This window comes from Lentibacter sp. XHP0401 (assembly GCF_025751535.1).
Lineage (GTDB): Bacteria > Pseudomonadota > Alphaproteobacteria > Rhodobacterales > Rhodobacteraceae > Lentibacter.
Genome location: NZ_JAOWLC010000008.1, coordinates 1 through 57,671, shown reverse-complemented (window position 1 = coordinate 57,671; position 57,671 = coordinate 1). Strand labels below are relative to the sequence as shown.

Annotated in this window: 52 protein-coding genes and 2 tRNA genes (1 of these 54 running past the window's edge); 26 read left to right on the top strand and 28 right to left on the bottom strand. The window is 54.7% G+C overall.

The features are described 5' to 3' along the window. A protein-coding gene (locus OE750_RS11395; RefSeq protein ID WP_263764336.1) for an adenosylcobalamin-dependent ribonucleoside-diphosphate reductase crosses the window boundary here: on the bottom strand, window positions 1-306 show its start. It extends 1,983 nt beyond the left edge of the window; only the first 306 of its 2,289 coding nucleotides appear in the window; it begins with the start codon at window positions 304-306; its stop codon lies off the left edge, out of view. 147 nt (window positions 307-453) lie between these two features. Between OE750_RS11395 and OE750_RS11390 the strand changes: the two genes are divergently transcribed. Together OE750_RS11390 and OE750_RS11385 are read left to right on the top strand one after the other, a co-directional pair. Beyond that, a complete protein-coding gene (locus OE750_RS11390) occupies window positions 454-885 on the top strand; it encodes a DUF1489 family protein (protein ID WP_263764335.1) in 432 nt (143 codons plus the stop codon). Window positions 886-1,163: 278 nt separating this feature from the next. Continuing rightward, complete coding sequence (locus OE750_RS11385) at window positions 1,164-1,748, top strand: outer membrane protein (protein ID WP_263764333.1); 585 nt, start codon at window positions 1,164-1,166, stop codon at window positions 1,746-1,748. A 105-nt stretch (window positions 1,749-1,853) separates the two neighbouring features. Here the strand turns inward: OE750_RS11385 and OE750_RS11380 are convergent, their stop codons facing one another. Next, window positions 1,854-2,018 (bottom strand): hypothetical protein, encoded by a 165-nt coding sequence (locus OE750_RS11380; protein ID WP_263764332.1) that lies wholly within the window; start codon window positions 2,016-2,018, stop codon window positions 1,854-1,856. A 120-nt stretch (window positions 2,019-2,138) separates the two neighbouring features. Here OE750_RS11380 and OE750_RS11375 point away from each other — a divergent pair, with 120 nt between their 5' ends. Next, window positions 2,139-2,558 (top strand): hypothetical protein, encoded by a 420-nt coding sequence (locus tag OE750_RS11375; RefSeq protein ID WP_263764331.1) that lies wholly within the window; start codon window positions 2,139-2,141, stop codon window positions 2,556-2,558. Between the two features lie 109 nt (window positions 2,559-2,667). On the opposite strand, the gene OE750_RS11370 is transcribed toward OE750_RS11375, so the two are convergent. From OE750_RS11370 to OE750_RS11350, 5 genes are all read right to left on the bottom strand, one after another. Then, window positions 2,668-3,579: a hypothetical protein gene (locus tag OE750_RS11370; RefSeq protein ID WP_263764329.1), complete on the bottom strand. Its 912-nt coding sequence runs from the start codon at window positions 3,577-3,579 to the stop codon at window positions 2,668-2,670. Between the two features lie 280 nt (window positions 3,580-3,859). Then, entirely contained in the window at window positions 3,860-4,555 is a 696-nt protein-coding gene (gene hisG / locus OE750_RS11365; RefSeq protein WP_263764327.1) for an ATP phosphoribosyltransferase, read from the bottom strand. Next, window positions 4,552-5,640, bottom strand: coding sequence for an ATP phosphoribosyltransferase regulatory subunit (locus OE750_RS11360; protein WP_263764325.1), 1,089 nt, complete (start codon window positions 5,638-5,640; stop codon window positions 4,552-4,554). The genes hisG and OE750_RS11360 overlap by 4 nt, the downstream gene beginning before the upstream one ends. Continuing rightward, complete coding sequence (gene hisS, locus OE750_RS11355; RefSeq protein WP_263764323.1) at window positions 5,640-7,124, bottom strand: histidine--tRNA ligase; 1,485 nt, start codon at window positions 7,122-7,124, stop codon at window positions 5,640-5,642. Before hisS ends, OE750_RS11360 begins: the two co-directional genes overlap by 1 nt. Window positions 7,125-7,210: 86 nt before the next feature. After that, window positions 7,211-7,528: a hypothetical protein gene (locus OE750_RS11350; protein WP_263764321.1), complete on the bottom strand. Its 318-nt coding sequence runs from the start codon at window positions 7,526-7,528 to the stop codon at window positions 7,211-7,213. 93 nt (window positions 7,529-7,621) lie between these two features. On the opposite strand from OE750_RS11350, the gene OE750_RS11345 reads away from it, so the two are divergent. Next, window positions 7,622-7,816 carry a SlyX family protein gene (locus tag OE750_RS11345; protein WP_263764320.1) on the top strand — a complete coding sequence of 65 codons (195 nt, stop codon included), beginning with the start codon at window positions 7,622-7,624 and terminating at the stop codon, window positions 7,814-7,816. A 51-nt stretch (window positions 7,817-7,867) separates the two neighbouring features. Here the strand turns inward: OE750_RS11345 and OE750_RS11340 are convergent, their stop codons facing one another. After that, window positions 7,868-8,833 (bottom strand): hypothetical protein, encoded by a 966-nt coding sequence (locus tag OE750_RS11340; RefSeq protein WP_263764319.1) that lies wholly within the window; start codon window positions 8,831-8,833, stop codon window positions 7,868-7,870. 96 nt (window positions 8,834-8,929) lie between these two features. Continuing rightward, the gene (gene dnaE, locus OE750_RS11335; protein ID WP_263764318.1) at window positions 8,930-12,433 is read right to left on the bottom strand and encodes a DNA polymerase III subunit alpha; all 3,504 of its coding nucleotides are present in this window, start codon (window positions 12,431-12,433) and stop codon (window positions 8,930-8,932) included. Window positions 12,434-12,770: 337 nt separating this feature from the next. Here dnaE and OE750_RS11330 point away from each other — a divergent pair, with 337 nt between their 5' ends. The 8 genes from OE750_RS11330 to OE750_RS11295 all read left to right on the top strand — a co-directional run bounded on the left by OE750_RS11330 (window position 12,771) and on the right by OE750_RS11295 (window position 20,477). After that, complete coding sequence (locus OE750_RS11330) at window positions 12,771-14,294, top strand: ABC transporter ATP-binding protein (RefSeq protein WP_263764317.1); 1,524 nt, start codon at window positions 12,771-12,773, stop codon at window positions 14,292-14,294. After that, window positions 14,281-15,363, top strand: coding sequence for an ABC transporter permease (locus tag OE750_RS11325; protein ID WP_263764316.1), 1,083 nt, complete (start codon window positions 14,281-14,283; stop codon window positions 15,361-15,363). The genes OE750_RS11330 and OE750_RS11325 overlap by 14 nt, the downstream gene beginning before the upstream one ends. Further along, on the top strand, window positions 15,363-16,283 hold the full coding sequence (locus OE750_RS11320; RefSeq protein ID WP_263764315.1) for an ABC transporter permease: 921 nt from the start codon (window positions 15,363-15,365) through the stop codon (window positions 16,281-16,283). The genes OE750_RS11325 and OE750_RS11320 overlap by 1 nt, the downstream gene beginning before the upstream one ends. Window positions 16,284-16,328: 45 nt before the next feature. Continuing rightward, entirely contained in the window at window positions 16,329-17,402 is a 1,074-nt protein-coding gene (locus OE750_RS11315; protein WP_263764314.1) for a BMP family ABC transporter substrate-binding protein, read from the top strand. A gap of 97 nt (window positions 17,403-17,499) precedes the next feature. Continuing rightward, complete coding sequence (locus OE750_RS11310) at window positions 17,500-18,579, top strand: NAD(P)/FAD-dependent oxidoreductase (RefSeq protein WP_263764313.1); 1,080 nt, start codon at window positions 17,500-17,502, stop codon at window positions 18,577-18,579. Next, window positions 18,576-19,235, top strand: a complete 660-nt coding sequence (locus OE750_RS11305; protein ID WP_263764311.1) for a class I SAM-dependent methyltransferase — start codon at window positions 18,576-18,578, stop codon at window positions 19,233-19,235. Before OE750_RS11310 ends, OE750_RS11305 begins: the two co-directional genes overlap by 4 nt. A gap of 66 nt (window positions 19,236-19,301) precedes the next feature. Further along, window positions 19,302-19,637 (top strand): carboxymuconolactone decarboxylase family protein, encoded by a 336-nt coding sequence (locus OE750_RS11300; RefSeq protein WP_263764310.1) that lies wholly within the window; start codon window positions 19,302-19,304, stop codon window positions 19,635-19,637. Between the two features lie 96 nt (window positions 19,638-19,733). Further along, complete coding sequence (locus OE750_RS11295) at window positions 19,734-20,477, top strand: glycoside hydrolase family 25 protein (protein ID WP_263764309.1); 744 nt, start codon at window positions 19,734-19,736, stop codon at window positions 20,475-20,477. A gap of 91 nt (window positions 20,478-20,568) precedes the next feature. Here OE750_RS11295 and OE750_RS11290 read toward each other — a convergent pair whose 3' ends face one another. The 3 genes from OE750_RS11290 to OE750_RS11280 form a co-directional block, all read right to left on the bottom strand. Next, entirely contained in the window at window positions 20,569-23,076 is a 2,508-nt protein-coding gene (locus tag OE750_RS11290) for a GcvT family protein (RefSeq protein ID WP_263764307.1), read from the bottom strand. A 184-nt stretch (window positions 23,077-23,260) separates the two neighbouring features. Further along, window positions 23,261-25,051, bottom strand: coding sequence for a gamma-glutamyltransferase (ggt, locus tag OE750_RS11285; RefSeq protein ID WP_412176225.1), 1,791 nt, complete (start codon window positions 25,049-25,051; stop codon window positions 23,261-23,263). Window positions 25,052-25,134: 83 nt separating this feature from the next. Further along, complete coding sequence (locus OE750_RS11280; RefSeq protein WP_263764304.1) at window positions 25,135-26,121, bottom strand: 2-hydroxyacid dehydrogenase; 987 nt, start codon at window positions 26,119-26,121, stop codon at window positions 25,135-25,137. A gap of 105 nt (window positions 26,122-26,226) precedes the next feature. Between OE750_RS11280 and OE750_RS11275 the strand changes: the two genes are divergently transcribed. From OE750_RS11275 to OE750_RS11255, 5 genes are all read left to right on the top strand, one after another. Continuing rightward, the gene (locus OE750_RS11275) at window positions 26,227-26,724 is read left to right on the top strand and encodes an SH3 domain-containing protein (protein WP_263764302.1); all 498 of its coding nucleotides are present in this window, start codon (window positions 26,227-26,229) and stop codon (window positions 26,722-26,724) included. A gap of 83 nt (window positions 26,725-26,807) precedes the next feature. Next, window positions 26,808-26,882 (top strand) — tRNA-Gln (locus OE750_RS11270). 436 nt (window positions 26,883-27,318) lie between these two features. Beyond that, window positions 27,319-29,136: a histidine kinase N-terminal 7TM domain-containing protein gene (locus OE750_RS11265; RefSeq protein WP_263764300.1), complete on the top strand. Its 1,818-nt coding sequence runs from the start codon at window positions 27,319-27,321 to the stop codon at window positions 29,134-29,136. 809 nt (window positions 29,137-29,945) lie between these two features. Beyond that, window positions 29,946-30,644, top strand: a complete 699-nt coding sequence (locus tag OE750_RS11260) for a sugar transferase (RefSeq protein WP_263764299.1) — start codon at window positions 29,946-29,948, stop codon at window positions 30,642-30,644. 66 nt (window positions 30,645-30,710) lie between these two features. Next, a complete protein-coding gene (locus OE750_RS11255; RefSeq protein WP_263764298.1) occupies window positions 30,711-31,973 on the top strand; it encodes a hypothetical protein in 1,263 nt (420 codons plus the stop codon). A 13-nt stretch (window positions 31,974-31,986) separates the two neighbouring features. On the opposite strand, the gene OE750_RS11250 is transcribed toward OE750_RS11255, so the two are convergent. The 11 genes from OE750_RS11250 to OE750_RS11200 all read right to left on the bottom strand — a co-directional run bounded on the left by OE750_RS11250 (window position 31,987) and on the right by OE750_RS11200 (window position 45,339). After that, window positions 31,987-32,787 (bottom strand): CpsD/CapB family tyrosine-protein kinase, encoded by an 801-nt coding sequence (locus OE750_RS11250; RefSeq protein ID WP_263764296.1) that lies wholly within the window; start codon window positions 32,785-32,787, stop codon window positions 31,987-31,989. 244 nt (window positions 32,788-33,031) lie between these two features. After that, window positions 33,032-33,532: a DUF2478 domain-containing protein gene (locus OE750_RS11245; protein ID WP_263764486.1), complete on the bottom strand. Its 501-nt coding sequence runs from the start codon at window positions 33,530-33,532 to the stop codon at window positions 33,032-33,034. A gap of 145 nt (window positions 33,533-33,677) precedes the next feature. Beyond that, the gene (locus tag OE750_RS11240; protein WP_263764294.1) at window positions 33,678-34,295 is read right to left on the bottom strand and encodes a carbonic anhydrase; all 618 of its coding nucleotides are present in this window, start codon (window positions 34,293-34,295) and stop codon (window positions 33,678-33,680) included. Continuing rightward, entirely contained in the window at window positions 34,289-34,849 is a 561-nt protein-coding gene (locus OE750_RS11235) for a hemerythrin domain-containing protein (protein ID WP_263764293.1), read from the bottom strand. Before OE750_RS11235 ends, OE750_RS11240 begins: the two co-directional genes overlap by 7 nt. A gap of 25 nt (window positions 34,850-34,874) precedes the next feature. Beyond that, a complete protein-coding gene (locus OE750_RS11230) occupies window positions 34,875-35,672 on the bottom strand; it encodes a peptidylprolyl isomerase (protein ID WP_263764292.1) in 798 nt (265 codons plus the stop codon). Window positions 35,673-35,677: 5 nt separating this feature from the next. Continuing rightward, a complete protein-coding gene (narI, locus tag OE750_RS11225) occupies window positions 35,678-36,415 on the bottom strand; it encodes a respiratory nitrate reductase subunit gamma (RefSeq protein ID WP_263764291.1) in 738 nt (245 codons plus the stop codon). Window positions 36,416-36,427: 12 nt separating this feature from the next. Beyond that, window positions 36,428-37,147 carry a nitrate reductase molybdenum cofactor assembly chaperone gene (gene narJ / locus OE750_RS11220; RefSeq protein ID WP_263764290.1) on the bottom strand — a complete coding sequence of 240 codons (720 nt, stop codon included), beginning with the start codon at window positions 37,145-37,147 and terminating at the stop codon, window positions 36,428-36,430. Between the two features lies 1 nt (window position 37,148). Then, a complete protein-coding gene (gene narH / locus OE750_RS11215) occupies window positions 37,149-38,672 on the bottom strand; it encodes a nitrate reductase subunit beta (RefSeq protein ID WP_263764289.1) in 1,524 nt (507 codons plus the stop codon). Beyond that, window positions 38,669-42,409, bottom strand: coding sequence for a nitrate reductase subunit alpha (locus OE750_RS11210; protein ID WP_263764288.1), 3,741 nt, complete (start codon window positions 42,407-42,409; stop codon window positions 38,669-38,671). Before OE750_RS11210 ends, narH begins: the two co-directional genes overlap by 4 nt. A 64-nt stretch (window positions 42,410-42,473) precedes the next feature. Then, window positions 42,474-43,862, bottom strand: a complete 1,389-nt coding sequence (locus tag OE750_RS11205; protein WP_263764287.1) for a NarK family nitrate/nitrite MFS transporter — start codon at window positions 43,860-43,862, stop codon at window positions 42,474-42,476. Between the two features lie 73 nt (window positions 43,863-43,935). Beyond that, window positions 43,936-45,339, bottom strand: a complete 1,404-nt coding sequence (locus tag OE750_RS11200) for an MFS transporter (protein ID WP_263764286.1) — start codon at window positions 45,337-45,339, stop codon at window positions 43,936-43,938. A 255-nt stretch (window positions 45,340-45,594) separates the two neighbouring features. Here OE750_RS11200 and OE750_RS11195 point away from each other — a divergent pair, with 255 nt between their 5' ends. The 4 genes from OE750_RS11195 (at window position 45,595) to OE750_RS11180 (ending at window position 49,688) form a co-directional block, all read left to right on the top strand. After that, window positions 45,595-46,290: a helix-turn-helix domain-containing protein gene (locus OE750_RS11195; RefSeq protein ID WP_263764284.1), complete on the top strand. Its 696-nt coding sequence runs from the start codon at window positions 45,595-45,597 to the stop codon at window positions 46,288-46,290. Between the two features lie 289 nt (window positions 46,291-46,579). After that, window positions 46,580-47,494: an AEC family transporter gene (locus OE750_RS11190; protein WP_263764282.1), complete on the top strand. Its 915-nt coding sequence runs from the start codon at window positions 46,580-46,582 to the stop codon at window positions 47,492-47,494. 122 nt (window positions 47,495-47,616) lie between these two features. Further along, entirely contained in the window at window positions 47,617-48,909 is a 1,293-nt protein-coding gene (locus OE750_RS11185) for a hypothetical protein (protein WP_263764281.1), read from the top strand. Continuing rightward, entirely contained in the window at window positions 48,909-49,688 is a 780-nt protein-coding gene (locus tag OE750_RS11180; RefSeq protein ID WP_263764280.1) for a hypothetical protein, read from the top strand. Before OE750_RS11185 ends, OE750_RS11180 begins: the two co-directional genes overlap by 1 nt. An 8-nt stretch (window positions 49,689-49,696) precedes the next feature. Here the strand turns inward: OE750_RS11180 and OE750_RS11175 are convergent, their stop codons facing one another. Next, the gene (locus tag OE750_RS11175; RefSeq protein ID WP_263764279.1) at window positions 49,697-50,149 is read right to left on the bottom strand and encodes an Lrp/AsnC family transcriptional regulator; all 453 of its coding nucleotides are present in this window, start codon (window positions 50,147-50,149) and stop codon (window positions 49,697-49,699) included. Between the two features lie 72 nt (window positions 50,150-50,221). Between OE750_RS11175 and OE750_RS11170 the strand changes: the two genes are divergently transcribed. The 3 genes from OE750_RS11170 (at window position 50,222) to OE750_RS11160 (ending at window position 52,403) form a co-directional block, all read left to right on the top strand. Further along, the gene (locus OE750_RS11170; protein ID WP_263764278.1) at window positions 50,222-50,824 is read left to right on the top strand and encodes a LysE family translocator; all 603 of its coding nucleotides are present in this window, start codon (window positions 50,222-50,224) and stop codon (window positions 50,822-50,824) included. Between the two features lie 92 nt (window positions 50,825-50,916). Further along, window positions 50,917-51,333: a Spy/CpxP family protein refolding chaperone gene (locus OE750_RS11165; protein ID WP_263764276.1), complete on the top strand. Its 417-nt coding sequence runs from the start codon at window positions 50,917-50,919 to the stop codon at window positions 51,331-51,333. A 107-nt stretch (window positions 51,334-51,440) separates the two neighbouring features. After that, window positions 51,441-52,403, top strand: a complete 963-nt coding sequence (locus tag OE750_RS11160) for an acetyl-CoA carboxylase carboxyltransferase subunit alpha (protein ID WP_263764275.1) — start codon at window positions 51,441-51,443, stop codon at window positions 52,401-52,403. Between the two features lie 145 nt (window positions 52,404-52,548). Here the strand turns inward: OE750_RS11160 and OE750_RS11155 are convergent, their stop codons facing one another. From OE750_RS11155 to OE750_RS11145, 3 genes are read right to left on the bottom strand one after another with little or no spacing between them, the layout of a single operon-like run. Beyond that, a complete protein-coding gene (locus OE750_RS11155; protein ID WP_263764274.1) occupies window positions 52,549-53,121 on the bottom strand; it encodes a hypothetical protein in 573 nt (190 codons plus the stop codon). Between the two features lie 7 nt (window positions 53,122-53,128). Beyond that, window positions 53,129-53,797 carry a GntR family transcriptional regulator gene (locus OE750_RS11150; protein WP_263764485.1) on the bottom strand — a complete coding sequence of 223 codons (669 nt, stop codon included), beginning with the start codon at window positions 53,795-53,797 and terminating at the stop codon, window positions 53,129-53,131. A 59-nt stretch (window positions 53,798-53,856) separates the two neighbouring features. Further along, on the bottom strand, window positions 53,857-54,561 hold the full coding sequence (locus OE750_RS11145; protein ID WP_263764272.1) for a M48 family metallopeptidase: 705 nt from the start codon (window positions 54,559-54,561) through the stop codon (window positions 53,857-53,859). A 125-nt stretch (window positions 54,562-54,686) separates the two neighbouring features. Here OE750_RS11145 and OE750_RS11140 point away from each other — a divergent pair, with 125 nt between their 5' ends. Both OE750_RS11140 and OE750_RS11135 read left to right on the top strand, forming a co-directional pair. Then, window positions 54,687-55,016 (top strand): TIGR02300 family protein, encoded by a 330-nt coding sequence (locus OE750_RS11140; RefSeq protein ID WP_263764271.1) that lies wholly within the window; start codon window positions 54,687-54,689, stop codon window positions 55,014-55,016. An 87-nt stretch (window positions 55,017-55,103) separates the two neighbouring features. Beyond that, window positions 55,104-55,179: transfer RNA gene (locus tag OE750_RS11135), tRNA-Ala, on the top strand. A gap of 310 nt (window positions 55,180-55,489) precedes the next feature. On the opposite strand, the gene OE750_RS11130 is transcribed toward OE750_RS11135, so the two are convergent. Next, window positions 55,490-57,622 (bottom strand): ATP-binding protein, encoded by a 2,133-nt coding sequence (locus OE750_RS11130; RefSeq protein WP_263764270.1) that lies wholly within the window; start codon window positions 57,620-57,622, stop codon window positions 55,490-55,492. Window positions 57,623-57,671 lie beyond the last annotated feature (49 nt).

Here is a 57,671-nt window from a genome sequence, read left to right as displayed (position 1 = left end):
CATGTCAAAAATCCCGCCCATGCTGTCGGGCACAGTGCCCATCACAAAACAGTTGAACAGCGTCACAGAGCGTTCTGTGCCCGCCCCTGCAGTGATGCGGCCCGCAGGCAGGAATTTGAAGTCTTCCAAGGCGCCGTAGAACACATTTTCCCAATGCGCGGGGTCTTTTTCCACCGCCGCGACCGAACGCGCAATGCGCCGCCATGTGTCTTCCACAGAGCGGTCAATCGCGGTTCCGTCCGCCTCCTTGAAGCGATACTTCATATCCCAGATTTGCTCTGCAATCGGCGCGGAAAAACGGCTCATTCGGTGGTCCCCAGATCATATCTTGCAAGAGGTCTAACTAAGCGAAAGCACAGGTAAGGGTCAAACCCTCAATCGCCCCTTACGCAAGATAACGTGAGTGGCAGAATCAAATTCGCTAAAGTATAATACCACATCTTGAGGGAATGCATGAAGAACATAATACATATGGTAAAACTCAGCGTCGGCACCGAAAGTGTCGAATCGCTTGATGCGTGGCAAAAAACCCGCGCCGCCCTTCATCCCAAGGGACTGCCTTTTCATGTCACCCGCATGTGGCCCAAACGCGAGGAAGAGATTCTTGCAGGGGGCAGCATTTATTGGGTGATCAAAGGCAGCATTCAGGCCCGCCAGAAGATTCTCGGCTTTGAAGAACGGATCGGCGACGATGGCATCCGCCGCTGCGCCTTTGTGCTTGATCCCGAGCTGGTGCGCACAGCCCCCGCGCTCAAGCGCCCCTTTCAGGGCTGGCGTTATCTCAAGCCCGAAGACGCCCCGATAGATCTGGCCGAAGGCCGCGAAAATGATGACGCCCTCCCGCCCGAACTGGCTGGTGCCTTGGCCGATATCGGTGTGCTCTGAACGGCGGCTCGCCTCGCTACGTTACATCACAAACAGCGGATCAGTTTTTTCACTACACCCCCTTTTTGCGCTACAAACCGCCGAAAACCCCTTGTTTTCACCGTAAATCCAAGCATTTTTCCGCCAATCGCGAGGTCGTGATCGCGCACCCTGGCTGCACCCCTTGTTTCCGCCATTTGAAGTATATCTCAAGAAGCGAGGGGCAGGTTTCACCCGCCCTGCAAGATTGTAAGACCAAAACGCCGCACAGGTGTGAACCCTACAGAAAGGACGGAACGATGCGTTACAAAATTCCAGCACTCGCAGCTGCAACAGCAATGGCTGCAACTCCCCTCTTGGCAGGCAACCTCGAGCCCGTCACTCCCGAACCCATGATTCAACCGGTCGCAGTGCCGGTACAGGCCAGTGCCGACTGGACAGGTTGGTATGCGGGTGGCCAAGTCGGCTATGCCGATGTTGATGCCACAGGTGGCCTCAATGGCGACGGCGCAATCGGTGGCTTTGTAGCTGGTTACGATTATGATTTCGGCACTTGGGTGCTCGGCGGTGGTATTGACTATGATATCTCCGATATCGACGTCGGCGGCGCAACATCGCTCGAAAATGTAGCACGCCTAAAAATGCGCGGCGGCTACAAGCTCGGTGATGGTCTGGCCTATGCCACTCTTGGCGCGGCGCATGCCGATACCGACACACTCGGAAGTGACACCGGCTACTTCGTCGGTGCAGGCTATGAGCACATGATCTCTGAAAACTTCTCACTCGGTGGCGAAGTTCTTTACCACCAGTTTGACGATTTCGACGGCTCAGGCATCGACGTCGACGCCACAACACTACAACTGCGTGCCACTTACCGTTTCTAAAACAAGCCAGTCCTGAACAGGACCAAAATGCAGTCTAAATCCGGGCCATCACGCATCCGCGTGGTGGCCCTTTTCCATTCCGGTGCATACCTGCCTGAAAGTCGCTCAGTTTATCGCGGCAATGATAATCCAAACTATAATCAGGCTTACCACGAGATAGAAAAACGTGTTGATGCTCCAGCGGATCAATCCCGCATCCGCCTCGGGGTCAACCCCCATCCGTTCGCAGACCTTGGTTCCGGGCCAGAGAATTGCTTCAGCCAGTGTCATTTCGCGCGCTCCCAAATCAGAGGTTCTGATGCCACAATCTTACGCCCATAAAATCCGCTTGCACAACAAAGTTTATGCGAATGACTCGCAATAAGCAGCGTGCAACCCTATATATCAGGCATGGATAGACGTGACTTTCTTCGCACCGCCTCCGCCGCAGGGCTCTTGCCCCTGCTTCCCGTCATGCCCGCCGCTGCCGCGCCAGCCGCCGCACCGGTCGCAAACGAGTTTATGTATGGCATGGCTGTCTTCAACGCGCGCCTGCGCGGAGCGAGTTCTGCAAAACACATCGCCCGCGATCTGGCTATAGGCAAAGACGCCGCCGCCGCCCTGCAAAGTCGCATGGTCCAAGACGGGTTTGTCACCCTCCCCAATGCCGCAGGCATCGCTCGCGCACCAGACCCTCTCATGCAGCGCAGCCAAAGTCGCAAAACCGCCGAGACATTGAAAAACATGCTCAAGGAAAAGGCCGAAGAATTCATCGAGGCCGATGCGCCCGAAGACATCAACCCAGACACGCCGGACCCCTTAGAGGCCTAAACGCACCTCACAGGGCAATCCCCGCTTGCAGCCGTGAAAGCCCTAACAAAACGAAAAAGCCGGCCACAATAGCGGCCGGCTTTCATCCAGTGCTTAACAGGGAATGTTCTTAGAACACGCCCATAATACCTGAAGTCACAACACTACGCCCGCCTTTGGCAATGTTGTTCACCAAGCTGTTTACAGGAACACCTTTAGAGGTGTTGCCGAGCGGAATGCTTACACCCAAGCGAACTGTGTTAAGGTCAGCTGATGGTCCGCCTATATCCAGGCTTGTGCGCGCCAATTCCAACGAGAAAATCATCGGAACGGTGTTCATGCGCGCAGGCTGATAAGCAACGCCAAGTCCGTAGGTCGTCGCATCCGCACTGGCAATATCCAGTGAAATGCGCTGAACGCCACCAAAGACGCTGAACTCGTCGTTGAAAGCATAACCACCGCCCAGCGAGATCATGTCAAGATCAACACCGCCACCAACGCCGGAAATATCCGTGCGTGCCAACGAGCCGACAACAAAGGCTTTTGGTGAAATCTGGTAACCGACGCGAACACCATAGTCTTTCACGTCAACTCCAGCAGGAAGTGACGGGCTGGTGTTGCTCTTGCCAAGAAACACCTCTGCGTCAAGCCGGTCTGTCTCATACCCGAATGTCAGGCCATAAGATGTTACGGCAGCATCGGCCCCCAACAGGTCTACGTCGATTGAACCGCGCTCAACATAGCCACCAGCTGTCATGTTGTTCTGGAACTTGTATTTCCCGTCCAGAGCAAGATAGCCCAAGTCCAGGGCAATGCCAGCGGCATTTGTGGCGGACACGCCCGCATCAAACCCCACGGTGAAACCGTTTTGGAAATCGTAGTAACCGTTAAAATCGAGCGTTGTCGACTTTACGTCAACACCCGCGCCCGAGAGGCTGGATTTCGAGAAGCCGACAGTTGCCATGCCACCCCATTCACCAGCTTGCGCAACTGCAGGCAGCGTGAGAACCAAGCCCGCGGCCAAAAGTGCATTCATTTTCATTTTTTATTTTCCTTCCCAGATGCGCATGTGTTTGTGTTTGTAATTCACTGCGCAGGTTAAATTTCAGCAGAAAGTGCCAAATTTCATGCAAATTCGCTCAAATCGAGGCAAGGCATCAAGCACGTATCGCGTTGTAAATTAACACTTTTTTAACCTTTTAGCTGCGTGGCATTTTTAGCTCACCTAACGAGTCCAGAAAAAGACACATTCAAAAGGATGCGGTCACGCCCTCACTGAGGGCGCAATCGCATCCCTTTTCGGCCCATAAGACTGTCAGGAGTCAGCCGACTTCAAGCTTTGCCACAAGTGCTGCCAGCGCCTCGCGCTCGCCATTGCTTACTGCCGCATTGCGGGCGCGGTAAAGCGTAGCCGAGCTACGCAGAATCAGCCCGTCACTCAAGATTTTCAGATGGTTTGCGCGCAGCGTGTCGCCTGTCGAGGTGATATCGGCAATCGCCTCGGCGGTCTCGTTCTTCACCGTGCCTTCGGTTGCGCCCTGGCTGTCGACAAGCTGGTAATCCGCCACACCACAGTCACGCAGATAATCCCGTACAAGCCGGTGATACTTGGTGGCAATCCGCATACGAAACCCGTGCTCCGCCCGAAAGGCCGCCGCGACGGCGTCAAGGTCGTCCATCGTGTCCACATCAACCCAGGCCTGAGGCACAGCAATAATCAGGTCCGCATGGCCAAAGCCGAGCTCGGCCAACTCCTCGACACGCTGCTCCCACTGGCCAAGTTTCTCGCGGATAAGGTCTGTCCCTGTCACACCAAGGTGAATCCGCCCCGCCGCCAGCTCCCGCGGGATCTCTCCCGCTGAAAGCAGCACAAGCTCCACACCTTCAACGCCCTCGACACGGCCCGCGTATTCACGCTCGCCACCCGCACGCGACAGGCTCACACCGCGCTCGGCAAACCACTCGAATGTCTTTTCCATCAAGCGCCCCTTAGAGGGCACACCCAGCTTCAGGCTCATAAGGTGCCCTCCTTCAGGCCAAGCATGAGGCCGGGGCGGACAACGCCACCCACAGCAGGAATTTCACCCCCCTGCCCAAGCTGACGCGTCAGCGCATCATAGCGCCCGCCGCTCGCCACAGGCGGCAGATCGGCCCGCGCCTCGGCATAAAAGCCAAAGACAAACCCGTCATAATATTCCATCGACGCACGGCCATAGCTCGCCTCAAACGAAAGCTGCGCCACATCGACACCGCGCGCTGCAAGCGCTCCCGTGCGGCGGCGCAGACCGTCCACCGCATCGGCAATCGCCGGCATGTCCACGGCAATATCGCTCAGATGTTCCACAGCGTGCGGCAACATCTCCTGCACCGACAGGATGGCGTCCATCAGTTCAACTTCACCCTGCGCCAGCGGGCCTGCCTCGGAATCCTCGCGCAAAGCGGCAATCCGCGCTTCTACCTCGCGTTTGCTGCGCAGGCCAATCTCGACACCGGCCTCCGCAAACGCATCTTCCGCCGCCAAAAGCGCCACACGGCTGGCAGGCACATCAGCCCGCCCCGAAAAACGGTCAATCAACGCGCGAAAACGCCGGGGCCGCCAGATATGCCGCCGCAAGGCCGCCTTGCGCCGGTCGGTCGTCTTCAACCCGTCCACAGCAGCCAGCAAAATCCCGATATCGCCCGTCGCTGCGCGCACAGGCAAGCCTCTGAGCACCGAAGAGATCAAAGCAAAGACCTCAGCATCCGCTTCATGCGGCGCATCGCGTTCAAACACCTCGTAACCGACTTGCAAATATTCATTGGCGCGCTTCGCATCGTCTTCCTGACGGCGAAATACCTCACCCGAATAAGTATAGCGCGCAGGTTCCGCGCCGTGCTGCATGTGCATCTGCACCACTGGCACGGTAAAGTCAGGCCGTAACATCTGCTCGCCGCGCAAAGCATCCGAGGTCACATAAGCCCGCGCGCGAATGTCCTCACCGTAGAGCTCAAGCAGAGCCTCCGCGGGCTGCAAAACCGATGTTTCCACAGGCTGCGCTCCCGCCGCTTCAAACATCGCCCGCACGCGTGCCGCTTCTGCCCGCTTCGCCAAACCAACAGTCATTAGCCTTGCCCGCTCAGAATTTCGCGCACCTTGCTCACAAGTTCACCGCGCGGCACTTCAAACTGGCTGGGGCGCTCTTTCCACTCTTCATGCGTGGCATTTTCAGCAATCTTCGCGCCCAAAATCAGGTCTTTGATCTGCACGACACCGCGTTCAGCCTCGTCCGATCCGGCAATAATAGCGATAGGGCTCTCGCGCTTGTCCGCATACTTCAGTTGGTTGCCAAAGCTCTTGGGGTTACCCAGATATACCTCGGCTCTGATACCCGCGCCCCTAAGCTCCGCAACCATGCCCTGATACTCCGCCATCCGCGCCTTATCCATAACGGTGACAACAACAGGCCCGGCCGCCTTGCCGCCAATCCGCCCCTTCTCGCGCAGTGCTGCAAGCAAACGGTCAACTCCGATCGAAACACCCGTCGCAGGCACAGCCTGCCCCGTGAAACGCTTCACAAGGTCGTCATACCGCCCGCCGCCCGCAACCGAGCCGAACTGCCGCTTGCGGCCCTTTTCATCAAGGATATCAAAGGTCAGCTCGGCCTCGTAAACAGGGCCGGTGTAGTATCCAAGCCCGCGCACAACACTGGGGTCAATCACGATACGATCCGCGCCATAGCCCTGCGCTTCCAAAAGCGTGGCAATCTCTTCCAGTTCGTTAATGCCCTCTGTGCCAATCGCGCTTTCACCGACAGCGCCGCGCAGGTTTTCCAGCGTCTCGGCGTTGCTCGCCCCCTTGGCAATCAGAAATTGCACCACAGGCTCGGCCTGCTCGTCACTCAGCCCAACACCGTCAATATACGCGCCCGAAGCGTCCAGACGCCCCTTGCCCAAAAGCTGGCGCACACCTGCCTCGCCCACTTTGTCAAACTTGTCGATGGTGCGCAGCACGTCAGCCTGCTGGCCAGCATCACTCACGCCCATCGCCTCCAAAACACCGTTCAAAACCTTACGGTTGTTCACCCGCACAATGTAATCCCCGCGCGGAATGCCCACCTTCTCCAGCACGTCGCTAAGCATCGCGCAAATCTCCGCATCAGCCGCAACACTCGCCGTGCCAACCGTATCGGCATCACACTGATAAAACTGGCGATAGCGCCCAGGCCCCGGCTTTTCGTTGCGCCAGACAGGACCCATAGCATAGCGGCGGTATGGGGTCGGAAGATCGTTGCGGTGCTGCGCATATACCCGCGCCAATGGCGCTGTCAGGTCATAGCGAAGCGCAAGCCAGTCACCTTTATCTTCTTCGTCAAACTCTTGCCATGCAAAGACGCCTTCGTTGGGGCGGTCCACATCAGGAAGGAACTTGCCCAGCGCTTGCACTGTTTCAACAGCAGCGCTCTCCAAGGCGTCAAACCCGTAATGGTGGTAAACCCCCGTGATCACACGCAGCATCTCTGCGCGCTCGCTCACTTCCTCGCCAAAATAGTCGCGGAAGCCCTTGGGCGTCTCCGCCTTGGGGCGCGGGGCTTTCTTTTCCTTGGCCATCGGGGTTTTCCTTGCCTAAATCCTTGTGAGCAGCCTCTAAAGGATCACGCCCCAAGGAGCAAGAAGCCTCCTCTTGCGCTCGCCCCCTACTCGCCCAAATGCACCTTGCAAATGTATTTGCCATAAACCCAACCTTTCACACCTGAATAAGACCAGTCCTGCGAGTTCTGCTGCACAATCACTTCGCGCCAACCCTTCGTCTCGTAAGGCTCCAGAGTGATGACAAACGTGTCTGGTCCCAGTGTGCGGAGCATCTGGCATTTGGTCGAGCCACAGCTGCGTAATGCGAGAAAGTTGTCGCCCTGCGGGTTCAGGTTGCAAACGACATATTGCTCCCCGTCATAGCCATAAGCCGCACCGCTCAGCGCCAGCGCTCCGATAAGTCCAAATAGAATCCGTTTCATGCGCTCACCTATACTTTAATTGGGCCAGCCTAGTGTCGCTCTTCGCGCAATGCGGGGCTATGATACAGATCATAAACCCGCTAAAGAAACGCCATGGAATCTCTTCAAGAAAAAATCGCCCACCTTGAGCGCATAACAGACGAGCTGTCATCCGTCATCGCGCGGCAAGACACCGAGATCGCTTTGCTCACCCGCAAGGTGCAAATTCTGCTGGATGCCGAAGCAGGCCGCAACCGCTCTGAAGGCGCACATATCTTCGGCGGCGATGAACGGCCCCCGCACTATTGATTTGCAACCTTGAACCCTAGCGTGCGCATTCATTGCGCACCTTTAGATACCTCAGTTCATAGCCATAACTGCGCCGTCATGGAGCAGTATATTATGCCAGTTTTGCGCACCGACAAACTGGTCGTAGACCGTGACAAACACCGTGGTTTTCTCAAGCTTGCCTATCTGCGCGCCACAAGGCTTTCCCCTGTTCGCCCTGCAGACGTCCCGCTTGGCTTTCTCATAAGCCTTGTCTGTTTCCGAATAGGGCTTGCCTTTGAGTGGCGCACCGTAACGCATAAACTCGTGGTTGGAAGCCGAGCCAAACATAGCGAGCGCACCAGTGACCTGACGGGTGCAGCCATCATCGAAGCCTGTAATATAATAAGGCCGCTGCGCGGCAGTTCCCTTCGCACTATCATAAAGGCGGTATTTGCCCGAGCGGTCCACCTCCGTGCCCAGAGCCGACTTGGGAAGCGCACAAACACGCGCAATCTGCCCAAAAGACAGCGGCGTTCCGGGAGCAATCTCCTGCGCATCCGGCCCCGTCAAAACAGCGGATTTCTTGCGGCTGAATAACCCGCCCCGCGCACGCGTTTCGCGCGCCTTTGGCTCGGGTGAATATGCTGCGGCCACAACTCCGGCCTCAGGAGCGACTTTTCCCTCCTCGGCCAAGCCTTCCAAGCCCGCTTGCGCAGGCTCTTTCTCGCTGGCCTGCGGTTTCAAAAAGCCCAGCAAACCCCGCGGTTTTGGGTCTTCTGGCTCGGCGAGCGCGACAGTTTCAGCGGCCATTTCGGGCGCATTTTCAACGCCCTCGACCGCCTCGACAAGAGGTTCTTCATCAGGGGTTTCACGCTTGCTCAACAGCCGCTCAAACAGCGGGCGGTCATCTTGTGCAGCCTCGGGCAATTCCATGGCTGATGCCGTCTCGCTGGTATCTTGCAGCTCAACTTCCGCAAGCCGCTCAACATCACGCAACGGGTCGCCACAGCCTGCCACAAGCGAGGCGAAACAAACGCATAATACCCAACGCTTCATAAACCAAACCCTTCCTTTATCGCGTCTTACCCGCTGCGCTCTGTTCGGTCCAGTACCGATCCTGTGGGGCAAAACTTATGCGAAAACCTGCCTGTTTCAGATGTCCTGCACTTCCAGAACACCGGCCAAACTTTTAATCGCCCCTTTGATCTGCGGCGAAATCGGAAAGCTCTGTCCCGCATCGACTTCAACTTCCCCGGGCAAGCTCGCATCCATCAGGCAGAAATAGAGCGGGCCCTTGCTTGCCCCCTGCGCAACATTGGCCGCATTGGCCAGAACTTCGGCAACAGCTCCGATAGCGCCCTGATCTTCCACATAGACTTTCAAACCGGTCTCGCCCGCATCCGCAACAACAGCATCAATCGGCGCAAAAGAGCGCGCCAGAAGCTTGAGCTGGTCACCCTCCATCGTCGCTTCACATGTCACCACAACTTTCGAGCCTGTCTCCAGATAGTCGCGCGCCTTTTCAAGCGTGTCGCTAAACACAGTCACCTCGTAAGCGCCGCTCACATCCGAGAGCTGCACAAAAGCAAAGCGGTTGCCCCTCGCCGATTTGCGCTCCTGACGCCCCGCAACAACTCCCGCCATTTTGGCAAGGAAAGGCCCACCCTGCGCACGCGCTTCAACCTCTTCCAGCGTGATCACCTGCTTGCGTTTCAGCGGCGCCATATAGTCATCAAGCGGGTGACCAGAGAGGTAAAACCCGACAGCCTTAAACTCTTCACCGAGCCGCTCGGCAGGCAGCCAGTCCTGCACAGGGCTCATGCGCGGCTCGGGCAAGTCATCCCCCGCTTCACCAAACAAGCTCACCTGGTTCGAGTTTTTCTGCTCGTTCACAGCGGTTGAATAGGCCATCAGCCCCTCAAGGCTGTCAAACACGCGGCGGCGGTTGCGGTCGAGCACATCAAAGGCCCCCGCCCGCGCCAGCATCTCCAAAGGCCGCTTGCCCACACGCTTCAAATCAACGCGGCGCGCAAAGTCATAAAGCGTCACAAACGGCTCATCGCCGCGCGCCTCGACGATCAGTCTCATCGCCTCGACACCGACGTTCTTCAGCCCGCCCAGCGCATAATGCAGCACTTGGTCCTTCACCGTAAACGTCGCGCCCGAGCGGTTTACACAGGGCGGCTCCCACTTCAGATCAAGCCCCTTGCGCACCTCTTCAAAATATACCGCGAGCTTATCGGTGAGGTGGATATCGCAGTTCATCACACCGGCCATAAACTCGACAGCGTGGTTCGCCTTCAGCCAGGCGGTCTGATAGCTGACAACAGCATAAGCCGCCGCGTGGGATTTGTTGAAACCGTAGTTGGCAAACTTCTCGAGCAAGTCAAAAACCTCTGAGGCCTTCTTCTTGTCCACCCCGTTTTCCATCGCGCCCTTTTCAAACTTGGGGCGCTCCTTGGCCATCTCCTCGGCAATTTTCTTACCCATCGCACGGCGCAGCAAATCCGCGCCGCCAAGAGAGTAACCCGCCATCACCTGAGCAATCTGCATAACCTGCTCTTGGTAAACAATAATCCCCTGTGTCTCTTCCAGAATATGGTCAATCGAAGGGTGCACAGACTCTCGCTCTTTCAGCCCGTTCTTCACCTCACAATAGGTCGGAATGTTCTCCATCGGGCCGGGGCGGTAGAGCGCAACAAGCGCAACAATATCTTCAATACAGGTCGGCTTCATGCGCTTGAGCGCATCCATCATCCCCGAGCTTTCCACCTGAAACACAGCCACTGTCTTGGCCCGCGCATAAAGCTCGTAAGACTTGGCGTCATCCAGCGGGATCGCGCCAATATCATTCTCCGCCCCCGCAGGCGGCTCATAAAGCAGCGTGCCATCGGCCGCATGGTGCAAATCACGCCCCTCGGCATGGATCAGGTCCACAGCATTCTGAATAACCGTGAGGGTTTTGAGGCCCAAAAAGTCAAATTTCACAAGCCCCGCCTGCTCAACCCACTTCATGTTAAACTGCGTCGCTGGCATGTCGGAGCGCGGGTCTTGATAGAGCGGCACAAGCGCATCCAGCGGCCTGTCACCAATCACAACACCCGCCGCATGGGTCGAGGCATTACGCAAGAGGCCTTCTACCTGCTGCCCATAGTCGAGCAGCCTCGCAACAACTTCCTCGTTCTTCGCCTCTTCTCTCAGGCGCGGCTCGTCCGCCAAAGCCTTCTCGATGCTGACAGGTTTCACACCCTCAACAGGGATCATCTTTGAAAGCCTGTCCACCTGCCCGTAAGGCATTTGCAGCACACGGCCAATATCACGCACAGCGGCTTTGGAAAGCAGCGCACCAAAGGTGATAATCTGGCCAACCTTGTCGCGGCCATATTTCTCCTGCACATATCGGATCACCTCTTCACGGCGGTCCATGCAGAAGTCGATATCAAAGTCAGGCATACTGACCCGCTCGGGGTTCAAAAACCGCTCAAACAGTAGCGAGTAACGCAAGGGGTCAAGGTCTGTCACCGTCAGCGCATAGGCCACAAGGCTGCCCGCGCCCGAGCCACGGCCCGGCCCCACAGGGATGTTATTGTCCTTGGCCCATTTGATAAAATCCGCAACAATCAGAAAGTAACCGGGGAAGCCCATACCCTCGATGATATCAAGCTCGAAATCGAGCCGCTTCTGATAGTCTTCCACACTCACAGCATGGGGAATAACCTCCAGCCGCGCTTTCAGCCCCGCATTGGCCTGCCGGCGCAATTCCACAACTTCGTCGTCAGCAAACTTCGGCAAGATCGGATCGCGCTTGTAGGCCTTAAAGGCACAGCGCTTGGCAATCTCGATGGTATTGTCGAGCGCCTCGGGCAAGTCGGCAAAAAGCACAGCCATCTCGCGGGGCGACTTCATATAATGCTGTGCCGTAAGGCGGCGGCGGTCATCCTGCTGGTCCACATAAGCGCCATCGGCAATACAAATCAGCGCATCATGCGCCTCATACATCGACGACTTGGGGAAATAGACATCATTGGTTGCCACAAGCGGCAGGTTCATCCCGTAAGCCATTTCAACAAAGCCGCGCTCGGTGAGGCGCTCTGCCTCGGGCTGGCTGCCGTCCTCGGACGGATGGCGCTGAAGCTCCACATAAAGCCTGTCGCCAAATATTTCCGCCAGCTCTTTCATAAGCGCCTTGGCTGCAGGGTCTTGCCCCGCGCGCAAAAGCCGCCCCACAGGGCCGTCAGGCCCGCCAGTCAGACAGATCACATCACCTGCGTTGGCACGCAAATCGTCCAGCGTCACTTGCGGCAGCTCGCCGCCCTTGTCGATGTAGAGACAAGAGTTGAGCTTCATGAGGTGTTCATACCCCGCTTCGCTCTGGGCGAGCAAAACGATAGGCGCAGGCGGGCGCGGGCGCTCGCCCGGCTCAAGCTTGTGATAGGCCAGATCAACCTGACACCCGATAATGGGCTGAAGCCCCGCGCCCTTGGCCGCCTCGGAAAATTCGAGCGCGCAAAACATGTTGTTGGTGTCGGTCACCGCAACGGCGGGCATTCCCATATCGGCACAAAGCTGCGGCAACTTCTTCAGCCGAACAGCCCCTTCCAAAAGGGAGTATTCGGTGTGGACGCGAAGGTGAATGAATCGGGGAGAATTGCTCATACCGCGAACCCTACCCAAGTGACACGGCACAGGGAAGCAGCAACCGAGCGTTTTTCAAATGCCCATGAAATTGGCAGAGCGCACGCTCCGTTAAGCAAATTGGCGACAAAAAGTTAACAAACAGGCGGTGCACGCATGGTGCACGGGTTGTGCACGCATATCACCCCCGTTTATTTTGAAGGAATTAACGAATTAACCTTTAGATTTTCTCCATATCGTTGAAAGTGTTTACTGAACCCGCTTTCATTCGAATCTTGCAAGCTTGGGGCTTTCAGCATTTGATGAGTGGCAATAAAACAAAGCGCATCCGATGGGGTTACCCGGAAAGGAAATTTGCGTGACAGGGACATTGCTAAAGATCGACGGCTTGACCAAAGCCTACCCCGGCGTCGTGGCCAATTCCGACGTTTCATTTGAAATAAAAACCGGCGAAGTGCATGCTTTGCTTGGAGAAAATGGCGCTGGCAAGTCGACGCTTGTGAAGATGATTTACGGCCTCGTGAAGCCTGACAGCGGCACAATGATGATGAACGGCGCCCCCTTTGCGCCACCCGAACCGCGCGCCGCGCGGGCCTCGGGTGTAGCGATGGTGTTTCAGCACTTCTCGCTTTTTGATGCACTCAACGTGGCCGAAAATATCGCCCTCGGGATGGAACACCCCCCCGCCCTGCGCGATCTCGCCGAGAAAATCCGCACAGTTTCAGAAGATTACGGCCTCCCCCTCGACCCCTACCGCACAGTTGGAGACCTCTCCGCAGGCGAGCGCCAACGCGTTGAAATCATTCGCTGTTTGCTACAGGATCCCAAGCTTCTGATCATGGATGAGCCAACCTCGGTTCTCACACCTCAAGAAGTCGAAATCCTTTTTGAGACTCTGCGCAAGCTCACCGCCGAGGGCGTGGCGATCCTCTACATTTCCCACAAGCTCGAAGAAATCCGCGCCCTCTGTGACGCAGCCACAATCCTGCGGCTTGGCAAAAATGTCGGAACCTGTGTGCCAGCAGAAACCAGCGCCCGCGACATGGCCGAACTGATGGTCGGCACCGAGCTGCAAACGCCCAATAGCGCGGGAGCCGAGCTTGGCGACGTAGTCCTTGATATCTCAGGGCTTTCCATGCCCTCACCCAGCGCTTTCGGCACGGCACTTCGTAACATCCACCTGCGTTTGCGAGCAGGCGAAGTGCTCGGCATCGGCGGCGTCGCAGGCAACGGACAAGACGAGCTTTTGCTCGCCCTTTCCGGCGAGATACGCACAGAACAAAATGCCGTGAAGCTCAAGGGCGAAGCAATCGGCCAGCTTGCCCCCAATGCGCGGCGTTCACGCGGATTGCTCACAGCGCCGGAAGAACGCCTCGGCCACGCCGCCGCACCCAACATGAGCTTGACAGAAAACGCACTGCTCACGGGCAACGTGCGCAAAGGGCTGTCGAACCGAGGCTTCCTAAAATGGGCCAAAACCCGCAGTTTTGCTGAGGAAATCATCGAAAAATTTGATGTCCGCACACCTGGCCCCGACAACGCCGCGCGCTCGCTTTCGGGCGGCAATCTGCAGAAATTCGTGATCGGCCGTGAAGTCCTGCAAGACCCTGACGTGCTGGTCGTGAACCAACCAACTTGGGGCGTTGATGCCTCCGCTGCCGCCTCGATCCGCCAAGCGATCCTTGATCTGGCAGCCAATGGCACAGCCGTTATTGTCATCAGCCAAGATCTCGACGAGCTCATGGAAGTAGCCGATAATTTTGCCGCCCTCAACGAAGGCCGCCTCACAGAAACCCGCCCGACCCAAGGCCTCACGATTGACGAGATCGGCCTAATGATGGGCGGCGCACATGGAATGGAGGTGGCTCATGCTAAAGCTTGAGAAGCGCCCGCAGCCGTCACAGACTTTTGCCTACCTCACCCCCATCTTTGCGATCATCATTACGATGATAGCAGGCGGTCTGCTGTTTATGTTGCTCGGTAAAAACCCGTTTGAGGCCATTCGCACCATTTTTTGGGACCCGCTCTTTGGCGAGTTTGCTTTCTATTACCGCCCACAACTTCTGGTCAAAGGAGGTCCGCTGATTCTGATTGCGATTGGCCTCTCTCTCGGCTTTCGCGCAGGCATCTGGAACATTGGCGCAGAAGGGCAATACATCATCGGGGCGATCTGTGGTGCAGGCGTTGGGCTTGCATTCTACCCGATGGAAGCCTGGTTCATCTTCCCGCTGATGATTATCGCTGGCGCCCTTGGTGGCTGGGCTTGGGCCATGATCCCTGCGCTTTTAAAGGTGAAGTTCCAGACCAACGAAATCCTTGTTTCGCTCATGCTGGTCTATGTTGCCGAGCAATTGCTTGCCTCAATGTCGCTTGGGTTGTTAAAGAATCCTGAGGGCCACGGTTTCCCCGGGTCACGGAACCTTAAGGATTATTCCAGCGCCTTTAACGACGAAATCATCACAGGCTCGGGCATGCACTGGGGGGTTATCACGGCCTTCATAGCAGTGATCTTTGCCTATATCCTGCTCAACCGTCACATGCTTGGCTTTTCCATCCGCCTCACAGGCGAAGCGCCACGCGCAGCCAAGTTCTCCTCGGTCAATCCAACGCGCCTCATACTCTTTTGCCTTGGTATGTCGGGCGCACTAGCAGGGCTTGCAGGGCTCTTTGAAGTGTCGGGGCCCGCAGGGCAAATCAGCATCGACTTCAACACAGGCTACGGATTCACAGCGATTATTGTTGCCTTTCTAGGGCGTCTGCACCCCATTGGCATTCTCTTTGCAGGACTGCTCATGGCACTCACTTACATTGGCGGCGAAATAGCTCAGGCCAATCTTGGCCTACCCGCAGCCGCTATCCAGCTGTTTCAGGGGATGCTTTTGTTCTTCCTCTTGGCTGTCGATCTTCTGACAAATTACCGTATCAAGCGCGTGCGCAAGGAGACTGTGTAATGGACCTTTCGGCAATCAACCCCGCTCTCTTACTTGCTTCGCTTCTTGTTGCAGCAACACCTATTTTGCTCGCCGGCATCGGTGAATTGGTCGTCGAGCGCGCAGGCGTGCTGAACCTTGGTGTTGAAGGCATGATGATCACCGGTGCGATCTGTGGCTTCATGGCAACGATTGTCACTGGCTCACCTGTCTTTGGCTTTGTCTTTGCGGCTATCGGCGGCGCAACACTTGCGTTTCTCTTTGCGCTGCTCACACAGTACGCCCTCGCCAATCAGGTGGCGTCGGGGCTCGCGCTCACGCTCTTTGGCCTCGGTCTCTCATCGCTTTTGGGGCAAGATTATGTAGGCCTCAAACCGCCCTCGACACCTAAGCTCGACATTCCATTCCTGTCGGACTTGCCTTTCATAGGGACCGTGCTTTTCAATCACGATATCATCGTCTATCTCGGCATCGCCCTTGTTGCTCTTGTCTGGGCGGCTCTCAAATATTCTCGCATTGGCCTTATCCTGCGCGCTGTCGGCGAGAACCATGACGCCGCCCACGCGCTTGGCTATAAAGTTGTGCGTATCCGAGTGCTTGCCATCATGTTCGGTGGGGCCTGTGCCGGGCTTGGCGGCGCTTACATCAGCCTTATTCGTGTGCCACAATGGACAGAAGGCATGACAGCAGGGGCTGGTTGGATCGCCTTGGCGCTTGTCGTTTTTGCTAGCTGGAAGCCTTGGCGCGTTTTGCTCGGTGCATGGCTTTTCGGCGGCGTGACGGTTTTGCAGCTTAATTTGCAGGCAGCCGGTGTCGCGATCCCGGTCGAGTTCTTGTCAATGTCGCCTTACATCATCACTATCGTCGTGCTGGTCATCATGTCAGCAGATAAATCACGCGCCCCTGCCTCACTGGGTCGCATCTTCCACGCCTCAAGTTAATGCTCTAAGTTAAGCAAAGAATCTGCATCAGGGAGACTTCAGATTATGAAATTCACCAAACTTCTCGCCACAGCTGCCGTGGCACTCGGGCTGGCCACCTCGGCCTTTGCTCAAGACAAAACCAAAGTCGGCTTTGTTTACGTTGGTCCCGTCGGTGACGGCGGCTGGACATATGAGCACAACAAAGCCCGACTCGCGGTTGAAGCAGAATTCGGCGACAAGGTAGAAACAACTTTCGTTGAAAGCGTGCCGGAAGGTGCTGACGCCGAGCGCGTGATGACACAGATGGCCCTCCAGGGTGCTGATCTGATTTTCACAACATCTTTCGGCTACATGGACCCGACCATCAACGTTGCAAAGAAATTCCCTGACGTGAAATTCGAACACGCAACAGGCTACAAAACGGCAGAGAACGTTTCGGTTTACTCTGCGCGTTTTTATGAAGGTCGCGCCATCCAGGGGCACATTGCAGGCAAGATGACCGAAAGCAATGTCATCGGTTACATCGGTTCCTTCCCTATCCCCGAAGTTATCCGCGGCATGAACTCTGCCTTCATCCACGCCCGTAAGGCAAACCCAGATGTGCAGTTCAAAATCGTTTGGGCTTACACATGGTTTGATCCGGCCAAAGAAGCCGATGCGGCCAAGGTTCTGATTGAACAAGGCGCGGATGTGATCTTGCAGCACACAGACTCAACAGCACCGCTTGCTGCCGCGGCTGCCGCTGGCAACATCATCGGCTTTGGCCAAGCGTCTGATATGGCCGAGTTTGCTGATGGCCCACGGGTTTCCTCCATCATTGATGACTGGGCGCCTTACTATATCGCTCGTGTGAAAGCCGTTATGGACGGCACATGGGAAACCAAGAGCACATGGGACGGCATTGGTGCCGGCATGGTTGGTATCGGTGAAATCACCGACCGCGTTCCCGCTGACGTAAAAGCAGAAGCGCTTGCCTTGAAAGACGCGTTGGCCTCAGGTGAATATCACGCCTTCACTGGCCCGATCAACAAGCAAGACGGCTCCGCATGGCTCGCTGAGGGTGAAGTGGCAGATGATGGCACACTGGCTGGTATGAACTTCTTCGTTGAAGGCATCGAAGGCGACATTCCACAGTGAGCCTACAACAACTAACGACAGAAAGCCTCGCCTTTTGGCGGGGCTTTTTTTGTTAGCGCGACTATGCCAAGAATGCAGAAATACGTCAGGAGGCACTATGCGTGACATCATCGTAATCGGCGGCGGAATTGCCGGAATATCTGTGGCGGCGCGACTCGCACCACATGCCAAAGTTACAGTCTTGGAGGCTGAGAGTGCGCTTGCCTATCACGCCTCGGGCCGTTCGGCTGCGCTATTTGAGGCCAACTATGGCTTGCCCTCAACAGTTGTCCTGAACAAAGCCGGTGAAACCTATTTCCATGAAGCCAACGGGGGATATCTCAGCCCGCGCGGTCTGATGATTGTCGGGCGCGCCGCAGAACACGACAGATTTCTGGCCGATACAGCCACACTTGGCCTTGAGCAAATTGGCTTGGATGACGCGTTAAACATGGTCCCGATTCTTGACCGGGAGCAGGTTACCCATGCGTCCTATCACTCGGCCGCGTGGGACATTGACACTGATCGCATGGTGCAAGATTTCGCTCGGGAGCTACGGGCACATGGCGGCGAAGTGCGTGTAAAAGCACCAGTCACCGCCATAAGTCGCACAGAAGCGGGCTGGGCCGTCCAGACACCTGACGGCCCCTATGAATCCAAACTCATCGTGAATGCCGCTGGCGCTTGGGTCGATGAAGTGGCCACGCTTGCAGGTGTTTCAACCATCGGATTTACCCCACTGCGCCGTTCAATGGCTCGTATCCCTGCCCCGGGGGGGCACGATGTTTCTGACTGGCCCATGTTCTTCGGAGTTGGTGAAAGCTGGTATGCCAAGCCTGATGCCGGCTCTCTCATTGTCTCTCCAGCCGAGGAACATCCGATGCCCCCCATGGACGCCTGGGCCGATGACATGGTGCTCGCGGAAGGGCTGGCGCGCTATGAAGAACTGGTCTCTGAGCCTGTCACAAGAATTGAGGCCAACTGGGCGGGCCTGCGCACCTTCTCCCCGGATCGCGCTCTCACAATAGGGTTTCACACCGAAGCGCCTGATTTTTTCTGGCACGCAGGGCAAGGTGGCTATGGCTTTCAGACGGCCCCCGCAGCTAGCCTGCTGGCCGCCGATCTGATCCTGGGCCGCGCTTCCGAGCTTGACGATAGTGCACGGGCCGCGCTGAGCCCTCAACGGTTTGCCTCATGAGTACTCCCCGCAATCTCCCTTCCGCTGCGAGTTTTGCAGAAGACCATGGCGGTGGCCGCCTCTTTGCACCCTCAGCTGCGCGTAACATCGAGCCCATTGCCGATGTTCTGGCCCATCATGCACCCGAGCAAGGAAGCGCGCTGGAAATCGCAAGCGGCACAGGGCAGCATGTGGCCGTTCTCGCGGAACGCCTCCCGAATCTCGTCTGGCAACCGACTGATATTGACGCAGCGCGCCTTGCCAGCATCAACGCTTGGGCCAGCAACTCGAGCACGCCAAACATTTTGCCCTCGGTCGCGCTAAATGCCACGCAAGAAGGCTGGTCCGCCAGATACACAGGCCAAAGTTTGATCACCCTGACAAACCTTCTGCACCTGATCAGCGAAAAGGAGGCCCGCACGCTCATTCGAGAGGCAGGGCAAGCTCTCGCGCTTCAAGGCATCCTCCATATTTATGGCCCCTTCCTGCGTGACGGAGAAACCACTTCGGAAGGCGACGCTGAATTTAACACCAAACTGCGTGCAGCCGACCCAGACATTGGCTACAAAGACGACTGGGATGTTATCGATTGGATACACACAGCAGGAATGGATCTTGTTCAGGTGATCGAGATGCCCTCAAACAACATATCCTTCGTGGCGAAGCGAGTTTTCTGATCTGGGTCAAAGAAAACGTGCCGCGCGCATGATCATTGTTCGCCAAACACATAGAAGGATCAGAATGTGAGCTGGCAAGAAAAACTCGACAATACCCGCGACCAACTTCGTGGATTGAACAAAACCATCCCCGACACGACCCGCGCCTTCGGTGCTTTGGGCAAGGCCGTGAAAGAAGGCGGCACGCTTGATTTCAAGACAAAAGAGTTTGTCGCTCTGGGCATCGCTGTGGCCAAGCAATGCGAAGCCTGTATCGCGCTCCATATTGAAGCGCTTATCAAATCAGGGGCAACCCGCGACGAAATATCCGATGTGCTATCTATGACCATTCAGATGGGAGGTGGCCCTGCCATGATGTATGCTGCCAAAGCGCTTGAGTGTTTTGACGAACTTTCTGACTGACTTCAGGCGAAAAGCTGCAACAGTTGCAGACATTCGTTGACACAATGGCTCTAAAAACCCAACCTGAGCATCTGTTTCGATTTGCTCGGGTTTTTCATGCGCTGGTTTATTACGATAATAGTGACTTGCATTTTTGCAAATTCAACTATCGCAGGGCCTAGGTTTAGAGACAGTGATCCGGTGGTGTTCAATACGCCCGCGCCGCATCAGTATCCCATTCACGGGATTGATGCGGCCCGATTTCAAACAATGATCGATTGGCCTAAAGCTAGGAAAGCAGGCATCAACTTCGCCTTTATCAAAGCCACCGAAGGTGGAGATTTGCTTGACCCGATGTTCCAAGCTCATTGGTATGGCGCCCAACAAGCGGGCGTTCCTGTCGGGGCATACCACTTCTACTATTTTTGCACGCCTGCGCGCGTACAGGCGCGTTGGTTTATACGGAATGTCCCCAAAGTGCGCGGCGCCCTGCCTCCTGTCCTCGATATGGAATGGAACCCATTTTCCCCAACATGCAAACTGCGCCCGCCCGCTGCTCAGGTGCGTCGCGACATGAAGGTTTTTATGGGGATAATAGAAAAGCACTACGGCAAACGCCCGATCATCTACACAACACCCGTCTTCTTTAAAGAAAACGGCCTGGGTCGCCTCAAAGGAGAGGAGTTCTGGCTGCGCTCAACAGCAAGAACTCCCGCTGAGTCCTACCCGGATCAAAACTGGCAATTCTGGCAATACACCAGCACAGGCATTGTCGACGGGATAGAAGGCGGCGTCGATATCAACGTCTTCAATGGCAATCGTAATGCATGGAAACGCTGGATGAAGCAGCGCTCCAAATAGAAACCGCAACCGCTTTTTCTTGCCCCAAATATCCCGGGGGTCTGGGGGCAGAGCCCCCAGCGGGTCGGGTGCGAAGCACCCGAAAGGCGCCTCATCCGTCTTTGCGGATTGTCTCGTTTTTGGGGTCGTAAGGGCTATCGCAAGTCACAACCGCATCCCAGAGCTTGTCTTGGATTTTAACTTTAAGCTTTGTGCCTTCTACAGCCAATTCTGGTGTAACGTAGCCCATACCAATCGATTTTGAGAAGGCAACGGAGTAACCGCCCGAAGTTAGGCGACCCACGCGCATGCCATCCACTGTGTAAAGCACTTCGCGGCCCCACGGGTCTGCGTCATCCGGCCCATCAATAAGCAGCGTGCAGCATTTAGAACGAACGCCTTTAGCAACCATTTCGTCTTTGCCATGAAACTCTTTTTCAAGGTCGATAAAGCGCGGCAAGTCAGCTTCTGCTGGCGTTGCATCGCGACCAAGTTCGTTGCCGAAAGCGCGGTAGCTCTTCTCTTGACGCAACCAGTTTTGCGCACGCGCGCCGACCAGTTTCATACCGTGCGACGTGCCAGCCTTTTCGAGCAGATCAAACAGGTAGTTTTGCATTTCGATTGGGTGGTGCAGTTCCCATCCGAGCTCGCCCGTATAAGCCACGCGAATCGCATTCACGGGGCACATGCCAAGCTCAATTTGCTTGGCCGAAAGCCATGGAAAGCGCTTGTTTGTAAGCGCTGTTTCGGGATCCGCATCATTGATCACCGATTTCAGAACATCACGGGATTTGGGGCCTGCAATGGCGAAGACACCCCATTGGGTTGTGACATCCTGAATTTCGATATATCCGAATTCGTCCATTTTACTAGCCGCTGCCTTGCGCAGGAAATCAGCGTCATACTCTGTCCAAGCGCCGGCAGAAACGAGGTAGTAGTCGTTCTCGCCGTTGCGCACGATGGTATATTCCGTGCGCGTTGTGCCGTGAGCCGTGAGCGCATAGGTCAGGTTGATGCGACCGATTTTTGGCAGCTTGTTGCAGGTGAACCAATCAAGGAACTGGGTTGCGCCCGGGCCTTTGACAACATGCTTGCTAAAGGCAGTCGCATCAATCAAGCCAACGCCTTCGCGGATCGCCTTGGCCTCATCTACAGCATGCTGCCACCAGCCGCCGCGTCGGAAAGAGCGGGCGTCGTGATCGAAACTGTCTGGCGCATCGAGCGGGCCGTAATAGTTCGGCCGCTCCCAACCGTTTACAAATCCAAACTGTGCGCCGCGCGCTTTCTGGCGATCATAGGCTGGTGCTGTACGCAGCGGGCGGCAAGCCGGGCGTTCTTCGTCAGGGTGATGCAGGATATAAACGTGATCATAGCATTCTTCATTTTTGCGCGCAGCAAACTCGGTTGTCATCCAGTTTGAGGAATAGCGTTTGGGGTCAAGGCTGGCCATGTCGATCTCAGCTTCGCCATCGACCATCATCTGGGCGAGGTAGTAACCTGTGCCGCCTGCTGCTGTGATACCAAAGCTGAAGCCCTCAGCCAGCCACATATTGCGCAGCCCTGGTGCGGGGCCAACCAGCGGGTTGCCATCAGGTGTGTAGCAGATCGGGCCGTTGAAATCGTCTTTCAAGCCGCTTTCCTCACAAGAGGGGATACGGTGAATCATCGCCAAGTACTGCTCTTCGATACGCTCGAGGGCGAGCGGGAAGAGGTCGGCGCGGAAGCTGTCCGGCACACCATGTTCAAAGACGGCGGGCGCGTTTTTCTCATAGACCCCGAGAATCCAGCCACCGCGTTCTTCGCGCACATAGGATTGCGCATCCGCATCGCGGATAACCGGGTGCTCAACACCACCCTCGGCGCGGAACTTCACCAAGGCAGGGTCTTGGTCCATCACGATAAACTGGTGCTCAACAGGTATGGCGGGCATCTTTATCCCGAGCATCTTGGCGGTGCGCTGCGCGTGGTTGCCCGACGCTGTGACAACATGCTCGGCTGTCACAACAATCTGATCTTCGGACGGGACGAGGTTGCCGCCTTTTTCCACCATCTTGGAGAGGGTCACCTCCCAATGTGTGCCGTTCCAGTGAAAGGCATCGGCCTGCCATTTGCGCTCGATCATCACACCCCGCTGGCGCGCGCCCTTGGCCATGGCCTGCGTCACATCGGCGGGGTTAATATAGCCGTCGGTGTTATGATAAATCGCGCCCTTGAGGTCGTCCGTGCGGATAAGCGGCCAGCGTTCCTTTATCTGGTCAGGCGTCAGCCATTCATATGACACACCACAGGTTTCGGCAGTCGAGGCGTAGAGCATGTATTCGTCCATGCGCTCCTGCGTCTGCGCCATGCGCAGGTTGCCAACCACGGCAAAGCCCGCGTTGAGCCCTGTTTCGGCCTCAAGCTGTTTGTAGAACTCGACGGAGTATTGGTGAATATGTGTGGTCGCATAAGACATGTTGAAAAGCGGCAGAAGGCCGGCGGCGTGCCACGTAGAGCCAGAGGTGAGTTCGTCACGCTCAATGAGCATCACATCGTCCCACCCAGCCTTTGCAAGATGATACGCAATGGACGTGCCAACGGCACCGCCCCCGACAACAAGAGCTTTAACTTGGGTTTTCATGAGCCGACTCCTTGGCTTGGCGTTGCACATGATATGACGCAAAGCCCGTGACAGGCACGGCAGACTCCCGACTCGTTAGGGCAAAAAACGACTCTCGGTTAGGCAATGGTAAAACTTTCAATCAAATGGCAGTTGATATCATTCACTTGATCGGTTTTTTCTCAAAGATGCGGCAGACACGCCTTCACTCTCCGAGAGCAATGCCCTCGCGACGTGGATCAGCCCCCCCTGTCAATCCCTCGTCACCGACGACAATCATATGTAATCCCGAGTTAAGCGCATTAACGCTGACCTCAAAGCCCATTTTTGTTAAGGGCTCCACAAAAGCTTCGGCCGAAGTGCCTTCCTCTACATCATATATACCAAAGCGGTTTGCCAAGTGCGGTAGGCTTACAGCCGCTTGGGCATCGAGTCCCCAATCAAGATGTGCGACAATGGTCTTTGCAACATAGGGAATGATCCGCGACCCCCCCGGGCTACCCACAACAACAACAGGTTTACCGTTTTTCATAACAATCGTTGGAGCCATGGAAGACCGTGGCCGCTTACCTGGCTCCACTCGGTTTGCTATCGGCACACCATCACGATGCGAGCGAAAAGAAAAGTCTGTCAGTTGATTGTTGAGTAAAAACCCCCCCACCATAAGCCGTGAACCAAAAGCGTTTTCGATTGAGGTCGTCATGGACAAGGCGTTGCCATAGCTGTCGACTATTGAAATATGCGACGTCGAAGGCAACTCGATTGCCTCATCGTCACTCAGGTTTAGGCTGTGGTCAAATTCGGGCATGCCTGCCTCTACATTTTCCAGAGCGTTGCCTGTGTTCAAAAGCTTGGCTCGTTCGCGTAAGTAATCCGGCGCAATCAAACCTGCGGTGGGCACGGGGACATAATCACTATCAGCCATGTAACGAGCACGATCGGCAAAACTCAGGCGACTCGCATCTCCAAACATGCGCCATGCGGTCACGTCCTCGGGGGAGAGCATATCATAGTTATCCAACATCCCTAGGATTTGCCCGACACTCAACCCTCCCGAAGAGGGAGGACCCATGCCGCAAACCTCATATCCACGATATGCTGCGCACACCGGATCACGAGCACGCACGCTGTAAAGGCTGAAGTCAACTTCGCTCAGAACTCCAGGTGCGTTAGGCACATTGCGCACTTTTTCAACAATCTCTTTGGCAATCCGCCCTGTGTAAAACGGAGCTACTCCATTGCCAGCCAGCGCTCGCAGACTTTCCGCATAAGATGTATTTTTCAGAAGTTGCCCTTTCTCAATAGCGCGGCCTTGAGGCAAAAAATACTCTCGGGTCGTAGCATCGATTGAAAGCCGGTCGGCATCACCACGGACCATATCTGCCAGCCTCGGCGACACTACAAACCCTTCTTCAGCCAACGTAATCGCCCTTGAGAACAAGCCCGCCCAAGATGCGCTACCCCAGCGCTTGTGGGCTTCTTGCATCAAGGCAGGCGCACCCGGAACACCGACAGAACGCCCCCCCACGACCGCATCAAAAAACTTCTGAGGTTCGCCATTTTCGTCCTGAAACAACGTGGGCTGCGCAGCCAATGGCGCAGTTTCGCGGCCATCCAGCGTTGTTACCTGCCCCGTTTTCGCATCATACCAGAGTAGAAATGCGCCGCCGCCAAGGCCCGAGCTTTGCGGCTCAACCAGCCCAAGAACTGCCTGTGCAGCCACCATAGCATCTGCGGCCGTGCCGCCTTTGGCCAAGATTGAAGCACCGGCTTCTGCAGCATAGGGATTGGCAGCCGAGATCATCCAGTTTTTCGCCTGCACAGACTTGCCAGCTGATTTAGCCGCCAGCGAAGCCTCAATATCAGCATTCAGAACATACCCGCCCAGTTCTGTTGCGCCCTCCGGTGCCACACTGTCGGATGCCTCCTGCGGAAGCGCCGCTGAAGCGTAGAACAGCAGTGCTGTTACAAAAGTGAGTTTTCGAGCAAGTTTCATCATGACATTCCCTTTGCTTTCGAAGCCAGATGAAACTTTGGCTTACTGGATCGAAATCACCCGAACTGACACGCTTAGTCTAGTTACAACATTGACGGCACAACCTGATCAGGCGGTCGATGCCCGTCGGCAAAGGTTTTGATATTGATGATGACTTTCTCGCCCATCTCAAGCCGGCCCTCAACCGTTGCGCTCGCCATATGTGGCAGCAAGACAGCATTGCTGAGGTTTCGCAATTCCTGATTGGCCTCGCCTTCATGTTCAAACACATCCAGCCCTGCCCCGGCAATTTTGCCCGCCTTCAAAAGCCGTGTCAGAGCTGGCTCGTCAATCACTTCGCCACGCGAAGTATTGATGATTACAGCCCCCTCTTTCATAAGTTTGAGTCGTCGGGCATTCATCAAGTGAAATGTCGAAGGTGTATGCGGGCAGTTGACTGATATTACATCCATCCGCGCAACCATCTGATCAAGACTTTCCCAATAGGTCGCATCAAAAGCTGATTCTATTTCTTCACGCAGGCGCCGGCGGTTGTGATAGTGAATTTGCATACCAAAGGCCTTTGCACGCCGTGCGACTGCTTGCCCGACACGACCCATCCCAAGGATGCCCAAGCGCTTTCCGCTCACGCGTGTCCCCAAGAGGGCGGTGGGTGAGAAGCCTGCAAAACCGCCATCCTTGATATTTTGCAAACCTTCGGGAATTCGCCGCGTGACCGCCATCATCAGTGCCATTGTCATATCCGCAGTATCATCGGCTGAAACGCCCGGCGTATTGGATACAAGGATACCCCGCTGCAAAGCACTTGAAACATCGATATGGTCAAAGCCAGCCCCGAAATTCGCGATCAATTTGAGCCGTTCACCCGCTCTCGCGAGCAGATTTGCATCAATAACATCAGTCAGAGTAGGCACGAGCACATCCGCATCGGCCATGGCCGAAGCTAACGCCTCGCGGCTCATGGGGGCATCGTCATCGCGCAAACGCACATCAAAAAGCTCCTTCATCCGTGTCTCAACAGGCTCGGGCAGGCGTCGCGTCACAACAACACTCAGGCGTTCAGATGGCATGTGTAAGCTCCAATCGCTTTTCTTTTACGCGTATTACTGGCAAATTGACTGATAGATAGCCGAGGCACAAGAACCCAACGGCAAAAAAGCAGCACGAGCAGCGCAATGATCAAACACCTTTTCGCCATTTCATTGGCCGTCTTCCTCTTCGCCGGCGTAGTTTTGGCCGACCAAAAACGGGGCAGCGTAACCAATCTGCCTATACCACGCTTTGTTTCTATCAAATCCGACGAATGCAACGTGCGTCGTGGACCGTCGCTAAGCCACAAGATTGACTGGGTATTCAAGCGCAAAGGAATGCCCGTCGAGGTTACTGCCGAGTACGGTCATTGGCGCCGTGTCCGTGATCGGGACGGCGTGGGGGGTTGGGTCCATTACTCTTTGCTCTCGGGGGCGCGCAGCGTCATCATTGAGGAAGATATGCAAGCGCTTCACATTCGACCCGATCCTGAAACACAAATTTCCGCACGCTTGGAGCTCGGAGTAATCGCCCGTCTCAGCGAATGCACGCAAGACTGGTGTAGATTAAACGCGGGTGGGTTCAAGGGGTGGGCCCCCAAAGCGACACTTTGGGGCGTAACCCCTGACGAGTTAATCGAATGACCACATCCCAAAACACTCGATAAGAAAAATTTCAATATCAGGCTTGAAAGCATCGCCTCTTGCGCGTAATTAGCGCTCAGAGTTGGGATGTGGCCTAGCGGTAGGGCAACTGTTTTTGGTACAGTAGATCGTAGGTTCGAATCCTACCATCCCAGCCAATCACCTTAAAAGTATACAATTAAGAATGACACGGAGCGTCTTTCTTGGTCAATTGCTTGGGAAATGCCCCAGTTCCTGCCCCTGCTGTTCTCAGAATAGACAAGTGCCTTTTCATGTGACCGAATGGCAGAAAGACATTTCTGATTGCAAACGTCCCATAGGTTTTGACATCCGCTCACTTGCGCCCGAGGATGTGATCATGGGCGTCATCAACCTACAATCAGCCTTTATAGCAATACTTTTGAGTTAGGCATTTCGCCTTGTTCCCGAAAAAGACTCAGTATACTTTCTGGTTATCCCGTTGGCTCTGAACACATAAGGACGCCATTTATTTTGTGTGAATTGCATGGCCTTCAGTGCCAACCTCCAACAATCTCACGATTGATCTTTATTTTACTCCACCCGGCTTGCAAGATTGGGCTACCTAAGTAGATGATGAGCTGCATAGCGAGTTTAGTGTTCACCTTTGAAGCAGCCACTGTCGCTACGCTCTGGGGGATTTGCGGCCTTGTTTTGGTTTGCGTGGTAAGAAACAATCGCTTTGCTGGCAAACCGGCCTTTGTCTTAACATTTTCCGCAATGCTCTGGTGGCTCTTCACTGTAGTGTTCGATTTGGCCTCACAAGGAGAATACTGCAAGGTTGGTTGGTCCTTAGCAGCTTGGCCCGGGATAACACTACTACCAATCGCTTGGGCGTTCTTTGTTTTCGACTACACCATGAATACAAAGCAGGAACGCCAACCGGTCAGGTATTTGCTTTATTTCGGACTGCCCTGCATCGTCGGCATCATAGCTCTTACGAACAGTCAGACACATCTACTTTATGGGACCGATACACAGCTCATTGAGACCAACGCCAGATCTTACGTCGTTTTTGACCATGGGCCACTCTTCTATACAATCGCTGCAGGCCTATACATCTTCATTATGAGCGCCTTGAGCTTGCTCGCCTATGCTTTTTTCAAAGCTAAGAGCAGTATCCGGCCTTTCTTGGGGGTATTATTTATCATCACGGCAGCTCCATTGACGGCAAACTTCGCGTATATTGTATGGGGCTTCACTGCGTTCGGGTTTGACCCTACGCCGTTTATGTTTGCCGTTGCACTCATAGCATTCAGTTGGCTGCTTCTTAACAACACGATGATGGATACCGAAGCACAGGGACGAAGCCTTCTGTTTTACGCCACGCAGAATCCGGTAATCATCATAGACACCGCAGGACGCTTTGCAGGAGCAAACTCTGCGGCTAAAACTTTATTCGGTGAGCAATTGCCGAATAAAGGCGGAACGCTTGATCATCTGGAAAAAATTGGCTCGGTGCTGAATTTCTTCAGAGAAACCGGTGAGAGCAGTTGCGCAGAACCGATCAGACTCGGAGAGCGTGTTTTCGACCCTCGATCACTTCCAATCGAAAGCCCGATCCAAACCAAAGCAAACCTGCTTGGCTGGTCAGTATCGCTGATCGATATTACGGAAAGGGAGCGCGCAGCTGAAGCTTTGCGCGAGGCCGTGGTCGATGCCGAAGAAGCCAACCAGGCGAAGTCCCGGTTTCTTGCTATGATTAGTCACGAATTGCGTACCCCCATGACATCCGTAAAGGGTGGGCTGGACTTGGTGCTCCACGGGGCCGCAGGTGAGGTAAGTGAGCCCGTAAAAAATTTACTAACTGTCGCCCATAGAAATAGCCTCAGACTATTGAAGCTTATTGACGATGTTCTTGACCTTCAAAAACTCGATCTTAGCGCCATAATTCTTGAACAGCAGGATTTGGACGCGGACAAGTTTCTGCGTGATATTGTCGAAGAATACGAAGCTTATGCGAAAGAAAAAAAGGTTCGGCTGGCCATCACCACAGGAGGCGTAGATCGGCAACTGCGAGCTGATCCTAATCGTTTGAAGCAGGTTGTCGGGAATGTGATCTCGAACGCAGTCAAGTTTTCCCCAGAGGGTGGGCGCGTTGAATGTTCAACGCAATTGATTGAAACAAAACTTAGACTGTCAATTAAAGATCACGGAATCGGTATCCCAAAAAACGAAGAGGATCAGGTTTTCGGTAGGTTCAATCAAGTGAAGCATTCGTCCTCGCAGGCGTCGGGAGGGTCTGGCCTTGGGATGCACATAGCCAAACTTCTGATCGAGCGAATGGGCGGCTCTATTTCATACGAAAGCCGCCTTGGTTTGGGCACCACGTTTCGCATCGACATACCGATTTCACCACAGGAAATTCCCGTGCACCCTGCACTCAACATCTAGTCTGAGCTTTTCCGCCAGAAAGTTAACTATGACTACGTGACCATAGAGCACCTCGACTAAATCTGGCTTGGACTGGTATTTTCAGGATAGAAAAAGAAACATGGGGGCTTGTTTGCCCAACAGTCCGGTGATTGTAACAAAGCGGAATACCGCTCTTTTGGGCGAACTTCCGTTTTTCAATTTACAAGACACCAAAGCGCCGACGGTGGCTTCGAATCAGTAGCATTATCTATTCCCGACACAAGCGCCCCAAGAAGGCTGCAAGCTAACGCAAATCAAACTGAAACCGAGGCTGTCTCAACCGCTGCTTAAGTGGCGCCTGTTAGCATCAGAGCCAGATGCAATATTAAAACAACAGCGCAAACTCACGAAACAAGGCTCACTTTATTATACATAAAAACAATAATTTAAGCCATTTTTGAGCGGGCAACTGTAATTTGAAAACAGACAGGGGCTTTTACTATCGTAATAGGAAATGTGACGCCAATGAGAGACTTTCGGAAACACGAAAGCTAGCTTTTGTTGATATCCAACAGCACTCATGTTACCTTTGAAAAAGTTAATGGTTTGTTAATTGTTAAGTTTGAGAGTGCACAATTTTATTGTTGCACGTGTTGTCGGTAACGATTTTTCAAAAATGACCGCTCATAGAGCCAACGCAGCCATAGCGAAAATAAAGCTATTTTTTAGGACTGCATAATTCGCTCCGATTTTTGGCGCGAGATATTGAGACAAGAGAAGTTGGAAATATAGCCGTGTTCGCCGAACACTGCTTTTGAAGAATTGTGAACTTTTTTGGGGAAAAGATAATGATTTATTCAGACAAACGCGGAGAAGACTATGTCGTCTCTGGAGCGCTGTTTGTGAAGTGCCAGAAATCTTTTTGGGAGAAGTGCTTCTCGGGGCTTTACGCGAAGTTCTTCAAGCGACTAATTGATATAGTTTTAACGTTGCTCATACTTTTGCCAGCTCTTTTCATCATGCTCCCTTTTGCGATCATGATTGCTCTGGATGGAAGTTCACCTTTGTACTTCCAGCGGCGGGTCGGCAAAGGGGGGCGTGTATTTCGCATGGCAAAATTGCGCAGCATGTGCGTCAACGCTGAAAATCTATTGCACGTCCATTTGGCTTCGCATCCAGACCAAAAGATAGAGTGGGACACCACTCAAAAATTACGAAGCGATCCACGCACAACAAGGATTGGCAACTTCATCCGCCGGACATCAATTGATGAGCTGCCTCAGCTCTTCAATGTGCTTGCTGGGCACATGTCGCTTGTCGGACCCAGACCAATGATGGAAGAGCAGCGGTCTTTGGCACATGCTAAGGAATATTTTTTGATGCGCCCGGGTATCACCGGAGAATGGCAAGTTTCTGTTCGGAACGAGGCCAACTTTTCCGAGCGGGCATTTTACGACAACTCATACTTTAAAAACATATCTCTTCGCCACGACTTCAAGCTGCTGTGGCAAACAGTAAGAGTGGTTTTCAACGCTCGGGGGTGTTGATCAGAGTTTTTAGGTTGATGCGGGCGAATAGCTTCGCTTGTGAAATTACAATTTGGGGGACATCTGATGAACGGTTTTGTTGATTTCACGCTAGCCTTGCGTGAACGCCTACCTCAGGTTGCAATGATTCTGGTGGTCGGGGCGCTTGCAACTACGGTGTATGTTTCAAGAATGGCTGAGGAATACACGGCCTATGTCCAAATTTCGGTAGACTCTGAAATTGCGCCGTCGGGTTCGTCCAGTGAAGCAGGACAAAATGGAGATCTTCGGCACCATCAGATTGTACAACAGAGGGTTTTCTCCAGGGTATTTCTGGAACAAATCATTTCTGAATTGCGAGAGCAAAAACAGCTGCCCTTACTACACAACGGCAGCCCGCTTGACGCAGAACTCCTCCGCAAGCAACTGACTATCCAGCCTGTTGGTGGTGCGAGAGAAGCATGGCAACCACAATCTGTTCCGGTTGCTTTCGTGATCTCGGCAACCCTAGAAAACCCTGACCTTTCTGTTCAGGTCGCAAATCGTATTGCGACAGCCTTCTTATCGTTTGATCGCAAAATACGGCTTGATAAAGCGCAAGTCAGGCAACGATTCTACCATATTGAATCGGAGGATATCAGCCAGAAACTGGCCGATATTGAAAGCCAGATCAGTGCATATAAAGTTGAACATGCAATGGAGCTACCATCAGCCATAGCGGGCCTGAGGGTAAGGATTTCTGACCTTGATACAGATATAGCGGCTCTCGACAGACAGCGGGTCAACATAGAAAATACGCTCGGAGATGCGCAAAGCGTCCGTGAACAGAAGTCCAAAAAACTCAACGCTATTGCGGCCGAGCGTGACCTGCTGACAAACTGGCGCAGCGAACTTTACACCCAGCTACGCGGTATTCCGGAAAATGAAAAACACCTTAACGCACTAACCAGAGAAGGCGAAATGCTTGCAACCCAAGCTGCAACAGCTTTCGAACGTGTGGCAAAAGCTGATCTTGACGTCGAGGTAGCACAGACCGAGTGGCTCGCATCTCTGTCCATTGACGGGCTTTCCGACAACCCTCGTGTTAACGCCGTTGAGGGGCGCGACAAGGCCTTATTATTGGGGCTGTCGCTTACCGTCGGCTTGGCGGGGCTATATGTTTTTCTTCTTGAAGTGCGAAACCCGACGGTACGGACCACTGCACAGCTCGAGAAAGCTCTGGGCATCACCCCGCTCGTTTCGATAAGTTATGTTTCAACAGCAGCCGAAGACTTTACTTCTCTTTTGACAAAGGCTTCTCTGGTTTCCCTCGTCTTGATGATTGCTTATGCCGCTTTCCTGCTGTTTTAAGAACGCTCCAATATCAATACTGATACTTTGAGATCGCTTGCTCGTGCGATTTATTGAGAATGATCCCCAGCAAGTTTGAATGCTGCTCGATCAGATCTTTCGCTGTTTCAGTCTCTTCTTGGGTGCTAAGCCCGCCCCCTAAAAGCAATATGACAGCATCTGTATGGGAAAACAGCGCAAGCATGTCATCAAGATAGTTCATAGGCGGCGTGTCAAATATAATCAGATCAGGGCTGTAACTTGCTTCAATCTGAGCGAGCACATCCCCCGTAGCCGCACTGCTCAGGATCACACCCGTATTTTCTAGAGAGTTCACCCCCACCCCAATGGCCAACCGGGGGCCTATTCGGCTGAGAGCGTCACCAACAGCAACTTTCCCCGTCAGAGCATCAGAAATCGAGTTCTGAGTCTCGATGCCGAAATAGTTATTCAGCGATGGCCTTCGTAAATCCAAATCCAGCAACACAGTCCGAAGATCGGGATGGCTTGACAGGCTGATCGCAAGGTTCGCAGAAACAAAAGATTTTCCACAACCGCGTGAGGGCGATGTGATGGCAATTCTTTTCCAACCGTGCTTGCGCATTTCCAGCAGAACTTTCGTACGCAACACCGAGAACACTTCCGATTCAAGTCGGCTTGTGTCGTGCGCCACAACTCGTTTCTTCAACAGCGCCTTGGGCTCCACGGCCAAGACAGGCAAATCATCCCAAGAAAACAAAGCGTTCTCGGGTTTTGGATCGGCCCTTCCGCTTACATCAGCAGATTTGGAACCCTCCAAAGAATCAATAAATACCAAGTCTGTTTTGGAGGTCACTCTATTACACCTTCAAATTCTGAACGCGGGGACTCTTTTGAAATAAGTTCATAGCCCTACTCTAAGGGCTTTCGCCTCACAAAAACAACTTTTTTCCAGCGTCCAGATATGGAGCGTCTATGAGAGCCGTAGAAAATGGAAATCGACTTAGGGAAAACAGTATCGTGCTTACAAATTATTCTGCTACATTTAAGGCACGGTTACCTTTGGAGCATCTCGTGTGACTCTACCGCAAGATCAAAATTCAGGCTGCAAATGATTTTGCGTTTATGGCGCGTTCACTCCAGCACAGAACAGAACCAACCGTTGGCTGCAAATACGTAACCTCCGTGCCAACAAACTCTAAAAAGGCCTCAAGGTTGAGCGTATTCACACCAACCAGAACCGGCATTCCAAGCTCGATTGCACTTGCGATAACTGATCGGAAGCCACGGCCTTCAGCTTCATGTTTCCCAAATTTGTTGATGATCAAAATATCCACATCGGACGTGATCTGTGAGCTAACAATACCAACCGCTGCTTCCAAAGCTGCCGAGTCCAGCCTACACCCTTTGGATGCCCGTCCGAGATTCTGCGAAATAGGTAAGACCGGGCCATTCGGTAAAACTTGAACATCCATGTCACACTTGCCAACGGCGCGCTCGGTGTTGATCTGGACAGTGCCGCAGGTTTTGTAGTCTTGGGCTGAAAGCGCTTCAGCAACCCGGAAAAGCAACAAGTCTGTTCCGCCCCTACTTGGCGCCATCGTGTAAGCTATCTGCATAAGTGGTACGACCTTTTTCCGTTTGGTAGAACTTTCGCCAAAGCACCAAATGTTAAAATCTCCGCATCAGCGAAGATGCAGAAATCCCTTGGTGCCAAAACTCGTCCCCCTCGCCTTAACGCAGATGTCATAGCGCCACCCCTGAAAGGAAATGACCCGGCCCAACAGTGCAATCCAGGTTACGCAGGCGTCCGTCTTTTAGCCCGTAGATTAGACCGTGAATACGCAACTCCCGTTTCCGCTTCCATGCATTCTGCACAATTGGCGTTTCGGCGACGCAGCGCACTCCCTCAATAACATTAAGCTCACACAGACGGTCGCGGCGCGCCTCTGGGTCCGTCTCTTGTGACAGATCAACAGCATAACTGCGTGCCAGCCGTCTGATTGGCTCAAGCCAGTGATCGGAAAGCCCATGCGGCAAGTCTTCCATCGCTGCCTTGACGCCACCGCAGCCATAGTGACCACACACGATAACCTCTCGAACTCCCAGCGTTTCAACAGCAAACTCAAGAGATGACAGCATGTTCATATCTGTCGAATGAATGATGTTCGCAACGTTGCGATGGACAAACACTTCGCCCGGATCAAGCCCCGCCACCACATTTGCAGGCACACGGCTGTCAGAGCAGCCTATCCAAAAAAATTCAGGGGACTGATGCGTGGCAAGCCGTGCAAAATAACCGGGCTCTTCGGCATTTTTTTGCTCTGACCAGACAACATTGCGCGCGAGAAGATCATTTAGCATGAGGGGTTCTCCAAAAGCCGATCAAGCCCGCGGCGCGTCAGCATATTTCGCTTCATCTCAGCTAAGTCGCTTACAGTAAGACGCACTCTTGCCAGCGGCAAAACAATCGCGTTCTCAAAGATGAGGTGATGACGGGCGCGTAGGGCATATGCGGCAAGCATTTGCCTTTCGTCTGCATCATGCACATGGTCTGCATCCTTCAGTAGACTCATGATTTTCGGTGTGTCTATCGCGGAATGGCGATGATCGGCTTGCAGCTTTTCCACTACTTTTTCGATCTCGTCTTCCGGCTCGCTGCGCGCGCGCATCATCGGGAACAGATCAATTTCCTCGTCCGCCAGATGCTGTGGCAAGATGTGCGAAAGAAAAGCAAGAACTGAAACCCGCGCATAATCATCAGGCGTGTGCGCCTCGGTGAGTTGGTCGATCAAAGCGCAAATTTCCCTCTCTCGCATATGATCTTCGGCAATGAAATCCAGCGGATTGGCCGAAATATCGAGTGTCGAGATCATTGCCCCCGCGTTCATCAATCTTTGATCTGATTTCGCGCTCATTGCGGATTCCTTTCGCTCTAACTCCTCAAATTTCTGACAGATCGGCTCCTTCGATTTCAGCTTTCGCAACCAAAGACGTGGTGAAGCGGTGTGCGGCCTCCGCCCAAGCGCGCTTTTCCATCGCGGCCATGATTTTGTTTTTGACGGCAGCAAACGGAAGGATCTGGCCCTCGGCCACAGCATCCATCCGGATAATATGATAACCATGACGTGTCAGCACGGGGTCGGCTGTAGTTTCGCCCTCGCCAAGACGCCGCAGCACGGCTTCAAATTCGGGCACAGTATCGCCCGGGCCAAGCTGCCCCAGAGTGCCACCCGATGATTTCGAGCCACAGTCACTTTCGCGTGCGGCAAGGGCGGAGAAACTGCTCGCACCGCCCAAGGCCTGCTCGGCAACCGACTTGGCGCGCTGCAAAGCAACCTCACGCGCAGGTTCATCACGTGGATCACATGCACAGAGGATATGGGAAACCTCCCAAAGCGGCGGCGCACGAAACCGCGACGGATCACGCTTCCATTCTGCCTCAACTTCAACCTCGGTTGGTGGCGTGACTTCTACGGCTACGTCGAGAAGGCCCCTGATCAGAGCCTCCTCTTCTGTTTCAAAGCGCCCGGGCGCAAGCTCTTGCGGCTCGGTGTTTACGCCCTGCACATGCGCCTCCTGTAAAAGCAATGTGCGGATTGCAACTGCATTGGCAGCCTTGCGCCATGCAATCCCGGGCTTGCCCTTTGGCGCTGGTTGGTTTTGCGTTTCTGCCGCGACCAAGGCGTGGGGGACAAGCTCGCCATTGACCACAAGCTCAGGAAAAAGTGCTGCGTTCATCGTCTTTACTCCGCAGGTTCTGTTGCTGAGCGCTTGGCAAGCGGTTTCAGGCGGCGCGATCGGACAATCTGATATCCGGGGCGCAACAAGTACCGGAACGGCGCGGCAAAGCCTGACACCATATGCACAAGACGCGTGAACGGGAACAGAAAGGTGATCAGCAAGCCGAGGAAGATGTGCGCCTTATAAAGCCAGTGCACGTTCACGACCATTGCCCAAGCATTGAGCTTGAGAAGCACCACACTTTGCGACCATGTCATAAAGCGGATCATTTCCGCACCGTCCATGTGCTGCAAAGTAAGTGTAATTGTGCCTAGGCCAATCAAGAGCTGAAGCCAGATCAGAACAAGAATACCGATATCGGCAAAGCTCGTGGTCTGCCAGATACGCGGGTCTGTCACACGGCGGTGGATCAAAAGCGTAGCCCCGATCAGAGCTGCAATGCCTGCAGTTCCACCCAGAATAACGGCCAACCACTGCTTCGCGGCATAGGGAATACCTAGCGCATCAAGCACGGCGACAGGCGTAAAAAGCCCGATCAGGTGGCCCCCGAAAACGGTGATGATGCCAACGTGAAACAGAATAGAGCCCCACATCAATTGCTTGCGGCGCAAGAGTTGGCTGGATGAGGATTTCCATGTGAACGGATCACGCTCGTAGCGCGCAATTGATCCCACAATAAGCACCGTGAGTGCGATATAGGGCATGATGCCGAAGATGAAATAGTCGATATGTTCTAGCATGACGGTGGCTCCCTATTCTGCCGCTGGCTGCGGCTTGGGGTTAACGGGTGTATCCATGCGCGAAAGCATATCGCGCACTTGCGGGCATCCGGCGCTTGGATCAGGCCCGAAGAGCACTTCGCTCTCCTCCCAAACCTCGTCGAGTGCCTCCAAATCGGTCGGATCGACCTCCGGCTGGGCCAGTATTTCGGCAACGGCTTCCGCGTTAGCCTCGGCTCCTGCGAGCTGCACAAGGCTTGCAAAAACAGCCGCATAAGCGCTTTCACGGCGCTCAAGACGCGTGGTCAGCGCTTCAAAGATGTGCGCCGCATCTGCCAGTGTTTCCTGCGCCTCAGCAAAAGGACGCGTCGACAGAAACTCTAGCAAAACCGGAAGATGGTCAGGCAGCTCCGATGTAACCGGATCAAACCCGCCGTCACGGTACGTTTCGACAAGTGAAACCATCGCGCCGCCACGGTCGCGGCTTTCGCCATGAACATGCTCAAAAAGATTGAGCGACAACGTGCGCGAGCGGTCAAAAAGCAGCACAAATTGCTCTTCAAGGTCATAAATGTCGCGCACCGCCAGCTCCTCCACCAGCGGGCGCAACCCCCGACGGGCAGCCGCAGTCAACCGCGTGTCTGAAGCCAGCACAGCGCTGATTTCGGGCATGGCCTGTTGCAACTCGCGGGTCGGGTAACTCAGAATAAGCGAAAGCGCTTTCAGTGTTCTGTCATGAAGTTGAATAGCCATCTCACATTACCTCCGTAGGCATTTTGAGGGGTTTTTTCTGGCCGCCAAAGAGCGAGGCCTTTGATGTGCCTGTGGAGCATCCGTTGCTGTCGGTAAACCCGCAACCACCCTTAAGGTCATAGGCTTCTTCAACCTGCTCACGGTGGGTTGTCGGAATGACAAAACGATCCTCGTAATCTGCCAGCGCCATGATCTTATACATGTCTTCGATCATCCGTCCGCTGAGGCCAACGCGCTCGGCAATACCCTCATCAATCACGCCGTCCACAGTTTTGGAGCGCATATAGGAGCGCATCGCAAGCATCCGTTCCAGCGCCGTAACAACAGGAGCTTCGTCGCCCGCTGTCAGCATGTTGGCGAGATATTTAACAGGAATACGCAGATTTTTCACGTCTGGCATACCGTCTTTGGAGCTGATTGCGCCAGCTTCGGCCGCGTTTTGGATGGGCGAAAGTGGCGGGATATACCAAACCATCGGCAATGTGCGATACTCCGGATGCAGCGGGAAGGCCACCTTCCAGTCCATCGCCATCTTCCAGATCGGACTTTCGCGCGCTGATTTGATCCAGTCTTCAGGAACACCATCACGGCGCGCCGCTTTGATCACTTCAGGATCGCTCGGATCAAGAAAGACACCGAGCTGCGCATCGTAGAGGTCTTGTTCGTTCTCCATGTTGGCGGCTTCTTCGATCTTGTCGGCGTCATAAAGCATAACACCGAGATAGCGGATACGGCCCACGCAGGTTTCCGAGCACACAGTCGGGTTACCGGACTCAATCCGAGGATAGCAAAGCGTGCATTTCTCGGATTTGCCTGTCGACCAGTTGTAGTACACCTTCTTGTAAGGGCAGCCGCTTACGCACATGCGCCATCCGCGGCACTTTTCCTGGTCAATCAGAACAATGCCGTCTTCCTCGCGCTTATAGATTGCGCCGCTGGGGCACGACGAAGCGCACGTCGGGTTGAGGCAGTGCTCGCAGAGACGGGGGAGATACATCATGAAGGTGTTCTCGTATTCCCCGTAGATCTCCTTCTGGATCCCTTCGAAGTTGTAATCCGCCGAGCGCTTGGAGAATTCACCGCCGAGAATTTCTTCCCAGTTCGGGCCTTTCTCGATCTTCTCGATCCGCTCACCCGTAATTTTTGAGCGCGGGCGCGCTGTCGGGAAGGCCTGCATCTCCGGTGCCGATTTCAGATGATCATAGTCAAAATCAAACGGCTCGTAATAGTCGTCGATCTCGGGCATCGACGGGTTGGCAAACATGTTTGCCAAAATCCGCCATTTGCTGCCCTGCTTGGGCTGAAGCTTACCAGCTTTCGTCCGCTCCCAACCACCATTCCAGCGTGCCTGGTTTTCCCAGTCGGTTGGATAGCCTGTGCCCGGCTTGGTCTCGACGTTGTTGAACCACGCGTATTCAACACCGTCGCGGCTCGTCCAGACGTTTTTACAGGTAACAGAACAGGTGTGACACCCGATACATTTATCAAGGTTCAGCACCATGCCGATTTGTGCACGAACTTTCATTCTGCGGCCTCCTTCTTGCTTGGTTCCCATGCTTTTTCAGCATCGAGCCAATCGACCTTTTTCATTTTTCGGATAACGACAAACTCATCCCGGTTTGCACCAACAGTTCCGTAGTAGTTGAAGCCATAAGCCTGATGTGCGTAACCGCCGATCATATGTGTTGGCTTCAGCGTTGTACGGGTTACCGAGTTGTGGATACCACCGCGGTGGCCTGTCTTCTCCGAGCCGGGTGTGTTCACAATTTTCTCCTGCGCATGATACATGAAGGTCGAGCCCTCCTTGATCCTCTGGGAGACAACCGCCCGCGCCGTGAGAGCGCCATTCGTATTGTAAACCTCGATCCAGTCGTTATCGACAATACCTGCCGACTTGGCATCGACCTCGGAGATCCAGACCACAGGTCCGCCGCGGTTGAGCGTGAGCATCAACAAGTTGTCGGTGTAGGTGGAGTGGATACCCCATTTCTGGTGGGGCGTGATAAAGTTCAACACCAGCGTGTCGCCTTTATCCTGCACATCCGCCGTGATGGTCTTTAGGTCAACAGGAGGACGGTAAGACATGAAGCCCTCACCGAACGCACGCATCCAGAGGTGATCTTGATAGAGCTGTTGACGCCCTGTCAAAGTCCGCCACGGAATAAGCTCGTGCACATTGGTATAGCCTGCGTTGTAGCTGACCTTCTCGCTCTCAATACCCGACCATGTCGGCGAAGAAATGATTTTGCGAGGCTGTGCGGCAATGTCGCGGAAGCGGATCTTGTTGTGGTGCTCACCTTCCGCCAGATGCGCATGTTTGCGCCCTGTGGCTTTTTCCAGCGCTTCCCAAGCCTTCACGGCAACTTCGCCGTTTGTCTCGGGTGCCAACATCAAGATCACTTCGCAGGCATCAATCGCCGTGTCGATTTTCGGACGACCTGCGGCAGAACCATCAAGCTGCACACCGTTCAGAGCCGACAGGTTGTCGATCTCGTCCTGGGTGTTCCAGCTGATGCCTTTGCCTCCGTTGCCGAGCTTGTCCATCAATGGCCCAAGTGCGGTAAAGCGGTCATAGATCGCGGTATAATCGCGCTCGACTGTGACAAAGGCCGGAGCAGTCTTGCCCGGAATGAGATCACATTCGCCTTTCTTCCAGTCAAGCACCTGATCCTGCGCAATTTCGGCAGGGGTGTCATGCAGAATTGGAAGCGTGACGACATCTGTCTCGGCACCGAGGTAGCCCGGCACAATTTCCTGAAACTTCTTGGCAACTGCCTTGAAGATTTCCCAGTCCGACTTGCTCTCGTATGCAGGGTCCACAGCCGCTTGCAGCGGGTGAATGAACGGGTGCATATCCGAAGTGTTCATATCGTCTTTCTCATACCATGAGGCCGTCGGCAGAACGATATCGGAGTAAACGCAAGTGGTGCTCATACGGAAGTCGATGGTCACCAGGAGGTCAAGCTTGCCGCGTGGCGCGTCTTTATGCCACTTGGCTTCCTTCGGAAGCTGTGCGCCTTCTTCTCCAAGATCCTTGCCCATGACGCCGTTGTCCGTGCCCAGAAGGTGCTTGAGGAAATACTCATGCCCCTTGCCGCTTGAACCCAGAAGGTTGGAGCGCCACACGAAAAGGTTGCGCGGCCAGTTGGCGGGGTTGTCAGGGTCTTCACACGACATCTCCAGATCGCCAGACTTGAGGTTCTCCGCCACATAGGCAGGAATCTCCTTACCCGCCGCTTTCGCAGCTTTGGCAACTTCTAGCGGGTTGGTCTTGAGCTGCGGCGCAGAAGGCAGCCAGCCCATCCTCTCGGCGCGGATGTTATAGTCGATGAGGTTGATGTCCCAGTCACCTTCAGGCGCTGTCGGCGAAAGGATCTCCTTGGCCTCCAGCGTCTCATAGCGCCACTGGTCGGTATGTGCATACCAGGCCGAGGTCGAGTTCATGTGCCGCGGCGGGCGGTTCCAATCAAGTGCAAAGGCCAAGGGCTGCCAGCCTGTCTGCGGGCGCAGCTTTTCCTGACCCACGTAGTGCGCCCAGCCGCCGCCTGACTGGCCGACACAGCCACACATGACAAGCATGTTAATCACACCACGATAGTTCATATCCATGTGATACCAGTGGTTCATCGCCGCGCCGATGATGACCATCGACTTGCCGTTTGTCTTCTCGGCATTGTCGGCAAATTCGCGCGCAACATGAATGATCTTGTCGGCAGGCACGCCAGTGATCTTTTCGGCCCAGGCCGGTGTGCCCGGCATGTCATCGGCAAAGTCAGAAGTGACCCAATCGCCGCCCAGACCACGATCAAGCCCGTAGTTGGCGCAGAAGAGGTCAAACACCGTCGCTACAGTGATTTTGCCTGCCTTTGTCTCGATAGTTTTGACAGGGATATTGCGTGTCAGAACATCGGGGTGGTCAGCGTCAGTTTCGAACTGGCCGTAAGCCTCGCCGCCGAAGTATGGAAAATCAACGCCCACAACCTCATCATGATCTTCTTCAAGAATGAAGCTCAGTTTCAGGTGCGTATCAGCCTTGGCCGCGCGCTCTTCAAGGTTCCATTCGCCGTCTTCGCCCCAGCGATAGCCGACAGATCCGTTGGGTGCGACATAGGCGTTAGACGTTTCGTCATAGGCCACAGTCTTCCACTCTGGGTTGTTCTTTTCCCCCAGCTTACCGTCAATATCATCCGCGCGTAGGAAGCGACCCGGCACAAGCTTGCCGTCTTTCTCTTCCATCTTCACCAGCATGGGAAGGTCGGAATACTTGCGAGTATAATCCTCGAAGTAAGGTGTCTGACGATCAAGATGAAACTCGCGCAGGATCACGTGCCCAAAGGCCATGGCGAGTGCGGCATCGGTTCCTTGCTTGGCGTTGAGCCAGACATCACCGAACTTGGCGGCTTCAGAATAGTCAGGGCAAATCACAGCCGATTTCGTGCCTTTGTAGCGTACTTCTGTGTAGAAGTGTGCGTCGGGTGTGCGCGTCTGCGGCACGTTGGAGCCCCAAAGCAGCAAGTAACCCGCATTATACCAATCAGCCGATTCAGGAACATCTGTCTGCTCACCCCATGTCATGGGCGAGGCAGGTGGCAAGTCGCAATACCAGTCGTAAAACGACATAACCGTACCGCCCATGAGTGACAGGTAGCGCGAGCCAGCTGCATAGCTGACCATCGACATCGCGGGGATCGGCGAGAAGCCGAACACGCGGTCAGGGCCATATGTTTTGACAGTATAGGCGTTGGCTGCGGCGGTAATTTCTGTTGCCTCATCCCAAGTGGCGCGCACGAAGCCGCCCTTGCCACGGGTTTCGACATAACTTGCCCGCAAAATCGGATCGGCCTGCAGTTTTGTCCAGGCTTCGATGGGCTCCATCGTCTCGCGCATCTTGCGCCAGACTTTCATAAGCCGTCCGCGCACCAGCGGATTTTTCACGCGGTTGGCAGAATAAAGATACCAACTGTAGCTAGCGCCCCGCGCACAGCCGCGTGGTTCGTGATTGGGCAAATCAGGCCGCGTGCGCGGATAGTCGGTTTGCTGGGTTTCCCAGGTTACGATCCCGGATTTGACGTAGATCTTCCAACTGCAAGAGCCGGTACAGTTTACACCATGGGTCGAGCGTACGATTTTGTCGTGCCGCCAGCGGTTGCGATAGGTATCCTCCCAATCGCGGTTTTCACGGGTCACCTGCCCATGTCCATTTGAGAACTGTTCCAGTTCCTTGGACTGCAGGAAGTTCAGTCTATCGAGCAGATGGCTCATGATTTTATCTCCTTGAAGCTTGGGCTGCGCCACCCCTCAGAGGCAGCGCAGAGAGGTGTTCTATTCAGCAGGGAACAGGCGCAGATTTGCGGCTGTAGAAGATCCAGCAAACCAAGGCACAGACAGCGTAGAAGGCCAGAAACCCCCAGAGTGCCGCGGCAGGGCCGCCTGTCATCGCGATGGATGTGCCGTAGCTTTTCGGGATGAAGAATGCGCCGTATGCGGCAATTGCCGAAGTGAATGCGATGATCGCGGCGCTTTCACGTTCGGATTGCCGAAACAGCTGATCCTTGTCCAGTTCGGGCATCAAGCGCGGGATTTCGAGACGCATGATTGTCGGGATCATCTGGAAGGTCGAAGCATTGCCAACACCTGTCAGGAAGAACAGCGCCATAAAGCAGATGAAGAAGCCCCAGAAATTACCGCCACTGTCGCCAAGCGGAAGGAATTGCAGCACGCCAAGGACGGCAACGATCATTCCAAGGAAAGTCCAGAAAGTTACGCGACCACCACCGAACTTGTCCGAAATCCAACCTGTGCCTGCCCGGCTGAGTGCGCCGACGAGCGGACCCAGAAAAGCAAATTGCAAGGCGTCAACTTCGGGAAACTGTGTCCGCATCAAGAGCGGAAAGCCAGCGGAGTAACCGATAAAGCTGCCGAACGTGCCAGTATAGAGGAAGCACATAATCCAGTTGTGCTTACGCATGAAGATGACCGACTGATCCTTAAAGCTGGCCTTCGCATCGGCAATGTCATGCATTCCGAACCATGCAGCGATTGCCCCAACAATCAGGAACGGCACCCAGATGAAGCCGGCGTTCTGCAACCAGAGCTGACCGCCATCGGACAATTCCTGCGGGGCGCCGCCAAGAGCACCGAAAACGCCGACTGTAATGACCAACGGCACGACGAATTGCATGACAGACACGCCAAGGTTGCCTAGACCGGCATTCAGCGCCAAAGCGTTGCCCTTGACCCGCTTGGGGTAAAAATAGGCGATATTTGCCATTGAGGAGGCAAAGTTCCCGCCGCCAAAACCGCACATCAGCGCAAGGATCAGAAAGGTGACATAGCTTGTTTCCGGGTTCTGAATCGCGAAGCCGATGCCCAGAGCCGGCAACAGAAGTGACGCTGTGGAAATTGCGGTCCACCTACGGCCACCGAGAATTGGGACCAGAAAGCTGTAGAAAATCCGAAGCGTTGCACCTGACAGGCCAGGTAAAGCTGCCAGCCAGAAGCGTTGGCCTACAGTAAAATCAAAGCCGATTGCGGGCATCTTGGCGACCACGACCGACCAAACCATCCAGACCGAAAATGCCATCAAAAGGTTAGGAATTGAAATCCAAAGGTTGCGCGTCGCAATCGCGCGACCTTTTGCGCCCCAGAACTCGTCGTCCTCCGGCCGCCAGTCAGTCAGAATTCGACTGCTTACATTTGTTGTTGTGCTCGCCATTGGTGGGGTCCTCCCGTGGTGGCGTTTTCATATCAGACGGGCTGCTCATCAGCCCGCCAAGGTTCTGTTTCTGTCAGGCGGGTTGCTCGCCTTTGCGCGCAATCGCTGCCATGCCCTCGTCGAGCTCAGCATTGGCCCGGGCCGCGCGCTTGCGCAGGGTTTCGATATTGGCCGCCGCAAAGTTGGCGCGCTCTTCGTCTTCCTGTTTGCTGGAGAAGCGCACAAAGAAAGCGAGGAAAGAGGCGCAGGTCACGATCATGCCGAGGATGAAAAATGCTTGTGACCAGTCGATCACGTTCTTGAAAAGGAAGCCCGCAAGCACCGCACCCGCATTGCCGCCCGCACCCACAACACCCGCAACCGCGCCAAGCGACTTTTTGTTGATGAAAGGCACGACCGAGTAAGTGGCCCCTTCCGCCATCTGGGTGAAAAGCGAGAAGACAATCAGCGCCGGCAGGGCAAGGAAAAGCACATGCATCTGGCTGAAGACCATAAGCGCGCAACCCTCAAAGAAGATGCAAACGAACAGCCAGAAGCTACGCCCCTTGAGGCCCCAAAGTGCACCGAAGTTATCGCCGAAGAGGCCGCCCAATGTGCGGGCGAAAAGGTTCATAAGACCAAAGGATGCAGCCACAAAACCTGCCGCGACAAGGCTAAGATCAAAGTAATCCATGAAGTAGAGAGCCGCGACGTTGTTTACTGTCAGCTCGATGCCGAAGCACGCACCGTAGATGACGAAGAGCACCCAGACGCGCGGGTCTTTCAGCGCGTTCATGTAGTTTCCGGTGACTTTCTTTTTCTCTTCCATTCTACCAGCTGCGCGCAGGTCGTCAAAGTTGCCGTCTGGCGCGTCTTGAGTGAGGAAGTAATAGGCAACCCCTGTAAGGAAGATGATAATACCGACCACAACCATCGACAGCCGCCAGCCCACGCCTTCGGAGAAACCGAAGCCGATAACCATGACCGAGAAGAGCAGCGGCATCACAAACTGAGTGACACCGCCACCAAGGTTACCCCAGCCAGCCGATGTGGCGTTGGCCTGGCCAACCACATTAGGCGCGAACATCACTGTGGTATGGTATTGTGTAATAACAAACGCAGCCCCGATCCCGCCGATCAGAACCCTAAACAGAAGAAAGGTTTCAAACGAATGCGCAAGACCGATCCCCATAACAGGGAGCGATCCGATCAGAAGTAACCATGTGTAGGCCTTTCTCGGTCCGATCCGGTCACAGAGCCATCCGATAAACAGCCGTGCGAAGATTGTCATCGAGACCGAGCCGATGATGGCCCAGCCGATTTGGTCTTTGGTGAGCATCAACTCGTCGCGCACGACACTCATCAGTGGCGCGATGCCAAACCATGCAAAGAAGCACGAGAAGAACGCAAACCAAGTCATGTGGAAGGTTCTGATCTGCACCATTTTTACGTTGAAGAAGTTTGACCACAGCGCGGTGGCCTTATTTTGTAGTTCCATCACGGTCCCTCCAGAAAGAGCTTCTGACGCTCCTGTATTCGGTTGGGCCCTGTGTGCAGGCTTCTATTGGGGTGTTAGCTTGATCTGAATCAAACTTGCGCTCAAGCGCCCCTGAAATAAATGACCGAGCGAAATGGGTCATCTCTGTCGCAGCAGAGATCAAGCGAGGCCTTCCACCGCATCAACTCACGGCTTGACAAATATCAATTAAAGAGAAAGTGTGCTCGTTCTCCAACCGAAAAGGTCCCCGCCCAAATGCCTGAGTCGTACCCCAACGAAATCCGCAGTCTTGCCCTGTTTGCAGGAATGGAGCAGGAAAATTTCGAGGCGCTAATGCGGGGTTCTTATGTGCAGAATTTTCCACCGCATGTGGAGCTGATCACCGAAGGAGACACCCCAGACTTCCTGCATATTGTTGTTTCCGGCTCGGTGGATCTTTTCTCGAAATGGAACGGACGGGAAACAAGCCTTGCCACTGTGCATCCTGTTTCAACTTTTATTCTGGCGGCGACGGTGAAGAATTTGCCTTACCTCATGTCGGCTCGCACGTTGGAAAAAAGCCGCATTGTGCTTGTCCCTTCCGAGGATGCGCGCGCGCTTTTTGATGTGGACAACGCATTTGCCCGCGCCATTGTGACAGAGCTGTCTCAATGCTACCGCGCGGTGGTGAAAAATACCAAAGACCTGAAGCTGCGTACCTCGCTTGAGCGGCTTGCGAACTACCTTTTGCGCCAGAGCAAACGGGCAGAATCTAACGCGTTTGATCTGACAATGGAAAAGCGCCGTCTGGCCTCGTTTTTGGGTATGACACCCGAAAACCTGAGCCGTGCATTCAAAAGTCTCGAGCCTTATGGCGTGCGGGTTCAGGGGAACCATATCGAGATCACGGACTGTGAAGACCTTACCAGATTTGCCAAGCCAAGCCCCTTTATTGACGATAACCGGGCTTAGGGGCGCAGGTTAGAACCTGACCTCCGGAGCGGTATTACCACGTGGGGACAGCCTTGTTTCTCCAAGCCCGCCAAGGCGCATTAACTTTTGGAGAATCGCCAAAAACAGGGGGGTGAAAAGCGTGCACCATGCGTGCACAACACGTGCACCGCCAAAACAGGTTTTGACAATTCGGGAAAAACGGCTTGTTTGTGAACAGAACGTTCGCAGCAGATGCAGAACGGGCGCTTCCATTGCAAAGCCCAGAACCGTGACCTAACACTATCAGACCCCATCGAGGCCCAAAGATATGCTGACAATTTTTTTGGCCATTGCACCGGTCTTTGCTCTGATCCTGATGGGTTATGGCTTACGGCGTGGAGGCATTCCATCGACCGAGTTCTGGAATCTCAATGACCGGCTTGTGTATTGGGTTCTTATGCCAGCGCTGTTTTTTGCCAAAATCTCTGCGGCGGATTTGAGCGGAGGGTTGGGTGACTACGCAATGCTCCTTTATGCAGGGTTCTTTGCAGCGATCCTGTGTGGGTGGCTGTTCGGACGCGGGTTTGCGGCACCACAGGCCAGCTCGCTTTTGCAAGGCAGTGCGCGGTTTAACACATTTATTGGCCTCGCCATTGCAGAGGCTGTTTTCGGAACGACAGGATTGCAAATCGCTGTGCTTGGCTCGGCGCTTTTGGTACCGGTGGTCAATGTCACGGTTGTTACCTTGATGACGCGCCAGCTCGGCGGGGGCGGAAAATCTATCGTGCGGGGGCTGGTGAAGAACCCGCTGATCCTGAGCATTTTGGCCGGAGCGCTCTTCAACTTTGCCGGTTTGAAAGAGGTGCCGGTTTTACATGAAATTGCCCGCATTCTCGGCAGTGCTGCATTGCCGATCATGTTGCTCTGTGTTGGCGCCAATCTCAAGATTCGCGGACTGTCAGGTGATGTCCGCATTATCGGGCTATCGGTGATCGGTAAGTTTCTGATCAACCCGCTAGCTGTTGTTCTGGCGGCATGGGTGCTTGCCCCTGATCTTCTGGTATTTCAAGTTGCCCTGATTTTTGCGGCACTTCCCACTGGCGTTGCCAGCTATACGCTTGCGCGCGAAATGCGGGGCGATGCGCCCCTGATGGCGACCATTATAACGGCGCAAACCCTGCTCAGTTTTATAACCTTACCATTAACCATGCTCATCGGGCAGGCGGTTCTGTCTCTGAACTGAGCGGTGTGACCCCTCTGCGCGCGCTCATCACATAACCGCGTATTGGGCACTATCGGCTTTCAATTTTGCGCAAAATTATTCACGCTGTTAAGGTTCGTTAATACATTTGGAGCGCCCTGTTCATGACTGACTCAAAGGACCGATTGACCGCTGAAGAGGCCAAAGGATTGCGCACGGCGAAGGAGCTTGAGGGGCATCTTGTCTGGCTTGATACGTTTACGCCTGCCGCGCTCGGGGTGCTTGCGATTGCTTCGGGTATTTATACCTACCTCGGCGTGTCGAGCTTGTTGGAAGACAACGGGGCCGTCTCGTTCTTTGCGGCTGTGGCTTACTCTATTGCCGTGTCTGTCGGGATTTTTGTTTTCTGGAGCTACATGCTGCGGTTGCTTCCCGCGATGCGCACAGCCGGCGGATTTATCGGGCTGACTGTTGCAACATTTGCAGGCTCACTGGCGATTATCGCGATGTCGAGTTGGCTGAATGCGGCGGCGCTGGCCGGGTCTGCGGCTGTTGAGCAGCATTTGGAAAACACGGTCAGGGACTATCAGCGCGCGCTGGAGCAGGCCCATGATATTGCGCTCAGCGGGCAATCTTTGGGCCGCGAAGTGGAGCGGGCGCGGCAGAGCTTTGAAGACCTTGCGGAGCTTGAGCAATCGGGCGGGCTGTCTGGCGCTGCGGGGCGCGGAACTGTCTTTCGGGTGTTGGCGCAGAAATCCGACGAACTGCGCAACCTTGAAGAGCAGATTGCCACGCAACAGCCGTTGATTGACGAGGCCTTTGAGGCCGGCAACAGAATTCTCGCGCGAATGCGGGAGCTTACGGTTGCCCCCGGCCCTGTCGATATGCGCTCGGTTCGCTTCTCCGAGGAGAGCGTGAAGCTGGCGGGTGTGATCTCGCAGTTGAACCAATACAGCGTTGCGACGCTTGTGGCACGGGCCGCGGAAGATTTGCCTGCTTCAGTTGTTTTGCCCGAGCTTGACGGGCGCAGCTCTTCGGTGCGCGATGCGCAATCGGCCACGATTGACTCGGTTCTGGATGCGCTTGACCAGCGCAGCAGATCCCTGAAAAACGCAGCGGATGCGGTGCTGGAAATCGAGCCTCCGATCGAGACGGCTTACAACCCTATTTCGGCGGCGGATGCCGTGATCCGCTATGCGGGAAATTTTGTGCCCTCATGGGCGGGTGCGATTGCGATTGATTTGCTGCCTGCCATTCTGGTTTTTGTGCTGGCTGTCACCCAAACCGCAATCAGAAGCGGGCGCGACGGGATGAGCATTGAAGACACGCTCACTTTGGCCGACCTGCGCGCGGCGATCAATGCGATGAAGGATGTGGAAATGACGATGGGTGCGGCGGATGCGGCGATGCACGAGCGCACGGCCAAGCTTGACGATGACAAGCCGGATAAAGCCTGATGCGCTATGTGCCGAACTTTGATGCGCGGGGCGGGTTGAAGTATGTGCTGCTGTTGCAGCTCGGGCTTGCCGCGTTTCTCATGGTCACGCAGGTTTATGGCCTGTTTCCGAAGATGTTTCAGGAGCGAGTCGAGCTGCCCACCGGGCCAGTCTCGCCCGGTGACCAGCGGCGGGAATACAGAACCGACCGCTCCCTGCCCGGCCTTGTGACACAGGACGGCCCTGCGGACATGCCGATGCCGGAGAAATTTGACGACCGCTTGCGCTTTGAGGAGATGACCATCGAGGGCAAGGGGCGTGTGCTTCTGGTGACAGGGCAGATTGACGAGGGGGCATCCGAACGCTTTGAGGAGCAGCTTGCGGATATGTTGGAGACGCCTGATCTGGTTGCGTTGCACAGCCCCGGGGGAATGGTGCACGAAGCCTTGCTGATCGGGCGGCACATCAGGGCAGAAGGCCTGCCCACGGCTGTGCTTGCGGGGGCTGTCTGTGCCTCGTCCTGCCCTTACCTGCTGGCAGGTGGCACAGAGCGAACTGTGTCACGACAAGGGATCGTGGGGCTGCACCAGCATTACTATGACCAACCCGGATACATGCCTGTTATGTTCGCAGTCGAGAGCATTCAGTCGGGTCAGGGCGAAACGATGGAATACCTCATCGAGATGGGCGTGGACCCGTCGCTGATGGTTTATTCGCTCAAGACCCCGCCCGAGCAGATCTATGCGCTTGTGGAGGAAGAATTGACCGAGACGCGCATTGCGACTGTGATTGAAGATTAGTTTCACCTCTAGGCGCGTTCGTCCTTGGGGCTGCCCATGACGACATAGGAAGTGATGGCACTGACTTGGGGGAGCGTTCCGAGGACCTCGGTGTGAAAAGTTTTGTAAGCGGTGAGGCTCGCGGCCTCGACGCGCAGGATGTATTCGACAACGCCGGTGATGTTATGACATTCGCGCACTTCGGGGGCGGCGCTGATGGCTTTCTCGAAGGCTTCTTGCGCGGCCTTGGTGTGCAGGTTGAGCCCGACCATGACATAGGCAGTGAAGCCCCCGCCCATGGCATCAGGATCAAGCACGGCGCGATAGCCTTTGATCACCCCGATACGCTCAAGCGCTGCCACGCGGCGCAGGGAGGCGGAGGGCGACAAACCAATGCGCTCGGCCAGCTCGAGATTGCTGATCCGGCCATTGCGCGTGAGTTCATGCAATATCTTGCGGTCTATTCTATCAATATCTGTCATTAGTTGTGATAATAGTAAAATTTCACACAAATTCGCAATTACAATGTGCAAGTTTGCGTAGATATTGTTCTGATGACATATGAAATTTTCCTCGCCCTTGTGCTGTTTGCCTTTGTCTCTTCGGCCACGCCGGGGCCGAACAATATGATGTTGCTCGCTTCAGGGGCAAACTTCGGCTTTTTGCGCACCATTCCGCATATGCTGGGGATCGGGATCGGCTTTGGCTTTATGATTTTCTGTGTCGGGGTCGGGCTGATGCAGGTGTTTGATGCCTACCCGCAGAGCCGCACCATTCTGACGGTTGTGAGCGTGATCTACATGCTCTGGCTCGCGTTCAAGATTGCCAATGCTGCAGCGCCCGAGGGCAGCAAGGCAGGCGGCAGCCCCATGACGTTTTTGCAAGCAGCAGCGTTTCAGTGGGTAAACCCGAAGGCGTGGAGTATGGGGCTGACGGCGATCACGCTTTATGCGGGCGACAGAACAGTCTGGTCTGTTACACTTGTCGCGGTTGCGTTTATGCTGGTGAACCTGCCCTCGGTGAGTATCTGGGCGGTGCTGGGCCGCGAGATGCGGCGGTTTTTGACGTCACCCGCGCGGCTCAGAGCCTTTAACTGGAGCATGGCCGCGCTTTTGCTGTTGTCCTTGTATCCGGTTCTTATGCCGCAAGCGGTATGAATTAAAGATATCTCGCGGATATTGATTTAGGTCAAAAGTTACATTCCAATTTCAGCATATAGTGCGACGCGTAACTGGAATTGGAGAACACAATGAAAACCCTTCTGCTTGGCGCCGCTATGGTGCTTGCCCTTGGAGCGCCCGCATTTGCACAACAGGCTAAAAACGCACGGGAAATTTCGGCCCCTATCGTGGCTTTTACCCCGGTCATTGCCAAAAACGCCGATGCGCTTGAGCTGACCGAAGCACAACGCGCGGACCTGAAGCAATGGCTTGATACGATGCCTGCGAAGCGTAAGGCCATTGAAGAGGCAACTTTGACCGCGCGCGCCGAGCTGCGCGCCGCTATCGTTGCGGGTGCGCCTGTTGACGAGCGTCAGGCGCTGGCTGTGAAAGTCGGTGAGATGGAAACCAAGCTGGTTATGGCACGTTCAAACTGCACCGACCATTGGCGCGCAACGCTGACAGAAGCACAGTTTGCCAAGATGCTCGAACTGGCGGCGATGTAAGCCGCTTTTGGCGGCGCGCATCCGCCAAGGCTTGCGCGCCGCTTCCAAAGATTGCATTTGCGCAGACAAACAGCCATATAGCTGTTGCGATTTGTTCGGAGTGAAGCATGACCAATTACCTCGATTTTGAGAAGCCTCTGGCGGAGATTGAAGGCAAAGCCGAAGAGCTGCGCGCATTGGCGCGGCAAAGCGAGGGAATGGACGTAGAGGCGGAAGCTGCCGCGCTCGACAAAAAGGCGGCGGACATGCTCGTCGCGCTTTACAAGGACCTGACACCCTGGCGGAAATGTCAGGTTGCACGTCACCCGGACCGGCCACATTGCTCTGATTACATCAAAGCGTTGTTTACCGAATACACCCCTCTGGCGGGCGACCGTAACTTTGCGGATGATGCCGCCGTGATGGGCGGGTTGGCGCGGTTTGAGGGCACGCCTGTCATGGTTATCGGCCATGAGAAGGGCAGCGACACCAAAGGCCGCATCAAACACAATTTCGGCATGGCGCGCCCCGAGGGCTACCGCAAGGCTGTGCGGCTGATCGAAATGGCTGGCAAGTTTGGCTTGCCTGTTGTGACGCTGATTGACACGGCAGGCGCCTACCCCGGCAAAGGCGCGGAGGAGCGCGGGCAATCAGAAGCGATTGCGCGCTCCACCGAGGCTTGCTTGCAGGCGGGCGTGCCGCTGATTTCGATCATCATCGGAGAAGGCGGCTCTGGCGGCGCTGTAGCCTTTGCAACGGGTGATCGTGTCGCGATGCTGGAACATTCGATCTATTCGGTGATCACGCCAGAGGGCTGTGCCTCGATCCTGTGGAAAGACGCCGAGAAGATGCGCGAAGCCGCCGAAGCGCTGCGGCTGACGGCGAAAGACCTCACGCAGCTTGGTGTTGTGGACCGTGTGATCAAGGAACCCCTTGGTGGCGCACACCGCGACAAGGCGGCCTCGATCGAGGCGGTGCGCAAGGCTTTGGACGAGATGCTGACCGAGCTTGAGGGGATGAAAGGCAAGAAACTTATTTCCGAGCGGCGGAAAAAGTATCTGGACCTTGGTTCAAAGGGCCTGGCTGCCTGATCAGGCTTCGAATTGCACTTCGTGCAATCCGACCCGTTGGGGGACCAGTCCCCCGATTCATAAGCCATAGGGCTTATGAAGCCTCCCCTTGGGATATTTATGGCAATAAAAAAGATATGAGCGCATTTTGCCCTGCGCTGCGGGTCTACGACATCAGGTTTTCTATGCCGAGGGAAGCTATGAGGCGGTAGTAGCCGAAGAGCACCATGATGAAGAAGGCGACGAGGATCAGCTCGTGTTTGAAATGGTGTGAGTGAAAGAAACTTCGATCGCGGTGGTGGAGGACATCCATCAACTCGTCACCGAAGCGCACCGAAAGGAATGTGCCGAGGGCCGAGAGGACGATGACGCCCCAGTAGGGCCACGGGTAAAGCAGGATTTGCGCGAAGAGCCGCGTGACCACTGTTGTTTCGTAATACTGTGGGGCAAAGGCGAGTGTTGCTATGTTGAGTATGATTGCGAGCGCCCAGACGGCCAGCTCGGATATAATCATTCGGACGCCGAAGAGGAGCCGCAAGGGGAAATCGAGCAGGAAGCCTGCATCGGCCACGGGGGTACAGAGCACAAAGAAGCTCCATGTGAGAGCAACGGCGATGCCGCCTGTGGCGAAATCATAGGTGAGGCCGAGGTAAATGTAATAACCCACGGCAAGCGCCAGAAGGGCGGCGAACTTCAAGAGAACCTGACGGGAAGGTGTATGCGTTCTGGCTACGGTCATGACTGGTTTACCCCGCGAGCAGCTTGAGGCCCTGGGTGACATCGGAGCGCACGGCGAGGCGTAGGCCGGGCTCATCGCCCGCATGGAGAGCCGCGACGATGGCACGGTGAAAATGCGGCAGCTCGGTGCGCTGGAGACGGCCATAGAGCGCGCGCATGGTGGGGCCGAGTTGAAGCCAGACGGTTTCGCACATCGCCAGCATGGCGGGAGCCTGAGCGCGCAAATAAAGCGTGCGGTGAAACTCGAGGTTCGTGCGGATATAGGCGACAGCGTCTTTATGGGCGACGGCTTCGGCTATGGTTCCGTTGATGGTTTGGAGGCGTTCTATAAGTGCCATATGCGCGCGCGGCAGTGCGCGGCTGGCGAGTTCAACCTCAAGGAGCGCGCGCAGGGCGGCGAGCTCCTCTATGCGCTCATTGGAAAGCTCGGGCGTGGCGACACGGCCCGAAGAGGACATGAACAGCGCGCCTTCGGCCACGAGGCGCTGCACGGCTTCGCGCGCGGGCGTCATCGAGACATCAAACTCGCGACCGATGCCCCGCAGGGTAAGCGCATGGGCGGGAGGCAGCTCGCCGTGCATGATACGAATGCGCAGGCCACGGTAGACCTTGTCGTGGGCGGAAGAGGTATTCTCGCTGCGCGGGCTTGCAGGAGAGAGCGGCACGGGTGTTTGCATGGGCATTTGTGATCACGTTTTTGCTGCGCCTGTGGTCCGGCGTCGTTTGTGATCACAGGTTAGCTTGTGAAGCGGTACTTATGCAAGCCTGCTCCGTGTTCGCGCAGCCAGCCGCGTTGGGCACGGTGGGGGCCGTAGATATCGTGAACGACTTTCCAGAAGGCGGGCGAGTGGTTCATCTCGGCCAGATGGGCGACCTCATGTGCCGCGACATACTCGAGCACTTCGGGCGGGGCCATGACCAGACGCCACGAATACATCAGTGCGCCTTGCGAGCTGCACGAGCCCCAGCGCGAGCGGGTATCGCGCAGGGAGATGCGCGCAAACGGGCGGCCAAGGGCGGCTGAATAACGATCGGATGCTTCGGTGAGACGGTCCCGCGCGGCCTCTTTGATGAAAGCGGCGAGGCGTGCGCCTGTGCGCTCGGGCGCACCCGGAACAAAGAGTTGGCCCTCGTGAAGCGTGATCTTGCGGCCCTGCCCTTGCACAACGCGAATCATCTGGCCCTGAAATGGAATTTCGCCCCCCTGCCCCACCAGCATATCAGCCTCGAAGCGCGCAACATGGCGGCGCAGCCATGCGGCTTTTTCGCGGATAAAGCTTGTTGCCTCATCCTCGGAGGCGTGGCGCGGCAAGGTGAGTGTGACACGGCCATCGAGCTGGGAAACACGCAAAGACAGCCGTTTAGCCTGTGAAGAGCGCTTGAGGCGCACTTCGACGCGCGGCTCGCCTTCGGCCTCACTGTCTAGAACAAATGTGCTCATACGCGGATTCCTTGCCGTTTCGGGCTATTATGGTTGCGTGATTTGGCGAAAGCCTTTGACACCCCTGCCTTGTTATGGCAGTTGGCGCTGATCACCGACAAGACCCGAATTGAAAGAGGTAAACCATGCCTAAGGAAGAATGGGGCGTCAAACGTTTGTGCCCAACCACTGGCAAGCGTTTTTACGACCTGAACAAGACGCCAGTTATCAGCCCCTACACGGGCGAGGTTGTCGAGTTTGACGCTAACAAAAAGAGCCTGATTGCAGCCGACCAAGAAGACGCTGTGACCAAGAAGGCAAAAGAAGCGGAAGACGATCTTGAAGTCGATGTGCTTGAAGATGATGTTGATGTGGATCTCGATGACGACGATGATGTGCTGGAAGACGACGACGATGACAATGTCTCGCTCGACGATCTGGCCGATGTTGCCGCCGAAGGCACAGACGACGACTGAAGAATTATCATTGGGGCGGATTTGGGCTTGATCCTGCCCGCCCCTTTGACTAAGACCCGCGCAGTCACCTAGACGACGCTTGGTTTTGGGGCATTAGCTCAGCTGGGAGAGCGCCTGCATGGCATGCAGGAGGTCAGCGGTTCGATCCCGCTATGCTCCACCAAAACCACCTTCTCTGCGAAACACCCCCCAGCACTCCTAACTGGTAAGCGTTGCATCTGACCCCGCCTGAGGCATCTATCTAACATAGTCTCTGACCTCTATATTGGCGCTACGCGCCAATACGAAAGAGTAATTATAGACACTTTCGGCCCATCGCCACCTTTCAACGATAAGCTGGAGTAATCCCCCCATTAAAAATGGGGGGATTAACAAGGTAGCCTAACTGCACACACGCATCCTATGCATCGACCATTCCGAAGGTGCGTTGGCTCACGGATAACGCACGCTCCAAATGCCTGCCTGACACGAACCTACTGCAAGCCTGCGCTGAAGGACCTCAATTTTTCTTCAATGATCGGAGGAAGGGTAGTGTCCAGCCACTTCTCTTTTGGGAACTTCGCGGAGATAAAGTCTCGAATTTTGTTCTTTACGCGAGACTTTTCTGATTTCGAATATAACTGACGCGATGCTCGTTCGATATAAATCAAAATTGCATCCGCTACTGGGTCGAGGTACCCCTCTGTCTCATCTTGAAGCAGCAACATTTCTCCGAATGGCTCCCAGGGGCCATAAGAAGAGATAATTCGAAAGTATTGATCAGCAGTATTTCGGCAATATCTCTCAGAGATATCCGCCATTGGTGAACCGTTGAGAATGTTCTGCTTAAAAGCCTGTGCGTGCAAAAGAACACTCAACCGCATCAAAGATTGAGCTTCATCGGGTGCGCCATCAAATTTCTGCTGCGCGATATGATATGCGGTCGTTGCTTTTCGAGAAATCATCCCGATTTTTTGATCCTCTGAATACCTTCTACCAGCGGTTACGGCGTCCATTATTTGAAATAAATGCTCACCAACAATATTAGAGGACTTCTCTGCATTATACCAAGCGGTCAATTCTTCAAACTCAGGCTCGTGTTTCATCTGAAGAGAGTATTGAAAATTCTCTCGAACTTCATGTAGTTCAACGCGTGTTTGCAGCGCTTCAACATAGCCTTTCAAAGCCCTAAATACTGGATCTTCTGTTACTGCCAGTTTCAGTGTCGAATCTCTAACCAAGTCAAACGCTAATTTGAGATTTTCTGAACTATGACTCGAGAGCCTGAGAGGAACATATTTTCTAACGGTAGCCACAATTCGTGCAACTTCCGGGGAAGCGATCTTCGCGGTTCGCTTGAACGCGCGCACTCTTTCCTTCACCGCAGGGTAGAGCTTTAGATTCTCTTTTTTTGAATTGACGAAGCTTCGAGTAAGTCCCGCGAGAGAATAAAATGTGTTCTGTCCGGCATCATCAACCACTAAAAACATTTCGCGCACGGCAGAAATAGCGTCTCGGATTGAGGAATCCCCTGCTTGGAGAACAACTTTCAAATCTTGGAACGAAGTCGGTCTATTGAGGTCAGAAAGTGCGGCAAGTAGTGGGCGTTCCAACCCGTTTGACAGAGCGTCCCATTCTCGCAAAAATACGTAGTTTCGAATATCGTCCCCAACGTTTTGGGTGAAGAGCCGATCCGCTCCTTCGTATCCGCCAGCGGTTCTTGAAAGAGCAATTATTGACTCGATCACAAGCGGCCGTCTTTCAGATAAGTGCGGCAAGCGGTTGTCCCTAAATTCCACGTTGGGCTCTGGTGCTCTAAATTTCTCCACACATTCTTGGACGAAATCCAAATAGTCCTTACCAAACAAGCCGGGCACTTCTATTGAGTTGTGAATGGACTGCGAAGGGGCATTTCTAATGGTGTAGAGAACTTTAGACCGTTTTTTTGCACGACTGAGTGCGCGAAAAAGAAAGTCTGCACCAGGGTCGATCCCTTTGGTGGTGAGAGTATCAACATCGTCGAGAACAATTAGATAGGAAAAATGGTCAAGATACTCCTGAACAGTCCTGCGATAGTCTTTGAGTTCTGCAACCTCTGCATCACCGATATCTACTTCGCCTCCCGAGAGCTTAACGATTTGGGAGAGTAGGCTTAATTCATCATGGAAGTCAGGGTCGGAAAGATCAACGACTTCAGCGTTAGGGGAGGATAGCTCCTTTTCTTTTGCGCTCAAGAATAGGACAATATCGACGGGGTCGGCACACTCGATTTGGAGACCTTTTCCGGCAGACTTGACAAGCTTGGCAAATTCTCGGGCGATTGTCGTTTTCCCAGATCCGCCTTTGCCATACAAGTATGTCCTTGGTTCATCAGAGTTGTAAATCCAATCAAAGAGTTCAGCCATCGCTTCAACGCGGCCTATGAACCGCTTAATTTGCGCATTTGAAGGCGGGATGAGCCCCTCTACACCGTCATTGTCACCTGAAATGAAAAGGCTTGCAAAATGGCGAGGTTGCGCCTGAACAACTTCATTTCCATCCCGGACCCAAATCTTGTCCTTCTCATACCCCGCAATGTTTTTTTTGAATGCGATCGGTCTGTCCGTCGTCAGAGTTTTTGGGTCCAAGAGCGGCCTAAACTAAGAGAGAGTTTGGCTCATCTAGTTGGTTTGATTA

Bases quoted from the DNA above. Each gene is read 5' to 3' on its own strand.
- OE750_RS11390 (WP_263764335.1), top strand. From the start codon at position 454: ATGAAGAACATAATACATATGGTAAAACTCAGCGTCGGCACCGAAAGT.
- OE750_RS11385 (WP_263764333.1), top strand. From the start codon at position 1,164: ATGCGTTACAAAATTCCAGCACTCGCAGCTGCAACAGCAATGGCTGCA.
- OE750_RS11380 (WP_263764332.1), bottom strand. From the start codon at position 2,018: ATGACACTGGCTGAAGCAATTCTCTGGCCCGGAACCAAGGTCTGCGAA.
- OE750_RS11375 (WP_263764331.1), top strand. From the start codon at position 2,139: ATGGATAGACGTGACTTTCTTCGCACCGCCTCCGCCGCAGGGCTCTTG.
- OE750_RS11370 (WP_263764329.1), bottom strand. From the start codon at position 3,579: ATGAAAATGAATGCACTTTTGGCCGCGGGCTTGGTTCTCACGCTGCCT.
- hisG (WP_263764327.1), bottom strand. From the start codon at position 4,555: ATGAGCCTGAAGCTGGGTGTGCCCTCTAAGGGGCGCTTGATGGAAAAG.
- OE750_RS11360 (WP_263764325.1), bottom strand. From the start codon at position 5,640: ATGACTGTTGGTTTGGCGAAGCGGGCAGAAGCGGCACGCGTGCGGGCG.
- hisS (WP_263764323.1), bottom strand. From the start codon at position 7,124: ATGGCCAAGGAAAAGAAAGCCCCGCGCCCCAAGGCGGAGACGCCCAAG.
- OE750_RS11350 (WP_263764321.1), bottom strand. From the start codon at position 7,528: ATGAAACGGATTCTATTTGGACTTATCGGAGCGCTGGCGCTGAGCGGT.
- OE750_RS11345 (WP_263764320.1), top strand. From the start codon at position 7,622: ATGGAATCTCTTCAAGAAAAAATCGCCCACCTTGAGCGCATAACAGAC.
- OE750_RS11340 (WP_263764319.1), bottom strand. From the start codon at position 8,833: ATGAAGCGTTGGGTATTATGCGTTTGTTTCGCCTCGCTTGTGGCAGGC.
- dnaE (WP_263764318.1), bottom strand. From the start codon at position 12,433: ATGAGCAATTCTCCCCGATTCATTCACCTTCGCGTCCACACCGAATAC.
- OE750_RS11325 (WP_263764316.1), top strand. From the start codon at position 14,281: ATGCTAAAGCTTGAGAAGCGCCCGCAGCCGTCACAGACTTTTGCCTAC.
- OE750_RS11320 (WP_263764315.1), top strand. From the start codon at position 15,363: ATGGACCTTTCGGCAATCAACCCCGCTCTCTTACTTGCTTCGCTTCTT.
- OE750_RS11315 (WP_263764314.1), top strand. From the start codon at position 16,329: ATGAAATTCACCAAACTTCTCGCCACAGCTGCCGTGGCACTCGGGCTG.
- OE750_RS11310 (WP_263764313.1), top strand. From the start codon at position 17,500: ATGCGTGACATCATCGTAATCGGCGGCGGAATTGCCGGAATATCTGTG.
- OE750_RS11305 (WP_263764311.1), top strand. From the start codon at position 18,576: ATGAGTACTCCCCGCAATCTCCCTTCCGCTGCGAGTTTTGCAGAAGAC.
- OE750_RS11295 (WP_263764309.1), top strand. From the start codon at position 19,734: ATGCGCTGGTTTATTACGATAATAGTGACTTGCATTTTTGCAAATTCA.
- OE750_RS11290 (WP_263764307.1), bottom strand. From the start codon at position 23,076: ATGAAAACCCAAGTTAAAGCTCTTGTTGTCGGGGGCGGTGCCGTTGGC.
- ggt (WP_412176225.1), bottom strand. From the start codon at position 25,051: ATGAAACTTGCTCGAAAACTCACTTTTGTAACAGCACTGCTGTTCTAC.
- OE750_RS11280 (WP_263764304.1), bottom strand. From the start codon at position 26,121: ATGCCATCTGAACGCCTGAGTGTTGTTGTGACGCGACGCCTGCCCGAG.
- OE750_RS11275 (WP_263764302.1), top strand. From the start codon at position 26,227: ATGATCAAACACCTTTTCGCCATTTCATTGGCCGTCTTCCTCTTCGCC.
- OE750_RS11265 (WP_263764300.1), top strand. From the start codon at position 27,319: ATGAGCTGCATAGCGAGTTTAGTGTTCACCTTTGAAGCAGCCACTGTC.
- OE750_RS11260 (WP_263764299.1), top strand. From the start codon at position 29,946: ATGATTTATTCAGACAAACGCGGAGAAGACTATGTCGTCTCTGGAGCG.
- OE750_RS11255 (WP_263764298.1), top strand. From the start codon at position 30,711: ATGAACGGTTTTGTTGATTTCACGCTAGCCTTGCGTGAACGCCTACCT.
- OE750_RS11245 (WP_263764486.1), bottom strand. From the start codon at position 33,532: ATGGCGCCAAGTAGGGGCGGAACAGACTTGTTGCTTTTCCGGGTTGCT.
- OE750_RS11240 (WP_263764294.1), bottom strand. From the start codon at position 34,295: ATGCTAAATGATCTTCTCGCGCGCAATGTTGTCTGGTCAGAGCAAAAA.
- OE750_RS11235 (WP_263764293.1), bottom strand. From the start codon at position 34,849: ATGAGCGCGAAATCAGATCAAAGATTGATGAACGCGGGGGCAATGATC.
- OE750_RS11230 (WP_263764292.1), bottom strand. From the start codon at position 35,672: ATGAACGCAGCACTTTTTCCTGAGCTTGTGGTCAATGGCGAGCTTGTC.
- narI (WP_263764291.1), bottom strand. From the start codon at position 36,415: ATGCTAGAACATATCGACTATTTCATCTTCGGCATCATGCCCTATATC.
- narJ (WP_263764290.1), bottom strand. From the start codon at position 37,147: ATGGCTATTCAACTTCATGACAGAACACTGAAAGCGCTTTCGCTTATT.
- narH (WP_263764289.1), bottom strand. From the start codon at position 38,672: ATGAAAGTTCGTGCACAAATCGGCATGGTGCTGAACCTTGATAAATGT.
- OE750_RS11210 (WP_263764288.1), bottom strand. From the start codon at position 42,409: ATGAGCCATCTGCTCGATAGACTGAACTTCCTGCAGTCCAAGGAACTG.
- OE750_RS11205 (WP_263764287.1), bottom strand. From the start codon at position 43,862: ATGGCGAGCACAACAACAAATGTAAGCAGTCGAATTCTGACTGACTGG.
- OE750_RS11200 (WP_263764286.1), bottom strand. From the start codon at position 45,339: ATGGAACTACAAAATAAGGCCACCGCGCTGTGGTCAAACTTCTTCAAC.
- OE750_RS11195 (WP_263764284.1), top strand. From the start codon at position 45,595: ATGCCTGAGTCGTACCCCAACGAAATCCGCAGTCTTGCCCTGTTTGCA.
- OE750_RS11190 (WP_263764282.1), top strand. From the start codon at position 46,580: ATGCTGACAATTTTTTTGGCCATTGCACCGGTCTTTGCTCTGATCCTG.
- OE750_RS11185 (WP_263764281.1), top strand. From the start codon at position 47,617: ATGACTGACTCAAAGGACCGATTGACCGCTGAAGAGGCCAAAGGATTG.
- OE750_RS11180 (WP_263764280.1), top strand. From the start codon at position 48,909: ATGCGCTATGTGCCGAACTTTGATGCGCGGGGCGGGTTGAAGTATGTG.
- OE750_RS11175 (WP_263764279.1), bottom strand. From the start codon at position 50,149: ATGACAGATATTGATAGAATAGACCGCAAGATATTGCATGAACTCACG.
- OE750_RS11170 (WP_263764278.1), top strand. From the start codon at position 50,222: ATGACATATGAAATTTTCCTCGCCCTTGTGCTGTTTGCCTTTGTCTCT.
- OE750_RS11165 (WP_263764276.1), top strand. From the start codon at position 50,917: ATGAAAACCCTTCTGCTTGGCGCCGCTATGGTGCTTGCCCTTGGAGCG.
- OE750_RS11160 (WP_263764275.1), top strand. From the start codon at position 51,441: ATGACCAATTACCTCGATTTTGAGAAGCCTCTGGCGGAGATTGAAGGC.
- OE750_RS11155 (WP_263764274.1), bottom strand. From the start codon at position 53,121: ATGACCGTAGCCAGAACGCATACACCTTCCCGTCAGGTTCTCTTGAAG.
- OE750_RS11150 (WP_263764485.1), bottom strand. From the start codon at position 53,797: ATGCAAACACCCGTGCCGCTCTCTCCTGCAAGCCCGCGCAGCGAGAAT.
- OE750_RS11145 (WP_263764272.1), bottom strand. From the start codon at position 54,561: ATGAGCACATTTGTTCTAGACAGTGAGGCCGAAGGCGAGCCGCGCGTC.
- OE750_RS11140 (WP_263764271.1), top strand. From the start codon at position 54,687: ATGCCTAAGGAAGAATGGGGCGTCAAACGTTTGTGCCCAACCACTGGC.